The following is a 55,788-nucleotide window of genomic DNA, read 5'->3' as shown; positions in this document are numbered from 1 at the left end:
CCCATAGCAAACGTGGCAGGAACGGAAAAACCGTGCTATCTGAACGCGATGAGACCAGGAAAAGGAAACGGCTCATGAAACTCGCCTGTGTCACGACATCTGAACGCGGTGCAACCGATCTGCTGCTGAGCGCCTTTGCCGACCGGATGTTAAAGGCCGGGACAGCGCTGGCAGGTGTTGTGCAAACCAACACCGAATGCGCTGACGGCTACAAGTGCGACATGGACCTCAAGGTGCTGCCCACCGGCGAGACCATCCGCATTTCGCAGTCGCTGGGTGCGAATGCACGGGGTTGCCGGTTGGACCCTGCCGAGCTGGAGCGCGCCGTCGGGCTGGTCACCCGGTCTCTGGACACTGGACCGGAACTGCTGATCATCAACAAGTTCGGCAAGCACGAGGCCGATGGCCGCGGCTTTCGCCCGGTGATCGCAGACGCGCTGGAGCGCGAAATCCCGGTGCTGGTGGGTGTCAATGGGCTGAATCTCGACCGGTTCCAGGAATTCGCCGGCGGCATGGCCGATTTGCTGGACGGGGATATCGACATCTTGCGGAACTGGCTCGACCCGGCTTCAATGCCCCTGGCGCAAACGCGGATGATGTAAGGTTCCGGCGACAGGTGGCTAAAACTTCATCTGGCGGGTCCTTCCAAGCAGAATTGGGCCAGCCGTTATCCCGGTCAACGATGTCGATGGCATGTGACCATTCGGCAGTGCGGGTAAGTGGCCGGGAACATTCCTAAAGGCGGTTGATGCGCGCCCACGCCCGATCCAGAAAACCCTCTTTCTGCGGCTCCAGCATGTTTTCCCCGAGAAACCAGTAGAAGTAGTGTTCATACGGAAATTCACGCAGCTGCTGCGGCGCTGTCTGAACACAGCGTTGCAATTCTTCGGCCGTGCGCGCCACCAACGTTGCGTGATGGTAGTCGCACCGACCACAGGTCACCACCGGTTTCCTGTGCATCAATGCCTCGAACCCCACCGCTGAATTCTGCGAGACCGTTACAGCGGATGCCTCTATCAAATCGTGAATATTCGCGACGGTAATCTCGACATTGGGCAATTCCGCGCACAGTTTGAGCACTGCCTTCATGGTTCGGTCAGTTTGCGTCGGATGCAGTTTGACATAGACGCGTTTCTTGGTCGCCAGCGCAGTGTTGCGGATCATCTTTAGCGTGCTCAGATAGTGCACCGGAGTCTTGAAGGCGTCGATTTCCTGCAAGAACACTGTTGCTGCTGCTGGTCTTACCGGGACGATTCCACGATCTGGCTGCGCAAGCTTCGAGACATTCTCGCGCCTCATATATCCGCTGACGCCGTCAAAGAAATACTTGGCCTGCGCCGCGTTTACCTTCTTTGGGTCGAACTCGGTGTCCACCAATGATGAAGACCAGTAAAATCCCTTGGGATCGAGGTACCAAAAGCCCCAGATGTAGCTCGTATGCGCATTCAGTATTCTTGCCCCCTGCGCTTTGCGTATTCCCACCACAATGTGTTTGTGATCCATCGCCAAGGCGAGCCTGGAATTGATGCTCGGGGCAGGTACCAGCAGTGGTTTGTGACCGTTTTCCGAAGCACTGGCCGCGATCTTCGCAAAGAAGTCGATCTGCCCGCAGAGGAGCTATTAATACCAGCTTTCTGTGGCGTGTACTACGAGCGGTGTCTTGCCTGTTAGCAATTGGCCCAGTGTGTTCAGTTTTCGGAAACCACTCTTGCCGCCAAGCCTGCTTTGTTCACCGTGCATAATCCAATGATTTGATTTTCTCTCGTGCAAAGGAACACAGTACAGAACACTTGGAAAGAGCGCGCGCTCAGAGCCAAGAATCTTCGACGAGAGGTTGGCAAACTGGCCAGCACGACGGTGCCAGGTCTCACGGGTATGTCGCGCCGAGGAACATTTGCGATCTAGATGCTGTATCTTGTGAGGAATGGTGGGCGACCCTGGAATCGAACCAGGCGTGCGTCTCCGCGAGGGAGTTACAGTCCCCTGCCACACCTTGCGGCCTGTCGCCCAACACGGTGCGGGATAGACAAGCGGGCAGGGTGCGTCAACCGGAAAATGTCGATTTTGCGTTGCTCCGTGAATGACGGCCAGGCTGCGCGTCGGATGCTGGATTTTCCGGTCGAAATAGGGGTCTGAGGCTGGCGGGGCAACCACCTGCAAGTCTCATGTTTCCCAACACCCGCGCATCTGGTATGTGCCCCGAACTACAAAACGAATGGGCGGGATATGGCCAAGAAACCCAAATGGGTCGTTGAGAAAGAGCAGGCGCGCAAGGCGGCGGGCAACGAGACCGTGTGGCTCTTTGGTCTGCACGCGGTGCGCGATGCGTTGCGCAACCCGGCGCGGCAAAAATTGCGGCTTCTGGTCACTCTGAACGCTCGCGACAAGTTGGCCGAGGCGATTGCCGAGGGCGGCCTCGAGCCCGAGATCGTCGACCCCCGGAAATTCAGCGCGCCGATTGATCCCGGTTCGGTCCATCAGGGCGCGGCGCTGGAGGTTCAGCCGCTGAGCTGGGGCGGGCTGGCCGAGAATTGCATCGGGCGTGAGAACCCTCGCGTGATCCTGCTGGACCGGGTCACGGACCCGCAAAACGTAGGCGCGATCCTGCGCTCTGCAGAGGTGCTGGGCGCCAGCGCGGTGATCGGGACCCGGCACCATTCAGCGCCAGAAACCGGCGCACTGGCAAAGACCGCGAGCGGCGCGCTGGAGCGCCAGCCCTACCTGCGGGTCCGAAATCTGGCCGACACCATCACCGAGCTGCAGGGCATGGGGTTTCTGGTGCTGGGGCTGGACGGCGAGGCGGAGCAGACCGTCGAGCAGGCGCTTGGTGATCACAAGGCACAGCCGGTGGCGCTGGTGCTGGGGGCCGAGGGGCCGGGGCTGCGTCAAAAAACGCGGGAAACGGTCGATAAGCTGGTCAAAATCGATGCGGTGGGCGGATTTGGCTCGCTCAACGTCTCAAATGCGGCGGCAATCGCCCTATATGCCTCTCAACCACGATAGGAGGCCGCCATTCCCAGCCCGCAGAAAATCGCCACCTGCTGCTATTGCGGCACCCGCGCCGCGCTGGTTCTGAGGGGGCGAGACCGGCATGAGCTGAGCTGCTCTGCCTGTGGCGCGCCCCTGCATGACCTGAAGATGCTACCGCGCGAACGGGTGCGGACCCAGAAAAAGTGCGCTCCCGCTGCCAGTATCCCGTGGGACCAGCGCAAGAAAGTGCGGCGCAAGGTCAAGAAGCGCAAATCGCTGTTCTCGCGGGTTCTCGAAGAGGCCTGGGATGTGGTTGAGGACGTGTTCGACTAGGACGCGAGGCTAAACACATCCCAATCACAACCCCGTCACCGGGCTTTCATATTCGCGGCGCAGCGGGCATTTTGGGCCTATCGCAACCATGAATCACGCCAGAATGCCGACCAGACGTAACATCCTTGCCGGGTTGGGTGCCTTTGCACTTGCTCCTGCCGCACGCGCCGCCTCGCCGATGATCTTCTCGCAAGGGGGTGCGGCGATCTCGGGCTTTGACACGGTGTCCTATTTCGCCAATGGCGGCCCGCTTCCGGGTCGCGCCGACAATGCGCTGATGTGGAAGGGTGCGATCTGGCTCTTTGCCAGCGATTCCAATCGCGAGGTGTTCGAGGCCAATCCCCGCGCCTACGCGCCGCAATTCGGTGGCTATTGTGCCTATGCCGTCGCGCAAGGTGGCCTGAGCACGACCGATCCGAACATCTGGCATCTCGTCAATGACAAGCTCTACCTGATCCATTCGCAAAGCGTTGACGAGGCCTGGATGCGTGACCCGCAGGCCTATATCGAACGGGCCGAAGCAAACTGGCCCGAGGTTCTTTACGGCTGATCGGCGAAAATCCGCCGGAACAGCCGCGCAGCTTTACGAAAATGGCTAGTCCCTCTTTTTTTTTGGCGCGCAGCGCATACTTCTTTCTGTGACCGCGGACAGGAACTTCCGCGTGTCATTTCACTGTCCCTCGTTCCATACCTTGCGCCCAGGATCTCCTGGGCGCTTTTTTCTTTGGAACAAGTGGTTAGAGTGCGCCAATGACCAGCTATGACGACTCAAATCTCAGGACCATCCTGCAGCGCACACAGGTGATCGCGGTGGTGGGCGTGTCGATGAATCCGGTGCGACCCAGCTACTATGTGGCGCGGTATCTGGGGCTGAAAGGGTTCCGCGTGATCCCCGTCAACCCCGGACATGCGGGCAAGACGCTGTTTGGCGAGACCGTCCGTGCCGGGCTGTCCGAGATTTCCGAGCCGGTGGACATGGTCGACATCTTCCGCCGGTCCGATTCGGTGCCGCCGATCGTCGACGAGGCGATCGAAGTCTTTCCCGATTTACGCACCATCTGGATGCAGATCGGCGTCCAGAATGCCGACGCCGCTGCCCGCGCCCAGGCGCGGGCAGCGGCGTGATCCAGAACCGCTGCCCCAAGATCGAATACCAGCGCCTGTTCGGCGAGCTTCGCATGGGCGGTTTTGCCACCGGGATCATCTCGTCCAAACTATGAGCGGACAATGGCTGTAAGGGCGACGATGGCTGTGAAGGCAATGTCGGGAACGCGGACCATGCCGCCATTCGGGACCATATCAATAGAAAGACTTTAAGCCGTTACCTGTCATGAATAGGATGAGGAAAAGACAACACTCCTCCCGAAAGCAGCAAGCAATGAAACTAAGCCCTCTCTTATTGTCAGCACTCGTAGTCAGTGGAAGCATTGCGCTATGGGGCATCATCGATCCCCAGGGGCTGGGTTCAGTTTCATCTTCAATCGTGGCGATTCAATTCCAAAGCCGAGGCTGGTTCATCATGCTGGAAGCTAGCGCGCTTTTGTTTCTGGCGATCTATTTGGCGTTTTCAAGATACGGTTCGATCAGAATTGGACCCGAAGGATCTGAACCCGAGTTTTCCACAACATCATGGATTGCGATGCTGTTCGCAGCGGGAATGGGCGTAGGGCTGCTATTTTTCGGGGCCTCTGAGCCGCTGACACATTTTTCAGTCATTCGAGGATTTCGCCCCGACCCCGAAGCTGCAAGCTTGGCCGTTTTTGTGACTTATTTGAACTGGGGTTTCCATGCTTGGGCAATTTACGGGGTCGTAGGCCTCATAATCGCGTATTTTGCCTTCCGACGCGGTAGGTCTCTGCTGCTTAGTGCACCACTTCTGGATGTGTATGGAGATAAGGCCTGGACGCGTACATTGGCATGGATCTTCGATTTCTTTTCGGTCGTTGCCATCGCCGTTGGTCTAGCAGGTTCACTTGCCATGGGAGTCTTCCAAATCCAAACCGGACTAGCCGGAGTGTTGGGAATACCAAACTCGAAGTTTCTAACTGCAATCGTTTTTATCATGATGTGCATCGGATTTCTCATTCCGCTGCGGCGCGACTTGGGGGAAGGAATGTCCAAGCTCTCCAATCTGGCGATGGGCATTGCTCTGGGACTATTGGTTTATTTGTTGGTTGTAGGTCCGACATCGTTTGTTATGAACTCGGTTGTTTCGGGATTTGGAAGGTATGTTTTCAACGTTTTACCCGCAGGTTTTTCAACGACAGAATTCTTCGACAACACGATCTCGACCTGGTTTCAGGACTGGACACTCAACTACATGATCTGGTGGCTTGCCTGGTCCCCGTTCGTGGGCATATTCATTGCACGGATCTCACGTGGTCGTACCATTCGCGAGTTTCTTACCGGAGTAATCATCGCGCCGACCCTATTCTCTATTTTTTGGTTCGGCGTTTTTGGCGGGATCGGAATTTTTGATGTGCAACAGGGAAATGGTGAACTCTTGAATGTGAATAAGCAGAGCCTCGATGCAACGACATTTGCGCTTCTGCAGCAGTTTCCACTCAAATTCGTGACCCAGATGGCAACGATCGTCGCCGCTTTTCTTTTTGTCGTGACAAGTGTCGTCAGTGCAGGCTTTACACTTGCAATGATTGGGTCGGGAGGAGACGAAAACCCCGCGCCTGGCCTACGCACCATTTGGGGAGCAGTGCTTGGCGCTCTTGGGCTCGCAATGATTTTCGTAAACGACGTTTCACTTGTCCGGTCGATCATTGCACTTTCGGCAGTTGCATTTGTCTTTATTGTACCAGTTCTTGTTGTTTGCCTTCTCAAATCGCTAACTAGAGAGGTCACAAGTAAATGACAGCAACCTTAGTTGATACAATTCTGAATGTGACCCTTTTCGCGTATATTGGGTTTCTGATTTGGCTCGCAGTACATCGCGCTTAAGGCTCCGCTTCTGCGGTGTCATCAGGGGCAACAGTACAATTGTACCTTTGGTCGACATGGACTGAGGTCTGCTAGTGATCTGTGCTTTCGAGTCTTCCGTTCTGAGCTCAATGCAGCCATCCAGCCAATCAAGTCATACACTGAAGCCGAGGCGGTTTGTCGGGATGGTTCGCGACTGGTTGTCCGGTCTTCCTAAGATCCAGCTGGCGTTGGAAGTTCACCGTTTCGCATCGCGGCGGCGGCGGCGGTCTTCAAGCACTTGCAGGCGCGGCTGCCAGTCATAGCGGGTATCCTCGCGGGTCAGCGCCCAGTGCAGGTCACCGGCGTCGCGCCAGGGGTCGAGGACGATACCGTCTTTCAGGCTGTCTCCGCGTTTGCTGATGAGGGCGGTGCTGTGATCGACCACAAAGGCGTTGCGCGGTTCGGCGATCGCGCGATGTATCGTCAGCGTCTGGAAGTTCTCCTGCTTGAGCCGCGCTTCGATATCCTCGGCCCACTGATAGCACAGGCCACGTTCCTTGATGCCGGAATTGACCTTCGCGTTATGGACCAGCGGCGGGTCGGTGATGTCGTATTCCTGCGCCAGTTGCGCGGAATAGACATAGGCGATGCTGGCGGCGCGCTGCGCCTCTTCGGGGTCGACCTCGGGGCCCAGTGACTGGATTTCCTGCGCCAGCATAGCGACATCGCCGCGATCGACGACAATCGGCTGATGCGCACAGGCGCTGATCAGGGCGAGGGCAAACGAGGCCAGAACGGACTTGAACAGTCGAGTCATGAAAGTGTCCCACGAGAATCAGGTCTTGTCCGCTTCCTGCCGCGTTCCGCACCCGATTGCAATTCAATCGCCGGATCGGGCGGCTTTTTCGGCAAGACCGCTCATATGCTGGCGACGCGCCAACTCGTCCAGCACGGCCTGCAGCGGGACATTCCGCGCAGCAAGCATGACCAGCAGGTGATAAAGCACATCCGCCGCTTCCGAGGTTAGCCCGTCACGGTCGCCCTTGACCGCTTCGATGATGGCCTCAACCGCCTCTTCGCCGAACTTCTCGGCGCATTTTTCCGGCCCCTTTGCCAGCAGTTTGGCGGTCCAGCTACCGTCGGGGTCGGCGGTTTTGCGGGCCTCGATCGTGGCAGCCAGATCGTGCAGAATATTCATGTCAGCCTCATCGGAATGCCCGCGGCGGCCATATGCGCTTTGGCCTCGCGGATGGTGTATTCGCCAAAATGGAAGATCGAGGCCGCCAGAACCGCGCTGGCCCGGCCCTCGGTCACGCCTTCGACCAAGTGATCGAGGTTGCCCACACCGCCTGATGCGATCACCGGCACGTCGACCGCATCACTGATCGCACGGGTCAAGGGCAGGTTGAAACCAGCCTTGGTGCCGTCGCGATCCATCGAGGTCAACAGGATCTCTCCCGCGCCCTTGGCCACCACCGCGCGGGCAAACTCTACCGCGTCGATGCCGGTGGGCTTGCGCCCTCCATGGGTGAATATCTCCCATTTCCCGGGCGAGACGGTCTTGGCGTCGATAGCGCAGACGATGCATTGGCTGCCGAACTGGTCGGCGGCCTCGGCGATAACGTCCGGATTGGCCACGGCGGCAGAATTGAAACTGACTTTGTCGGCACCGGCCAGCAGCAGCGCGCGCACATCCTCGCGTGTGCGCACTCCGCCGCCCACGGTCAGCGGCACAAAGCACTGTTCTGCGGTCCTCCGTACCACGTCGAACATGGTGCCCCGGTTCTCATGGGTGGCGTGGATGTCGAGAAAACAAATTTCGTCCGCGCCCGCCGCATCATAGGCCTTGGCCGATTCCACCGGATCGCCCGCGTCGCGCAGCCCGACGAAGTTGACGCCCTTGACAACGCGGCCGTCGGCGACGTCCAGACAGGGAATGATACGTGTTTTCAGCATGAGGCACCCTTTGCTGCGGCACTCCTAGCGGCAAAGCTCCGCCGATGCCAGACTTGTGATTGTAACATCGGTCTAAGCGGTGGAAATTGAACGGGAAGTCATGGAAGGAAAGACATCATGCGTGGTCTGTTTTTGGCAGCATTACTCACATTGGGAAGCACGGTAACAGCAATGGCTGACGATATCATCAAGGTAAAGACGGACAAGTCAGTGGCCGAGGTGCTGGATGCGCTTGAGGCGGCAGTGGGCAAGGCGGGTGCGACGGTGTTTGCGCGCATCGACCATGCCGCAGGGGCCGAAAAAGTCGGGACGCCAATCCCGGCCAACCAAGTGCTGATCTTCGGCAATCCGAAACTGGGCACGCCCGCGATGCAGATCGACCCGCTGGCTGGTCTGTTCCTGCCGCTCAAAGTGCAGGCTTATGAGGACTCCGAAGGTCAGGTCTGGCTAACCTATGAAGACCCGAAAGAGACCATGGACGAGCTTGACGAGGTCGAGAAATCACCGGTGATCGGCAAGATGCAGGGTGCGCTCAAGAAGCTCACCGAAGCTGCGGCGCAATAGCCTTTGGGCATCTGGCCACGCGCGGGCAGGGGCGAGGTGTTTGGTCGCCCCGCCCCTCTGCGGTATGATGGGGCACCTAACGGAGGGTCGCTTCATGTCTTGCTGCCAATACACGTTGTCTGCAACGCTTGCGCTTTGCCTTGCCGCACCGGCGGGGGCAGGTGAGATCATGAGCGCCGAGGATTTGCTGGCCACCATTCCGGGCGCGGTTCTTTCCGGGATATCGAACGAGGACGGTGCCACACGTTGGGTCCAAACCTATGGCCGCGACGGTGGCGCAAAAGGCGTGTTCGGCTCGCGGGACTACAGCTCGAACTGGGCGATCCGCCGCGATTTGTGGTGCGAGGATTGGGGAACCGGGTCGGGATGCTGGCGTCTGGAACTGGTCGATGAGAACACGATCCAGCCCTATCACGGCGACAGGAAGCTCAAGAATGTCTGGACCATTCTGCGGCCCGCCGCTGCGGTGGATGGCTAACGCAGCGAGGATGCGCCGCCCGCGCGGCTAACCCGTACCAGCGCATTGCGTGCGATCAGAATGTGAAACGGCAGGATTGCCGCCAGATAAAGCCGCCCGCCCAGATTATGCCGGTGGACCCAGGTGGCGAGTGAAACGCGACCGGCCTCGGATATCACCGACACCCGGAAATCGAGGTGGCGGTCGTTGAATCCTGCAATCAGCTCTGTCTTGCCTTCATGTTCGACCGGAAACAGACCCACCTTGTTCGGGGCCTCGGGGCCGGTTTTTTCCAGGCCAAACGGAGCGACCAGCACCCCACGCAGACGCACCAGCGCCTTGGCCCATCCGGGAAAGTCGGTGATGCTGTCGGCAGCCTGCCGGGGCGGCAGATCGGAGGCGACGCTGAAACAGTCCAGAAAGTCACCGCTGCGGATACGCGCGTGCAAAAGACTGTTGGCGGGCAGAGCGGATCGGGTTACGTGTGTCCGCGACATAGGGTCATGCCCTGAGCGCTCTCAGGGCCTCCGTCAGATCAATCGCCCCATCATAAAGCGCCCGGCCTGAAATCGCACCATTCAGATCTGCGCCACAATCGCGCAGGGCGACCAGATCGGCGATCGAGGACACCCCGCCCGAGGCGATCACCGGGATCGAGATAGCTCGGGCCAGCGCGGCAGTGGCATCGACGTTCGGCCCCTGCATCGCGCCGTCGCGGTTGATATCGGTGTAGATGATCGCGGCAACGCCCGCATCCTCGAACTGCCGCGCCAGATCGATGACCTCGACATCGGTTTCCTCGGCCCAGCCCTTGGTTGCGACCATGCCGTTGCGGGCGTCGATGCCGACGGCGACCTTGCCGGGAAAAGCACGGGCGGCTTCGCGCACCAGATCGGGGTTTTCGACCGCAACCGTGCCCAGAATGACCCGGGCCAACCCCTTATCCAGCCAGCGCTCGATCGTGGCCATGTTGCGGATGCCGCCGCCAAGCTGGGCTGGCACGTTGCAGTCGCGCAGTATCGCCTCGACCGGCGCGGCATTGACCGGCTCACCGGCAAAGGCCCCGTTCAGATCGACCAGATGCAGCCACTGACACCCGGCCTCGACAAAGGCGCGGGCCTGAGCGGCGGGGTCGTCATTGAAAACCGTTGCCGCCTCCATCTCGCCACGCAAGAGCCGAACGGCCTGGCCGTCCTTGAGATCAATGGCAGGATAGAGGATCATGAGATAAGCGACCTTTTGCTGATTTTCGCCGGGATATGACACAGGTCGGGCAGGGGATGCAACGCGACCCAAAGTCAGGCTTGCCCAAAGCGTCAACCCGGGCCAATCTGCACGCAAAGAGGGAGTAGGACTGATGAACAAACATGTCATTCTGGGCGCTGCCGCTGCGGTGTTGATGGGGACGATGGCACATGCCGAAGATCCGGTTGACGGCTTGTGGAAAACCCAGCCCGGCGATACCGGTGGCTATCTTCACGTTTCGATCGGGCCTTGCGGCAGTGCCGTTTGCGGCACAATTGACAGCGCGTTCAGCGCCAATGGGGATCAGAATGTGAACTATGAACATCTCGGTAAGCAGATGATCTGGGATATGGTGCCCGAGGGCAGCGGGAAATATGGCGGTGGCAAGATCTGGGACCCGGAATCGGACAAAACTTATGCGTCGAAAATGACGCTCAGCGGCAGCACACTTGAAGTGAAAGGCTGCGTCGCAGGCGGTTTGGTCTGCCGCGGTCAGGACTGGACGCGTATCCGCTGATCACGCACAGCGCCCGTCAGGGGCGCCAGTTCAGGAAGTTCCCGATCAGGCGCAAACCGGTGGCCTGGCTCTTTTCCGGATGAAACTGCATGCCAATCATCGTGTCGCGCCCAATCACGGCGGTTACCGGGCCACCATATTCGACATGGGCCAGACGCTCTGCCGGGTTGGCGACGCGGACATGATAGGAATGCACGAAATAGGTGTGATCACCGGTATCGATGCCTGCAAAGACCGGGTGGTCGCTGTCGATCACCAGATCGTTCCAGCCCATATGTGGCACTTTCAGCGCCCTGTCCTGCGGCGCGATCTTTACCACGTCGCCTGATACCCAGCCAAGGCCCGCCGTCTCTTCGTATTCGTGGCCGGTGGTGGCCATCAACTGCATGCCGACACAGATGCCCAGAAAGGGCCGCCCGCGTTGTTCGACCGCTTCGACCAGGGCGTCATGGATGCCCTTGTGCCCGCGCAATTCACCCGCGCAGGCGGGGAACGCGCCGTCACCGGGCAGGACCAGACGGTCGGCGCGCGCAACAACATCCGCGTCCGAGGTCACCACGACCTCGCCCGCATCCAGTTCCCGCGCCATGCGCTGAAACGCCTTCTCGGCGGAATGCAGATTGCCCGACTCGTAGTCGATAATGGCTGTCAGCAAGGGTTGGCTCCGTATCGTCAAACTGGTTCCGGTGCTGAGTATCGCAAGCCCCGCACGCTGCCAAGCCGTTCACCTTACATGTAGCACATGATCGAAGACCTGAGGCTCCAACGGCGTGCCATCGGCTTTTGCGGCATGTTCGGCATAGGTTTTGAAACCAGCAGGTACAAGCGTGCCGCGTGTGGCGCAGTCCAGAAAGATGAACTTGCTGTTTTCCGGCGTGAAATCGAACCAGCCCGGGTCGTCGAACGCCCCGGCATAGACGCCCAGCCGATCCGGCCAGCGCTCGAACGTCAAATGGGTTTTGGTGGCACAGGTCTTGCAGAAATGTACATGTATCTCTTTGCCGCTGCCTTCCGAGACATGATCGTAGCGGGCAGGCTCGCCCTGGTTCATGGCAAAGGTTTCGATGTCGAAAATCGGCTCAACGATCCCTTGTGTCCCGGTCGTCCGTTGGCAAAAACGACAAAAACATGCCGTGACCCAAAGCGGTTGTGCGGAAACGGAGAAGCGCAGAGCGCCGCACAGGCACCCGTCGGCTTGATAGGCCATGAAATCCTCGCGATACTTTTTCAAATGACGCGAGGGTAGCACGGTTTCGAATTTACAGTGTGCCTTTGGTCGATGGCACCGCGTCGGCCTTGCGTGGATCGGTCTCGACCGCCACGCGCAACGCGCGGGCCACGGATTTGAACGCGGCCTCGGCGATGTGGTGGCTGTTCAACCCGTGCAGCTGGTCGACATGCAGCGTGATGCCGGCATGAGTGCTGAAGGCCTGAAAGAACTCGCGCACCAACTCGCTGTCGAAATTACCGATCTTTGGGGTCGGCAGATCGACATTCCAGACCAGATAGGGCCGGGCCGAGAGGTCCAGCGCGCAGCGGACCTGCGCGTCATCCATCGGCAGGTGGCATTCGCCATATCGGCGGATGCCCGTCTTATCGCCCAGGGCTTCGGCAAGCGCCTGACCCAGCGCGATGCCGGTATCCTCGACTGTGTGGTGATCGTCGATATGGGTGTCGCCCTTGGCCCGGATCGTCATGTCGATCAGCGAATGGCGCGACAGTTGATCCAGCATGTGGTCAAAGAAGCCCACACCGGTCTGGATGTCGTACCGCCCGGTCCCATCGAGGTCGATTTCGACGGAAATCTCGGTTTCCGCGGTCTTGCGGCTGATCGTAGCGCGGCGCATGGCGAAATCCCCTTTGTTTCGAAGGTGCTTATAGTTCCGCTCGCGCGTGGATTACCAGCCCGGCTGTCACGCACGCGGTGAAGTGTTGCGCCGAAACAGGGGCCGAAACAGGGGATTGCGCGGCGCCACCGCCCGTGACAGCCTGAACCCGGATCAATCGGAAGGCCTCGGCATGTCAACTTGTGTGTTCATCCAGATTCGCTGCAAACCCGGCACCACATACAGGGTGGCCGAAGAGATCGCGCTGCGCGAAATCCACTCCGAACTGTTCTCTACCAGCGGTGAATACGACCTGATGATGAAGCTCTATATCCCGCAGGGCGAGGATGTCGGCAAGTTCATCAACGAACGCCTGCTCGATATTGACGGGATCGAGCGGTCTTTGACCACGATCACCTTCAACGCGTTCTGAAACGCCGGCGACGCTACCGGGGGCGAAGCAGTTCCGAAGTGCGTTTAAGTTGGAGCGGGCGAGGCGATTCGAACGCCCGACCCTAACCTTGGCAAGGTTATGCTCTACCCCTGAGCTACGCCCGCATCCATTTGGCCAATCGGCCTGGGGTCTCAACTGGAGCGGGCGAGGCGATTCGAACGCCCGACCCTAACCTTGGCAAGGTTATGCTCTACCCCTGAGCTACGCCCGCCCGGTTGAGTGAGGAGGGAGATATAAAGTCCAGTCAGTCCCTGCAAGGGGAAAATGGTTGGTGCGGAAACTTTTTGCCGGTGCGCCACTCAGCGTCAACATTAGAGCGCGAGGGCGAGGTTTGTCAGCGCCGCGAGCAGGATCGCGGCAAAGGTCAACAGCATGCCGATCTGGCGCAGGATGAGAATCGGCCGGGCCCGCCCGAACCCATAGGCATGCAGCACCCGGCCCACCAACAGCGACAGGCCCAGCAGGTGCAGGTACCAATGCGCCGCACCTTGCCATTCCGCCATCAGCAGCAGGAGCAGGGCAAAAGGCGCGTATTCGGCGCAGTTGCCATGCGCCCGCATCGCCTTCATCAGGTCATCGTGGCCACCATGACCCATCGAGATGCGCTGCCGTCTGCGCCCGACGATCACATTGGCGCTGAGCGCCACAAAGAGAATGGCGATGAGAGATGCGTAAATAGGTGTGATGAAAATCATGCGGTCTGCCCCGGTCTGTTCAAACCGACCCAGCGCTAACCGAAGTCAGCGCAGGGTCGCACAGCAGATAGCACGTTATTCCAGTTCAACCAGCAGGTCTTTTGCGTCGATCTGGCCGCCGGGCTGGATGTGCAGCGCGGTGACCACCGCGTCGCGTTCGGCGTGGATTCCGGTCTCCATTTTCATTGCCTCGATGGTCAGCAACAGGTCGCCTTCGCTGACCTTCTGACCTGTCTGCACCGCAACGCTGGCCACCACCCCGGGCATCGGCGCGCCGACATGGTTTGTGTTGCCCGGCTCGGCCTTGGGCCGCTGCACGGTTGTGGATTTGACCAGACGGTTCGGCACCCGGATCACGCGCGGCTGGCCATTGAGTTCGAAGAATACCTTGACCTCGCCTTTTTCGTCCGTCTCGCTAACAGCCTGACAGCGAATTTCCAGCGTCTTGCCCGGATCGATCTCGGCGCTTATCTCTTCACCCGGTTCCATACCGTAGAAGAAGGTGCGCGTGGGAAGGGTGCGGACCGGACCATATAGGCGGTGGCGACCCATGTAATCCATGAAGACCTTGGGATACATGAGATACCCGTTCAGGTCCTCGCTATCGACCTTCTTGCCTTCAAGCTCGGTGCTGACCTTGGCGCGTGTCTCTTCCAGATCGACCGGGGCCACGTCCTTGCCGGGGCGCTCGGTATTGGGTTGCTCGCCCTTCAGCACCTTGGACAGGATCGCGTCGGGGAAGCCGCCCGGAGGCTGTCCCAGATTGCCGCGCATCATGTCTATCACTGAGTCGGGGAAGGACACCTCGGTGTCGGGATCTTCGACATCGGTGCGGCTCAGCCCCTGACTAACCATCATCAGCGCCATATCGCCCACCACCTTGGACGAGGGCGTCACCTTGACGATATCGCCGAACATGCGGTTAACGTCGGAATACATCTGCGCTACGTCGTGCCAGCGTTCCTCCAACCCCATCGAGCGCGCCTGCGCCTTGAGGTTGGTGAACTGGCCGCCGGGCATTTCGTGCAAATAGACCTCGGAGGCGGGGGCCTGCAGGCCGCTCTCGAAGGCCGCATACTGCCCGCGCACCGCTTCGAAATAGTCGCTGATCTCGCGGATTGCCTTCACGTCCAGCCCGGTGTCGCGGTCTGTATGGCGCAACGCCTCGACCACAGTGCCCAACGTCGCCTGAGAGGTGTTGCCGCTGAACGCGTCCATGGCGCAATCCACGGCGTCCACACCCGCCTCGGAGGCGGCCAGAATGGTCGCGCTGGCAATGCCGGCGGTGTCGTGGGTGTGGAAGTGTATGGGCAGGCCCACCTCTTCCTTGAGGGCTTTGATCAGCACCCGCGCGGCGGCGGGTTTCAAGAGCCCGGCCATGTCTTTCAGACCCAGCACATGCGCGCCCGCATCGCGCAGCGACTGGCCCATGGAGACATAGTATTTCAGGTCATACTTGGCGCGATCAGGGTCGAGGATATCACCAGTGTAACAGACGGTGCCTTCGCAGATCTTGTTGTTCTCGACCACTGCGTCCATCGCGACGCGCATATTCTCAACCCAGTTCAGGCTGTCGAATACGCGGAAGACGTCGATATTCTTTGCCGCTTCCTTGACGAATTCCTGCACCACATTGTCGGGGTAGTTGGTGTAGCCGACACCGTTCGCCCCGCGCAGCAGCATCTGGGTCATCAGATTCGGCATCGCCTCGCGCAAATCGCGCAACCGCTGCCACGGGCATTCCTGCAAGAAGCGATAGGCCACGTCGAAGGTCGCGCCCCCCCAACATTCCACCGAGAAGAGCTGCGGCAGGTTCGCGGCATAGCTGGGCGCGACCTTGATCATGTCGATCGAGCGCATTCGTGTGGCCAGCAGCGACTGGTGCCCGTCGCGCATGGTGGTGTCGGTGATCAGAAGTTGCCGCTGCGCCTTCATCCAGTCGGCGACGGCCTGCGGGCCCTTTTGCTCCAGCAGGTTGCGGGTGCCCATCATCGGCTCGGCCTTTTTGACCGGTGCCACGGCAGGTTTCAGATCGGCGCGCGGTTCGGGCCGATCCTTGGTTTCGGGATGCCCGTTCACCGTGATATCGGCGATATAGGTCAGAACCTTGGTGCCCCGGTCGCGGCGCTGCTTGAAGCTGAACAGCTCGGGCGTCTCGTCGATGAACTTGGTGGTGTATTCATTCGACAGGAAGGTGGGGTGCTTCAGCAGGTTCTCGACAAAGGCGATATTGGTGCTCACACCGCGAATACGGAACTCGCGCAGCGCCCGGTCCATCCGCGCGATGGCCTTTTCCGGGGTCTGGGCCGAGGCGGTGATCTTGGTCAGCAGCGAATCGTAGTAGCGCGTGATCACGCCTCCTGCATAAGCCGTGCCGCCATCGAGACGGATGCCCATGCCGGTGGCCGAGCGGTAGGCGGTGATGCGGCCATAGTCGGGGATGAAATTGTTCAGCGGGTCCTCGGTAGTGATCCGCGTCTGTAGCGCATGGCCGGTCAGTTGCACATCGTCTTGGCTGGGTTTGCCGGTGGCCTCGGCAATGGTTTTGCCCTCGGCGATCAGGATCTGCGACTGCACGATATCGATACCGGTCACTTCTTCGGTGACGGTATGTTCGACCTGCACGCGCGGGTTGACCTCGATGAAGTAGAATTTGCCGTTGGCCATATCCATCAGGAATTCGACCGTACCGGCGCATTCATAATTCACATGCTTGCAGATCTTGTAGCCAAGTTCGCAAATCTCGGCGCGCTGGTCGTCCGAAAGATACGGGGCAGGGGCGCGTTCCACCACTTTCTGGTTGCGGCGCTGGACCGAGCAGTCGCGTTCATAAAGGTGATACATGCCACCATGCTTGTCACCAAGGATCTGCACCTCGACATGGCGCGCGCGGGTGATCATCTTTTCCAGATAGCCCTCGCCATTGCCAAAGGCTGCCTCTGCCTCGCGGCGCCCTTCCAGAACCTTCTCTTCCAGCTCGTCCTCGCCAAAGATCGGGCGCATCCCGCGTCCGCCGCCGCCCCACGATGCTTTCAGCATCAAGGGATAGCCGACCTCACCCGCCTCGGCGCGGATCGCGTCCATGTCGTCACCCAGCACTTCAGTGGCCGGGATCACCGGTACACCGGCCTCGACGGCGACACGCCGGGCACTGGCCTTGTCACCGAGCGCGCGCATGGTTTCGGCCTTGGGCCCGATGAAGGTGATGCCGTTCTTGGTGCAGGCGTCCACGAAATCGGGGTTCTCGGACAGAAGGCCATAGCCGGGATGGATCGCATCCGCACCACATTCCTTGGCCACGCGAATGATCTCGTCAATCGAGAGATACGCGGCGACCGGTCCCATGCCTTCGCCAATCCGATAGGCTTCATCCGCCTTGAAGCGGTGCAGGCCCAGCTTGTCCTCCTCGGCGTAAATGGCGACAGTTTTCTTGCCCATCTCGTTGGCGGCGCGCATCACGCGGATGGCAATTTCGCCCCGGTTGGCAATGAGGATTTTCTTGAAGTCAGTCATTGGAGGTCCCGCATCAGTATCGGTTGGCCGTCTTTTAGAAGTGTCGTAGCGTCAAGTATATTGGGAGTTCTGGGTAGAAACGGCATTTTGTTGTCGGCAAACGGCTAAGTTCCGCCGTAAGGCTGAATTACGGCGGTGCAACCGTTCGCAAGGGAATGGGCGCGGGCAAATCGCTCAGCGACCTTGCCCCCAGCTGCCCCAAATTCGCTTCCATATCGCACTTTAGAATATCAATCACGTGATCGGGGCCGGTGGCGCCCAAGGCAGCCACGCCATAGTGAAAGGCGCGGGCAAGCATCACAAAATCCGCGCCACTTGCAAGGGCGCGCAAGATGTCCAGCCCGCCCTCGACACCGCTGTCGAATATGAGCGGCAGCGATGTCGCGGCGCGGATCGCTGGCAATATCTCCAACGCACCCGGCGCGCCGTCGAACTGCCGCCCGCCATGGGTCGAGACCCAGAGCGCATCAACGCCCGCCCGCTCCAGCGGTTCCGCGTCCTCTGCTCGCAGCACGCCCTTGACGATGAATGGACCGTCCCAATGGTCGCGCAACCACTTTAGATACTCCATATCCGGCGAAGCCCGCAGCAGATATCCGATATGCGCGGTTGGGGGCAGGTTCTGCTGCCCTGAAATATACTTGTCCAATGTGCGCATGCGCGGCGTGCCCCCGCGCGCCATGGCCATCGCCCAGGCTGGTCGCTGCGCAACCTGCGCCAGCAGGCGCGGCGTCAGGCGGGGCGGGTGGGTCAGACCGGATCGGGTCTGCCTCTCGCGGCGCGAGGCCACCGGCACATCCACTGTCAGCACTAGGACCGAGAACCCCGCCTGTCTGATCCGGTTCAAGAGATCCAGCCGGATCTCGGGGTCTTTCGGTGGGTAGAGCTGAAACCACGCCTCGGGCCCGATATGGGGGGCCATGTCCTCGGGGTTTTGGCTGGCGACGGTGGATAGGACATAAGGAAGGCCTGCCTCCGCAGCGCTCTGCGCCAGCATCTGTTCTGCCCCATGCCAGACCAGACCGGACATGCCGACAGGGGCGATGCCGAAGGGCAGGGGATAGTCGCGATCCAGAAACCGGGTGGTCAGATTGAAACTCATCGGCCCTTTCAGAATATGCGGCAGAAAGCCGATCTGGTCCAGCGCCTGACGGTCTCGGGCTTTGCCGCATTCGGCCCCGGTGCCGCTGTCGAGATACTCCCAGACGAATTTCGGCAGGCGCCGTCGCGCCCTGTTCTTTAGATCAGCAATGCCGGGATAGGTGCTGTGCAAATCCATGCGCGGCATTTACGCTGCGTCGCGGCGAAAAGTCCAGACTTATCCTGTCAGGGGATAGCTGCTATGCAAACCGGTTGGTTTCTGGGAACATAGCGCGAACGTCTCTTTAACTTTTTTCCGGATCACGATAGGGTCGCCGCATGAGCAGTTTCGACGAAATGGACGCCTTTGAGGGCGCCTCGCTTTCGGCCCGCGCCATGGGTGCGCGCCCGACACCCTATCTTGACGATCTGAACCCGGCGCAGCGGGATGCGGTCGAATTGCTGGACGGCCCGGTGCTGATGCTTGCGGGGGCAGGCACCGGCAAAACCAAGGCGCTGACCACCCGGATCGTGCATCTGCTGAATACCGGAACCGCCCGTCCCAACGAGATTCTGGCGGTGACCTTCACCAACAAGGCCGCCCGCGAAATGAAAGAGCGGGTGGGGCGCATGCTGGGCCAACCCGCCGAGGGAATGCCGTGGCTGGGCACCTTCCACGCCATCTGCGTGAAGCTGCTGCGCCGTCACGCGGAACTGGTGAACCTAAAATCGAACTTCACCATCCTCGACAGCGACGATCAACTGCGCCTGCTCAAGCAGTTGGTGCGAGCCGCAAGTATCGACGACAAACGCTGGCCCGCCCGGATGCTGGCGGGCATCATCGACGACTGGAAGAATCGTGCGCTGACCCCCGAAAAGGTGCCCGGGGCCGATGCCGGCGCCTATAACCACAAGGGGGTGGAATTCTACACGCAATACCAGACCCGCCTTCGCGAGCTGAACGCGGTCGATTTCGGCGATCTGCTCTTGCATATGGTCACCATCTTCCAGACCCATGAGGACGTGCTGCAGCAATACCAGCGCTGGTTCCGTTACATCCTCGTGGACGAGTATCAGGACACAAATGTCGCACAGTACATGTGGCTGCGGCTGCTGGCCGGGGCGCACAAGAACATCTGTTGCGTCGGCGATGACGACCAGTCGATCTATGGTTGGCGCGGGGCGGAAGTGGGCAACATCCTGCGGTTCGAAAAGGATTTTTCCGGCGCCCATGTGGTGCGGCTAGAGCAGAATTATCGCTCGACCCCGCATATTCTGGCAGCAGCCTCGAACGTGATCCGTGGCAATCAGGGGCGGTTGGGCAAAGAGCTGTGGACCGAGGCTGTCGAGGGTGAGAAAGTCCGCCTGATCGGTCATTGGGATGGCGAGGAAGAGGCGCGCTGGATCGGCGAGGAAATCGACGCGATGCAGGGCGGCACCCGTGGCGCGCGGCCCATGAGCCTGGACGAAATGGCCATCCTCGTCCGCGCCTCGCACCAGATGCGCGCCTTCGAGGACCGGTTCCTGACCATCGGGCTGCCTTACAAGGTGATCGGCGGGCCGCGATTCTACGAGCGGATGGAGATTCGCGATGCCATGGCCTATTTCCGGCTGGTCGTCAGCCCCGAGGATGATCTGGCCTTCGAGCGGATCGTGAACACGCCCAAGCGCGGCCTGGGCGACAAGGCGCAGCAGACCATTCAGCTGACGGCGCGCGCGAACGGTGTGTCATTGGTCGAAGGCGCGCGGCTTGCGGTCGAACAGGGCGCGATCAAGGGCAAGGGCGGCGGTGCGCTGCGGGAACTGGTTGAGGGGCTGGCCCGCTGGGGCCGGATGGCGGGTGACAAGGGCTTGACCCATATGGAGCTGGCCGAGATCGTGCTGGACGAATCCGGCTATACCGGCTTCTGGCAGAACGACAAGACGCCCGAGGCGCCGGGTCGGTTGGAAAACCTCAAGGAACTGATCAAGGCGTTGGAAGGGTTCGAGAATCTGCAAGGGTTCCTCGAACATGTCAGCCTGATCATGGATAACGAGCAAAACGACGGCGGGGCCAAGGTCTCGATCATGACGCTGCACGCGGCCAAGGGTCTGGAATTTCCCGCCGTGTTCCTGCCGGGATGGGAGGACGGGCTGTTCCCGTCGCAGCGCAGCATGGACGAATCGGGGATCAAGGGCCTCGAAGAGGAACGGCGGCTGGCATATGTGGGCATCACCCGCGCCGAAGAGGTCTGCACGATCTCGTTTGCCGCGAATCGTCGGGTTTTCGGCCAATGGCAGAATTCGATGCCGTCGCGGTTTATTGACGAGTTGCCCGAGGATCATGTCGAGGTTCTGACGCCTCCGGGTCTTTATGGCGGCTCGGGCGGCGGGTTCAGCGCACAGGGGATCGAGACCCGCGCGGCCGAGGCCAATGTCTATAACTCACCGGGCTGGAAACGCCTGCAGGCGCGGCAGGGTCAATATGGCATGTCGCAACCGAAAGAAAGCCGCAATACCGTGATCGACATGGATGCGGTGGCCAGCTTCACCCTGGGCGAGCGGGTATTCCACCAGAAATTCGGCTATGGCGCGGTAATCGGCATCGAGGGCGACAAGGTCGAGGTCGAGTTCGAAAAGGCCGGACTGAAGAAAGTTGTCGCCCGCTTCCTCAACGCCAGCGACGACGTGCCTTTCTAAAGGCCCATTAGAATCCATACTCCAAAAACAGAAAACGGCGACACCAGGGAGGAGGGTGCCGCCGTTCTCTTGCAGCACCCGACCTAGGGAGGAGGAGAAGGCCAGATGCGTCAGGTTCCGGGTTGCCCCGGTATTGGTGCAACGGCGACGCCCAGGGAGGAGGTGGGGCGCCGCCGCTCTTGCGACACCGAAGCAAGGGAGGAGAAGCTCCGGTGTGTCCGATCCGGCATCAAGGCCGGTATTTTCGCGACGGCGTCAGGGAGGAGGAGATGCCGTCGCTGTTTTCAGGCCCTCAGGGAGGAGGAGAAAGCGCTGAAAAGTCTATGTTTTGCGCCTCAGGCGGCGCGGTTGTCGTAGGTCGCTTCCATGGCGACCCGGCGGATCATGCTGCGGTTGATGCCGAGATCGGCCAGATCCCGGTCGGACAGGTCCGACAGTTCGCTGACTGTCTGGCGGTAAAGCCGGTAATTCGCGAAGCGCGCCTTCAGCGCTTCCAGACCTGCATAAAAGCCGGAGATTTCGAGGCCGTTCGTGGCGGTAAAGTCGTTTGTAGCTGCCATCTTATTGGTCCAGATCTTGTTTCGGTGCGCCAGGATTGTCCCGCGCTGTTGAGGCTGAACATAGGTAATTGCTGCAGATGCACAATAACTTGTGCCGTCAATGCCGCTATGCAGAAAATGCATGGATTGTGTATTGAAATCATGTAGTTCGAAATTTCACCTATTTTTATTGGCGTTAGCGCTTTGCTAGCGATTGGGAGCGCAAACCTCACGAAAACGTGTGCGATTACCTTTTGGGCTATCCGTCAGTGCGTTGGCTGACTCTTGGGCGAAATGAGAGTCGTGTTCCCTTTCCGCGTCCTGAGAAGTTCAGAGCTTTTTGTTTACTGCATTCATACCAACCGTAAGAATCTGAGTACGTTGAGGGCGGCGTGGGAAATCATGGGCGGGATTTAGTACTCGTTCTCCAGAGTGTCACAATGCGTCGCTCTGCCCCTCTCACTTGTGTCGATTCATGCCCAAGCCATGGAACAAAAGGGGAATATAAAATCTTGATGTGAGGGCTTGGTGTGAAAACGTAAAAGACTGGGATTTTATGGGACAACCGTGGTGACTAATTGACGACTATATATGGTGGCAGAATTAAAGATGTTTACCATATTTGGCAAAACTGGAATATCTACACCCATTTTTGTGTGTTGTTTTGACCGCTTGCGGAATTCGACGTGGCTTCTTTTAAAAATTTCCTGTTGATTTCCATGAATTCCCATGTCATCCCTTGTTCATCCGATGAGGACGAGGCGACAAGGGGCACCAAACGACCCCGCTAAAAAACAAACGGTTTCATACAGGCATCTCGCTTTCATCAGACCAAAGAGATCCGGCGCGCGGGCGAGCAGACATCCCCCCCCAGGTGCGCGCGCAGTCGGACTTCCCGCAAAGCGGGCCAATGCGGCGGGTTGATCAGTGGCAGCAGATCAACCCGCCGTTTCTAGTTTCCGGGGGCGGAAAAGTTTTGGTGGGGCGCTAGCGAAAGGGACAGTCAGCTTGGCGCGCATGTTTAGAGGCGAAAGCCACCATAAGGTGGACAGCAAGGGCAGGGTCTCGATCCCGGCCTCGTTTCGCCGTGTTCTGGAGGCGGGCGATCCCAACTGGCAATCCGGCAGCAATCCCGAACTGGTCATCGTCTATGGCGATCACCGTCGCAACTTTCTTGAATGCTATACGATGGAAGCCATCGAAGAGGTCGATGCAAAGATCGCCCAGCTTCCGCGCGGCTCGATGGAACGCAAGCTGTTGCAGCGCCTGTTCCACGGACAGTCCTTTCCTACCAATGTGGACGAGACCGGGCGCCTGGTGCTGCCTGCAAAGCTGCGCAAGAAAATCGACCTCGAAGATGAGGCCTTCTTCTTCGCCACAGGTGACACGTTCCAGATCTGGAAGCCCGAGACCTATGAGGTCGATGAGTTGGGCAAGGTCGAGGATTTCATGGACGATCTGCCGGACGATTTTGATCCGATGCAGTTCCTGGATGGCGCCGGGGGCGCGTGACGGCATGGCTGCCGCGCGCAAGGTCCTAAACGATCCCCACATTCCCGTCCTGCTCCACCCGCTGTTGCAAGCGGTTGCCCCGGTGTCCGGCACTTGGCTGGACGGCACATTTGGCGCTGGGGGCTATACCCGCGGCTTGCTGGAAGCCGGGGCCGACCGCGTGATCGCCGTCGACCGCGACCCGCTGGCTTTTGATATGGCTGCGGATTGGGCGGCAGATTATGGCGACCGATTGGTAATGCAGCGTGGCGTCTTCTCGCGCATGGATGAGTATGCGCAGGACCTGGATGGCGTGGTGCTGGATTTGGGCGTGTCCTCAATGCAGCTTGATCTGGCCGAGCGCGGGTTCTCTTTCATGAAGGACGGCCCGCTCGACATGCGCATGAGTCAGGAGGGCGAAAGCGCCGCTGATCTGGTCAACACCGCCACCGAGGCCGAGCTCGCCGATATCCTGTTCCATTATGGTGAAGAACGCGCCAGCCGCCGCATCGCCAAGGCGATTGTCAGAGCGCGCGCCGAGGCCCCGTTCGAGACCACGCTGCAATTGACCAGCGTGATCGAACGCTGCCTGCCGCGCCCGAAGCCGGGCCAGTCCCACCCTGCGACCCGCAGCTTTCAGGCGTTGCGCATTGCGGTGAACGCGGAATATGACGAGCTGTTCCAGGGGTTGATGGCCGCCGAACGGGCCTTGAGGCTGCGCGGCAAGTTGGCGGTCGTGACCTTTCATTCCATCGAGGACCGGATGGTCAAACGCTTCCTGCAGGCCCGCGCCGGACGCACCGGGCGCGCCAATCGCTACGCGCCCGAGCAGGCGCAGGAACAACCACAATTCGACCTCAAGACGCGCAAGGCTATTGGGCCTGATCCGCAAGAGCTTGAGGAAAACCCGCGGTCAAGGTCGGCAAAGCTGCGGGTGGCGGTGCGCACGGATGCGCCTGCCGGGGGGATCGATGCCAAAAGCATCGGTATGCCGCAATTGAGGGGGGCAAGATGAGAAGCGTGATTTACGTGCTCACCGCCTTGGCCGTGTTTGGCCTTGCGCTCTGGGCCTATCAAGAAAACTACAAGACCCAGCAGGTGCTGAAAGAGACGCAGACGTTGCAGCGTCAGATCGGCGCCGCGCAGGTGCGGCTGAGCGTGCTGCGCGCCGAATGGGCCTATCTGAACCGCCCTGACCGGCTGCGCGAACTGGCGGATCTGAATTTCGACCGGTTGGGCCTTTTGCCCCTGCGTCCCGACCAGTTCGGCAAGGTTGACCAGGTCGCCTATCCGCGCCCGCCCGAACCCGAGATCACCATCAACAACGCCATTGATGTGCGTGCCATCCTTGAGGAGCAGTTCCCATGACCCGCACGCCCCTGCGACCGCTGGCTCGTGTGCTCGAAGCCCGGGCCAAGGGCCAGAACCCGGCGGTCATCGAACGCGAGAACATCCGCAAACGGCATGAAGAGATGCGCGACCGTACCCGTGCCCGCGCCGAGGGCCGCCTGCTGGTTCTTGCAGCGTTCTTTTTCTGCGCCTTTGGCATCGTGGGCACTCGCATGGGGGTGATGGCCACCGCAGAGCCGCGCGAACCGATTGCCAGCGCCTCGGGCGCGTCGATTGCCACCCAGCGCGGTGACATTGTCGACCGGCAAGGGCGCATTCTGGCGACCAATTTCGAGACCCATTCGCTGTATGCCCAGCCGCCGCTTATGGTAGACCCGATGGCCGCCGCAGATGGGCTCGTGCAGATATTTCCCGACCTCGACAAGGATCGGCTGGTCACGGATTTCACCGGCAAGCGCAAGTTCCTGTGGATCAAGAAACGCATCTCGCCGGAACAGAAACAGGCGGTGCATGACCTGGGTGATCCCGGTCTGCTGTTTGGGCCCCGCGAAATGCGGCTTTATCCCAATGGTCAACTGGCCGCGCATGTTCTGGGCGGAGCGGGTTTCGGCAAGGAAGGTGTCAGCGCCGCCGAAGTGATCGGTGTGGCCGGGGTCGAGAAAAAGTTCGACACTTACCTGCGTGACCCGGCCAACGGTGCCAAGCCGCTGCAACTGTCGCTGGACCTGACCGTGCAGGCAGCGGTCGAGAGGGTGCTTTACGGCGGCATGAAGATCATGAACGCCAAGGGCGCCTCGGCCGTGCTGATGGATGTGCATACCGGCGAGGTGATCTCGGCTGCCTCACTGCCCTCCTTCGATCCAAATGATCGCCCGCGACCGCCCACATCCGGGTTCGATCCCTCGGATAGCCCGCTGTTCAACCGCTATGTGCAGGGAGTGTATGAGCTGGGCTCGGTCTACAAGATCTTCACGGCCGCGCAGGCGGTTGATCTGGGGCTAGTGAATTCCAATAGCATCATCGATACGTCGGGTCCGATGCGGATCGGGCGGTTCCCGATTGGTGAGTTCCAGGGCAAGAATTACGGCAAGTTGAGCGTGGCGGACATCATCGTCAAAAGCTCGAACCGGGGCACAGGGCGGCTGGCGATTCAGATCGGTGGCAAGCGGCAGCAGCAATTCCTCGACGGGTTGGGTATGTTCGACCCGACACCCTTCGAGATTGTCGAGGCCGCAGGCGGCAAGCCGCTTCTGCCCAAGAAGTGGGGTGAACTCAGCACCGTCACCATCTCGTATGGTCACGGGCTGTCGACCAGCCCGATGCATCTGGCTGCGGGTTATGCCGCGATTGCCAATGGCGGCAATTATGTCAGCCCGACGATCCTGAAAAAAACTGGCGCGCAGTACGGGCCGCGCGTGATGTCGAACAATGCCGCGGAACAGGCCCGCGCGATGCTGCGCAAGGTGGTGACCAGCGGTACCGCCAGCTTTGGCGAGGTTCCGGGTTATGAGGTAGGCGGCAAGACCGGCACCGCCGACAAGCCCAAACCGCGCGGCGGTTATTACGACAAGAAAGTGATCGCCACCTTCGCCTCGATCTTCCCGATGAGCGATCCGAAATACGTGCTGGTGGTGACATTGGACGAGCCCTCGATCCTGGCTTACGGCGAAAAGCGCCGCACAGCGGGCTGGACCGCCGTGCCGGTGGCGGCTGAGCTGATCGGGCGCGTGGCCCCACTGCTGGGTCTGCGACCAAAGGTTGAGCCCGTCGATCCCGCTGCTATAAGGCTGACCGCAAACTGATCGGTAAAATAGGGGCAGGCGCATATATGGGCGGACCGGCAAAGACACTCAGCCAACTGGCCCTGACCGCGCGCGGTGGCGCTAACGCGCAGATCACCGGGCTGGCCGTGGACAGCCGCGAGGTGAAGGACGGCTTTCTTTTCGCCGCGCTGCCGGGCACCCGTGTACATGGCGGTGGATTCATTCAATTCGCGCTCCGCATGGGAGCCGCCGCGATCCTGACCGACGCAAAAGGGGCCGAGATTGCGGCCAGCGAACTGGCCGCCTCGGATGCCGCTCTGGTCGTGACCGAAGACCCAAGGCAGGCGCTGGCCTATGCCGCCGCCCTCTGGTTTGGTGCGCAGCCCGAGGTAATGGTGGCGGTGACCGGCACCAATGGCAAAACCTCGGTGGCCACTTTTCTGCGCCAGATCTGGTCGGAACTGGGCCACGCCGCCGTCAATCTCGGTACCACCGGGGTCGAAGGCGCCTGGACCGCGCCGCTGGCCCATACTACGCCGGAACCGATTACCCTGCACCGCAGCCTTGCTCAGGCTGCAGCTGCAGGCATCACCCATGCCGCGATGGAAGCATCGTCCCACGGGCTGGAACAGCGTCGCCTCGACGGTGTGCGCCTCAAGGCGGCGGGGTTCACCAATTTCACCCAGGATCACCTGGATTATCATGACACGTTCGAGGCTTATTTCGCCGCCAAGGCGGGCCTCTTCCGCCGGGTGTTGCCGCCCGAGGGCACGGCAGTGATCAATGTCGACGACCCCAAAGGGCCCGAGATGCGCGCCGTTGCCGCCGCGCGGGAGCAAACAATCCTTACGGTCGGGCAGGGCGTCGGAGATCTCAGCCTGCTCAACCAGCGCTTTGACGCCACGGGCCAGGATGTACGATTTTCCCACGACGGAAAGATCCATCAAGCCCGCCTGAACCTGATCGGAGGATTTCAGGCACAGAATGTGCTGATGGCCTGCGGGCTGGCCATCGCGGCCGGGGATGACCCCGAGCGGGTGTTCGAAACCCTGCCGCATCTGACCACCGTCCGGGGCCGGATGCAGCTGGCTGCCACCCGCGACAATGGCGCGACGGTGTTTGTCGATTATGCCCACACGCCCGATGCGGTGTCGACTGCACTCAGCGCCTTGCGTCCGCATGTGATGGGTCGACTGATCGCCATTGTGGGCGCGGGCGGCGACCGGGACGCAGGCAAACGCCCGCTGATGGGGCAGGCAGCGGCGGAAAATGCCGATAACGTGCTGGTGACTGATGACAACCCGCGCAGCGAAGACCCTGCTCTGATCCGTGCTGCGGTGATGGGCGGTGCCCCGGGCGCAACTGAAGTCGGCGACCGGGCCGAAGCGATCCTGCGTGGCGTTGACAGCCTGCAGCCGGGTGATGCGCTGTTGATCGCGGGCAAAGGACATGAAACCGGGCAGATCGTCGGGGACGACGTGCTGCCTTTTGATGATGTGGAACAGGCAAGCGTGGCCGTGGCCGCCTTGGACAGGAGAGGTGTATGACACTCTGGACAAGTCTTGAGGCCGCGCAGGCCGCTGGTGGGCGGGCGACGCAGGACTGGGAGGCGAGCGGAGTCTCCATCGACACCCGCACCATTGAACCCGGCGATCTGTTCGTGGCGCTCAAGGACGTGCGCGACGGTCATGATTTTGTTGCTCAGGCGCTGGAAAAAGGCGCAGCAGCAGCCCTTGTCAGCCATGTGCCCGAAGATGTGGCCGAGGACGCGCCGCTGCTGATCGTCGACGATGTGCAGCATGCGCTGGAGGATCTGGGCCGAGCTGCCCGCGCCCGCACCGGCGCCCATGTGGTTGCGGTGACGGGTAGTGTCGGCAAGACCTCGACCAAGGAAATGCTGGCGCAGATGTTGGGCGATCAGGGCGAGACCCATGCCAGCGTCGCCAGCTACAACAACCATTGGGGCGTGCCTCTGACACTGGCCCGAATGCCGCGCGAGACTGAGTATGCGGTGATCGAGATCGGCATGAACCATCCCGGCGAGATCGCACCGCTGGCCCGTCAGGCCCGTCCACATGTGGCACTGATCACCACCGTCGCCCCGGCGCATCTGGAGGCCTTCGAGTCAGTTGATGACATTGCCCTCGAAAAGGCGGCGATATTCGACGGGCTGCCCCATAACGGCATCGCCATCATCAACGCCGATATCAAACAGGCCGATATCCTGCGCGACAAGGCCGAGCAGGTCGGCGCGCGGGCACTGACTTTCGGCAGAAACGCCAGTGATTTCAAACTGGTCGAGCTAGAGAGCGATGGCGCCTCGACGCTGGCCAAGGCCAATATCTATGGCTCTGTTCTCGGCTACAAAATCCGCTCGCCGGGCACGCATTTTGCGATGAACGGGCTGGGCGCGATCCTGGCCAGCGCCGCCCTTGGGGCCGACCTGATCCAGGCGATCACCGCGCTCAAGGACTGGACGCCCTATCATGGCCGCGGCGCGCGGCGGAAGCTGGAACTGCCGACTGGCGGCACCATCCAATTGCATGATGACAGCTATAACGCCAACCCCGCCTCGATGGCCTCGGCGCTTGAGGTGCTGGGGGCGAGTGAAGGCCGCCGTCGGGTGGCGTTTCTGGGGGACATGAAGGAACTGGGGCCAAGGGCCGAGGACTTCCACGCTGAACTCGCCGATCTGGACGCGATGGCCAATGTGGACAAGGTCCATTGCATCGGTCCGCTGATGAAAGCGCTTCACGCGGCTTTGCCCGATGACAAGCGCGGTATCTGGGCCGAGACCAGTGGCGATATGGTGCCATCGCTGCCCGATCTGATCAATCCGGGCGATATTGTACTTGCCAAGGGCTCGCTGAGCATGGGATTGGCGCAGATCGTTGACGGGATCCGCCATATGGATGACGACGCCGAATGAACGAGAATACGAACGAGGGGCCGTTCTGAAATGCTGTATTGGTTGACCGCCTTGTCGGATGGAGGGGACTTCTTCAACCTTTTCCGCTACATCACATTCCGTGCGGGCGGGGCCTTTCTGACGGCGCTGATCTTTGGCTTCCTGTTCGGGCGTCCCCTGATCAACGTCTTGCGCCGCAAGCAGGGCAAGGGCCAGCCTATTCGTGATGACGGCCCCGAGGGGCATTTCTCCAAGGCGGGTACGCCGACCATGGGCGGGTTATTGATCGTGGGCGCGTTGCTCAGTTCGACGCTGCTCTGGGCGCGGCTAGACAATCCGTTTGTGTGGCTGGTGGTCTTTGTGACGCTGGCCTATGCCCTGATCGGCTTTGCCGATGATTATGCCAAAGTGTCCAAACAGAACAGCAAGGGCGTGCCGGGACGGTTGCGTCTGGCGCTGGGTATCATCATCGCGGTGATCGCGGCGGTCTGGGCGGCGGCCTATCACCCGGATTCCTTGCGCAACCATTTGGCGCTGCCGGTCTTCAAGGATACGCTGATCAATCTGGGCTATTTCTATGTCCCGTTCTCGATCATCGTCATCGTCGGCGCGGCGAATGCGGTCAATCTGACAGACGGGCTGGACGGGCTGGCGATCATGCCGGTGATGATCGCGGGCACCACGCTGGGCATCATCGCCTATGCGGTGGGGCGTGTCGACTTCACCGAATATCTCGACGTGCATTACGTGCCGGGGACCGGGGAAATTCTTGTCTTTGCCGCCGCGCTCTTTGGCGCAGGGCTGGGATTCCTGTGGTACAACGCGCCGCCTGCGGCGGTGTTCATGGGTGATACCGGCTCGCTGGCGCTGGGCGGCGCGCTGGGCGCCATCGCCGTCGCCACCAAGCACGAGCTGGTGCTGGCCGTTGTCGGCGGACTGTTCGTTGTCGAGGCGCTGAGCGTTATCATTCAGGTGCTCTACTACAAACGCACCGGCAAGCGGGTGTTCCTGATGGCGCCGATCCATCACCATTACGAGAAAAAGGGCTGGGCGGAATCCACCATCGTGATCCGGTTCTGGATCATTTCGCTGATCCTGGCGATGATCGGCCTGGCCACGCTCAAGGTTCGGTGAGACAGCGCCGGGTTGTCCTTTCCGGGTGCTCGGGCGGTGGAAAATCCGCGTTGCTGAAAGAGATGGCGCGCCGGGGCCATGCAACGGTGCCCGAGCCTGGCCGCCGTATCATTGCTGAGGAGCGGCGAACCGGCACGCGCGCTTTGCCATGGATCGACCCCGCCAGTTTTTGCCAGCGCGCTATCGAGTTGGCTATCGAGGATGCGGCCCACGCCAAAGGTGCAACGGTGATCTTCGACCGCTCGGCGCTGGACGCGTTGATCTGGTTTGATCGGACCGGAACTGAGCTGGCGCAAACCACGCGGCAACAGGTGCTGAGCCTCGGCTATGACCGCCGTATCTACCTGACCCCGCCTTGGCCCGAGATATTCGAGTCAGATGACGACCGCAAACACGGGATGACCGATGCTCTTGCGGAATTCGAGGCGTTATGCGACCGCTTACCGCAATATGGGTTCGAGATGGTACTGGTCCCTAAACGGCCTGTTTTGGCTCGGGCGAACTGGTTTGAGGCGCAATTGGAGGAAGGGGCGGCGGCATGATCCCGGTCAAGGGTTACGCAGGCAAGCATGTGGCGGTTCTGGGGCTGGGCCGGTCCGGTCTGGTAGCAGCGCGCGCGCTCAGGGCAGGTGGGGCCGAGCCGGTGTGCTGGGATGACAACCCGGCTGCACGCGCAACAGCCGAGGATGAGGGGTTCTCCTGCCGCGATTTGATGAAACAGGGCGCATTTGAAGAGATCGCCGTGCTGATCGTCTCGCCCGGCATTCCGCATCTCTATCCCAAACCCAACCAGGTGATCGTGGCGGCGCAAGAGGCGGGCGTGCCCGTCGACAACGATATCGGCCTCTTCTTCCGCTCTTTCGCGACGCGGGACTGGGACCGCTTCGATACCATGCCGCGCGTGGTCGCGGTGACCGGGTCAAACGGCAAATCGACCACCGCCGCGCTGATCCATCATATCCTGACCGAAGGCGGGCGGGCCTCGCAACTGGCGGGCAATATCGGGCGCGGCGTACTGGATATCGAGCCGGGAGGGGATGGTTCGGTGGTTGTGCTGGAACTCAGCAGCTACCAGACCGATCTGGCCCGCGCGCTGACCCCGGATGTGGCGATTTTCACCAATCTCAGCCCCGATCATCTGGATCGCCATGGTGGCATGGGCGGCTATTTCGCTGCCAAACGGCGTCTGTTTGCCGAGGGCGGCCCCGATCGCGCGGTGATCGGGATAGATGAGCCCGAAGGGGACTATTTGGCCGGGCAACTGTCGGAAGGGCCGAGCGATGATCGGGTGATCCGTGTCTCGGTGGCGCGCAAGCTTTCGGGTCCGGGCTGGCAGGTCTTTGCGAAGAAAGGCTTTCTGTCGGAGTACCGCAAGGGGCGGCAGGCCGGTTCGATCGATCTGCGTCAAATCCGCGGCTTGCCGGGGGTGCATAACCACCAGAATGCTTGTTCCGCCTATGCCGCCTGCCGGGCGCTGGGGCTTGCGCCTCGCGAGATCGAAAAGGCCATGCATTCTTTTCCGGGCCTGCCCCACCGCAGCCAGATCATCGCCGAGGCGGATGGGATCACCTATGTCAACGACTCCAAGGCCACCAATGTGGACAGTGCGGCCAAAGCCTTGCAGGCTTTCGGCACCATTCGCTGGATCTGCGGCGGGCTGGAGAAAGAGGGCGGGCTGGACGCGCTGAGCGATGCTCTGGGATCGGTCACCAAGGCTTATGTGATTGGGCGCGAGGCGGCAGGGTTTGCCATGCAGCTTGATGTTGAGAGTGAGGTTTGCACCACCATGGCCACTGCCGTCGCGCGCGCGATGGCCGAGGCGCAGGAGGGCGACACGGTGCTGTTGGCCCCGGCGGCGGCGAGTTTCGATCAATATGACAATTTCGAACAGCGCGGCGAGGATTTCACGTCCGAGGTTCTGGCCCGGCTCTAGAATCCCCCGTCGCCCGTTCCGGGATGCTAATAATTGGATGAATAGGCGGATCATTCAGCGGTGGCTGGCGGCGATCGCGGCCCCTGCGGCATGGCCAGAGGACCAGGCCCATTGAAAATTGTAGCCCCCCAGCCAGCCGGTGACGTCGACCGCCTCGCCGATGGCATAGAGGCCTGGGTTGGTCTTGGCCTGCATGGTCTTTGACGACAGCCCGTCCGTGTCGATCCCGCCCAGCGTCACCTCGGCGGTGCGGTAGCCTTCTGACCCGGCGGGGGTCAGATGCCAATTCTGCAGGGCAGCGCACAGCGTTTCCAGCCGCGTGTCAGACAAGTCGGCGAGATTGCCGTCAAGTTTGAGGTCAGGTTTCAGTGCATCGACCAGCCGCGCGGGCAGAAGGCGGGCAAGCTCGGTGGTCAGCGCCTTGCGCCCACCCTCCTGACGCTGGGCGCGCAGCAGGTCGTAAAGCGCAATATCTGGGATCAGGTTTACCGACACAGCCTCGCCCTCGCGCCAGTAGGAAGAAAGCTGCAGCACCGCCGGGCCGCTTAGCCCGCGATGGGTAAAGAGCAGCGCCTCGTCAAAGCCGGCGCGCGCATTACTGAGCCGCACGGGCAGCGAGACGCCGGCAAGTGGTTTGAAGCGGCCATCAGGGAAGGTGAAGGGCACCAGCGCGGGACGCGTTTCGGTCAGGGCCAGCCCGAATTGGCGGGCGACGTCATAGGCCAGCCCGGTGGCCCCCATCTTGGGAATCGACTTGCCGCCGGTGGCCAGCACCAGATTGCGACAGGTGAGCCTGCGCGCCGCGCCCTCGCGCTCGACTTGCACGCAGAAGCCGTCGACGGTTTTGTCGACCCCCTGGACCGAGGTGGATAACCAAAGCTCTCCTCCAGCTTCCTGCACTTCTTGCGCCAGCAAGGCGACGATCTGCTTCGAGGAGCCATCACAAAAAAGCTGCCCCAACGTCTTTTCATGCCAGGCGACGCCGTGCCGGTTCACCAGATCGATGAAATCCCATTGGGTGTAGCGTGCCAGCGCCGATTTACAGAAATGCGGGTTGCCTGACAGAAAGTTCTCAGGCCCGGTATAGAGATTGGTGAAATTGCAGCGCCCGCCGCCCGAGATCCGGATCTTTTCGCCCGGCGCGCGCGCGTGATCCAGCACCAGCGTGTCGCCCCCGCTATGGGCTGCGCACATCATGCCGGCCGCGCCAGCACCAAGAATGATCGTCCGGTAATCCATGCCCCGCCATTGGCGCGGAATCTGAACTTTGGCAAGAGGAAGACACTGGCCTGAGAGGCGAAATTCCTGTAGCCTTCCGCACAGACCCCGAGAACGGGGCGCATGTGAGGCAGAAAACGGCGGTATCTCATGACTGAGATGGTCTATGGCGCGGCCCCTGACAGGGGCGGCGAACCGATTCTACCCAAGTGGTGGAGGACGCTGGACAAGTGGTCGATGTCCTGCGTGCTGATCCTGTTTGTGATCGGCCTGCTGCTGGGGTTGGCCGCGTCGCCGCCGCTGGCTTCGCGCAATGGGTTCGATCCGTTTCATTACGTCGAAAGGCAGGCGTTTTTCGGAGGCGTGGCGATTGTGGCCATGCTGCTGACCTCGATGATGTCGCCCACGTTGGTGCGTCGCCTGGCGGTGCTGGGCTTTGTGGTCTCCTTTATCGCGCTGGCACTGCTGCCGTTTCTGGGCACCGATTTCGGCAAGGGCGCGGTGCGGTGGTACAGCCTCGGCTTTGCCTCGTTGCAACCCTCGGAATTCCTCAAACCCGGGTTTGTCGTGGTCGCTGCCTGGATGTTCGCTGCCAGTCAGGAGATCAATGGCCCGCCGGGGCGGCTTTGGTCCTTTGCGCTGTGTATGGCGATTGTCGGCATGTTGGTGATGCAGCCCGATTTCGGACAGGCCTGTCTGGTGCTCTTTGGCTGGGGCGTGATGTATTTCGTGGCGGGAGCGCCGATGCTGCTGCTGGTCTGTATGGCCGGTGTCGTGGTGCTGGGCGGCATGTTCGCCTATTCCAGTTCCGAACATTTCGCCCGCCGCATCGACGGCTTCCTCAGTCCCGAGGTCGATCCGACAACGCAGCTGGGCTATGCCACCAACGCGATCATGGAGGGTGGCCTCTTTGGCGTTGGCGTCGGGGAGGGCCAAGTGAAATGGTCGCTGCCCGATGCCCATACCGATTTCATCATCGCTGTTGCGGCCGAGGAATATGGCCTGATCCTGGTGATGATGATCATCGCGCTTTACGCGATGATCGTTGTGCGGTCGCTGCTGCGTCTGATGCGTGAGCGTGATCCTTTCATCCGGCTTGCAGGCACCGGGCTGGCCTGCATGTTCGGGGTGCAGGCGATGATCAATATGGGTGTGGCCGTGCGTCTGTTACCTGCCAAGGGCATGACGCTGCCCTTTGTCAGCTATGGTGGCTCGTCGCTGATTGCGGGCGGCATTGCCGTAGGCATGCTGCTGGCCTTCACCCGCACCCGTCCGCAGGGCGGGCTGGGTGAGATTTTGCGCGGGCGGGGATGATGCGGCAAAACTATCTGCTGATCGCGGCGGGCGGCACCGGGGGGCACATGTTCCCGGCGCAGGCGCTGGCCGAGGCAATGCTGAACCGCGGCTGGCGCGTGCGCTTGTCCACGGACGCACGCGGTGCGCGTTATACCGGCGGCTTTCCCCATTCGACCGAGATTGTCGAGGCTTCCTCGGCTACCTTCGCGCGCGGTGGCTTGTTGGCCAAGGCGTTGGTCGCGCCCCGGATTGTGGCGGGCGTTGCGGGGATGGCGTGGCAGTTTCTGCGTGACAAGCCCGATGTCGTGGTGGGATTTGGCGGTTACCCGTCGATCCCGGCCCTCGCTGCCGCAACGTCACTCAGGCTGCCGCGGATGATCCACGAGCAGAATGGCGTGCTGGGACGGGTCAATCAGGTCTTTGCCAAACGGGTCGACCAAGTGGCCTGCGGAGTCTGGCCCACCGACCTGCCCAAGGGCGCCCGAGGCATCCATGTGGGCAACCCGGTGCGCGGCGCGGTGCTGGACCGCGCAGCAGCGGCCTACATCATGCCGGGTGACTATCCGATGTCGATCCTGGTGATGGGCGGCAGTCAGGGCGCGCGCATCCTCAGCGATATGGTGCCCGGCGCAATTGCTGCGCTGCCAGAAGGGCTTCGCCGCTTTGTGCGCGTGGCGCATCAGGCGCGTGACGAGGATGGCGCGCGGGTCACGGCCTTCTACGCTGAACACGGCATCAAGGCCGAGGTAAAGCCGTTCTTTCAGGACGTACCGCGCCGCATGTCCGAGGCGCAGCTTGTCATCAGCCGCTCGGGCGCGTCCAGCGTGGCGGACATTGCAATCATCGGACGCCCCTCGATCCTGATCCCCTATGCCGCTGCGGCAGGCGATCATCAGACCGCCAATGCGCGTGGCCTGGTGCAGGCAAATGCCGCCATCATGATCCCCGAATCTGCCCTTGACGTTTCATCACTGGCAGAGCAAATCACCTCGGTTCTCACGAATCCCCGCGCCGCCCAGCAGATGGCCAGCGCCGCCCTCACGGTCGGCGCACCGGACGCGACCGGGCGTCTGGTGGGGTTGGTCGAGGATCTTGCACGAAAGGAGACGCCATGACCCCCGCAACGAAACTCCCACAGGATGTGGGCTCGATCCACTTTGTCGGGATCGGCGGTATCGGCATGTCAGGCATCGCCGAAGTGCTGCTGAACCTGGGATACCATGTGCAGGGATCGGATCTGAAAGCGTCCAAGATCACCGACCGACTGGCGGATCTGGGGGCGACGATCTTCATCGGGCAGCGGGCCGAGAACCTGGAAGGAGCGCGGGTCGTCGTCGTCTCGACCGCGATCAAGCCGGGCAACCCGGAACTGGATGGCGCGCGTTCCATGGGCCTGCCGGTGGTGCGCCGGGCAGATATGCTGGCCGAATTGATGCGATTGAAATCCAACGTTGCGATTGCGGGCACCCACGGCAAGACCACTACCACCACCATGATGGCGGAGCTGATGGTCGCCGGAGATTTCGACCCAACCGTGATCAATGGCGGTATCATTCATGCCTATGGCTCGAACGCCCGGATGGGGCAGGGCGAATGGATGGTGGTCGAAGCGGATGAAAGCGATGGGTCCTTTAACCGCTTGCCCGCCACCATCGCCATCGTCACCAATATAGACCCCGAGCATATGGAGCATTGGGGCGATTTCGACAAATTACGCGACGGGTTCTACGAGTTCGTGTCGAACCTGCCCTTCTATGGGCTTGCGGTCTGCTGCACCGACCATTCCGAAGTGCAGGCGCTGGTGGGCCGTATCCATGACCGCCGCGTGCGAACTTACGGCTTCAACGCGCAGGCCGATGTGCGAGCGATAAACCTGACCTATAAGAAAGGCGTGGCCCATTTCGATGTGGTCCTGCAGGAAGAAGACATCACGATCGAGGGCTGCACCCTGCCGATGCCGGGCGATCACAACGTCTCGAACGCGCTCGCCGCGATCACTGTGGCCCGTCATCTGGGCATGAAAACCGCCGAGATCCGCGACGCGCTGGCAAATTTCGGAGGCGTCAATCGCCGCTTTACCCGCGTGGGCGAAGTGAACGGCGTGACCATCATCGACGATTACGGCCACCATCCCGTAGAGATAGCCGCAGTGCTGAAAGCCGCGCGCCAGGCCAGCGAGGGCCGGGTAATCGCGGTGCATCAGCCACACCGATACTCGCGCCTGTCGAACCTGTTCGACGATTTCTGTACCTGCTTCAACGAGGCTGACGTGGTCGCCATCGCCGAGGTGTTCGCCGCCGGTGAAGACCCGATCGAGGGCGCAGGCCGCGACGATCTGGTCGCGGGCCTGATCCGTCACGGTCACCGCCACGCTCGCGCGATCCTGAACGAGGACGATCTGGAACGGTTGGTGCGCGAACAGGCGCGGCCCGGCGACATTGTGGTCTGTCTTGGGGCGGGCACAATCTCGACCTGGGCCAACGGGCTGCCCGAGCGGCTTCACAAGATTGCGTGCTGACAAAAAAACTATGGAAAACCTGACTTGTTTCGTTCAATTATAAGGCGAGCAAACGGTCAGAATCACAAAAGAAGACCGAGACAGGGCGAACGGGATGGGCCTTTCAATACTACTTGCGGTGGCATGGGTTTGCGCGGCAGCCATGGTCGCGCTGCTGCCGATGCGGTGGCAATATCCGCTTGGCGGGGCGCTGATGTTTGCGTCACCCGCTCTGATTGTGTTCATCGGATATCAGCACGGGGTGTTTCTGGCGCTTTTGGCGTTGGCGGCCTTTGCGTCGATGTTCCGCAATCCGCTGCGCCATTTCTGGCGCAAATGGCGCGGGCTTGAGACCGGAGAGGTGGCAGAATGACCCTGTCTCTGACCCTTGTCTGCGTCTGGGCGGTCTCGGCCAATCTGATGGCGATGGTTCCCAGCCGTGACAATCACTGGTCCCGCGCCTATCTGCTGATCGCGCTGGGCATCCCGCTGCTGGGCTATGTCACCTATCAGAACGGCCCATGGATCGGGCTGATCGTGCTGATTGCAGGGATGTCGGTTCTGCGCTGGCCTGTAATTTATCTAACTCGATGGCTAAAGGGTCCGCTAAAATCGAAACGCAACAGCTAATGGATGTATGATCTTCTTACAGTTCTAATGAATTTGGAGGATTATGGCACAATAGCGATGCCGGTTGTTGCGCTGATTTCTCTGCTCTTGAAGGTCGACCGAACTACTTCTTGGCATTCTCATTTCTGACATGCACCGCAGTTGGCTTGCTCTGGGCATTGTGGCAGAAGCACTCCTCTGAACTATTCCACCAAGGCGATCCAAAGTTTGGCGCCACAGTTCTCGGTGCTGCGCCGATGTATTTCTGTTTCGAAAATTTGCTTCGATCGAGCGACATATGGCTGGAATACAGTCATTAGACATGGCAAATCACCGTTATGGAGAACATCCCCACCCTTCGCGGTAAGCTTACGAAAAATCGGCCACTTAATGACCTCACCTGGCTGCGCGTGGGTGGCCCGGCGGATGCATTGTTTCAGCCTGCCGATATCGAAGACCTGCAGACCTTCCTGCGAGATCTGCCGCCTGAGACACCTGTTTTTCCGATGGGCGTCGGTTCCAACCTTATCGTCCGGGACGGCGGTTTGCGCGCCGTGGTGATCCGGCTGGGGCGTGGGTTCAACGGGATCGAGGTGGAAGGCCATCGCGTCACCGTCGGTGCGGCCGCACTGGATGCCCATGTGGCGCGCAGGGCTGCGGATGCAGGCATCGACCTGACCTTTCTACGCACCATTCCGGGCGCGATCGGCGGCGCGCTGCGGATGAATGCGGGGTGTTATGGCAGTTACACGGAGGATGTGTTCGTCTCGGCCCGTGCGGTCACTCGGCGGGGCGAGGTGATCACGCTCAGCGCCGATGACCTCAACTTCCGCTATCGCCAGACCGACCTGCCCGAAGGTGCAGTTCTGATCGACGCGGTTCTGCAAGGCCCCGACGGCGATCCGGCAGAGCTACACGCCCGCATGGAGGCACAGCTGAAAAAGCGCGACGACACCCAGCCCACCCGGGATCGCAGTGCTGGATCGACCTTCCGCAACCCGGCAGGGTTTTCCTCGACCGGGCGGGCCGATGATGTCCATGACCTGAAGGCGTGGAAGGTGATCGACCAAGCGGGCATGCGTGGCGCGCGTCGGGGGGGCGCACAGATGAGCCAGAAACACTCGAATTTTCTCATCAACACCGGCACCGCCAGCGCTGCCGATCTGGAAGGATTGGGTGAAGAGGTGAGAAAAAAGGTTTACGATTCCAGCGGGATCACGCTAGAATGGGAAATCATGCGGGTCGGTGAGCCGCTGACAGAATAAGACCCCGGACCGAACCCTATCACAGGCATTTCAGGGGCGGTCGAACGGGACAAAAAAACAAAACGGATCGCGAAAATAAGATCCGGTGATATTGAGGCGCATTGTGGGTCAGTCGAGCAGGACAACCCCCAAAGTGGCGGTATTGATGGGCGGCCCCTCGGCGGAACGCGAGGTGTCACTCAGCAGCGGGCGCGAATGCGCAGCCGCACTAAGGGGCGAAGGATTTGAGGTGGTCGAGCTGGATGCTGGCCCGGACCTCTGCGACCGTTTGGCCCAAATCAAACCCGATGTCGCCTTCAACGCGCTGCATGGCCGCTGGGGCGAGGATGGCTGCGTGCAAGGCCTGCTGGAATGGCTGCGTATCCCCTACACTCATTCAGGCGTTCTGGCCTCGGCGCTGGCGATGGACAAGCAGCGATCGAAAGACGTTTATGCCGCGGTCAGCCTGCCGATCGTCGAAAGCGTGATTTCGCACAAGGACGAGGTGATGAAGGCGCATCTGCTTGAGCCGCCTTACGTGGTCAAACCCAACAACGAAGGCTCCTCTGTCGGTATCTACATCGTGCAGGAGGGGGCCAACCGCCCGCCGGTTCTGGAAGAGAGCATGTCGACCTTTGTCATGGTCGAGGAGTATGTGGCGGGTCGTGAGTTGACGACTACGGTGATCGGCGACCGGGCGCTGACGGTGACCGATATCATCACCGAAGGCTGGTACGATTACGAAGCCAAATACGCTGTGGGCGGGTCGCGCCACGAACTGCCCGCCGACATTCCGAAAGAGATATTTGACCGCTGTATGGATTATGCGCTGCGCGCCCATGACGCGCTGGGTTGCCGAGGTGTCAGTCGCACCGATTACCGATGGGACGAGGCGCGCGGGGTCGACGGTCTGATCCTGCTGGAAACCAACACCCAACCCGGCATGACCCCGACCTCTCTGGTGCCAGAACAGGCGGCGCTTTTTGGCATGACATTTGGTCAGCTCTGTACCTGGATGGTGGAGGACGCCTCATGCGATCGCTGATGCGTGTCTTCCTGCCGGTGAGCTACCGAGAGAAACCTTTGGTACGCAAAGATGCGCGGTTCTCGTCGGCCGAAACCTCGGGCTATGTCGCCAAACCCGCGGTTACGCTCGACGGGCATGGTCGCATGGCTCGCGATGAGCCGAGGCGCACCGACCCGGCCCCCTCGCGCCTGAACTACCGCATCCAGCGCTGGATGCTGACGCCGGGAATTCGCCTGGGCTTGCGCATCGGTGTTCCGTTCTGCCTGGCCTTTGCGGCAGGTGCGGCTTTCTGGGCGGATGAGACCCGGCGCGATGCGCTGACCGGTTTTATTGCTGAGATCCGCGCCTCGATTCAAGAACGTCCGGAATTTATGGTCAAACTTATGGTCATCGACGGGGCGGGCACCAATCTGGCGCAGGATATCCGCGAGGTGGTTCCGCTCGATTTCCCGGTCAGTTCCTTTGATCTGGACGTGGCGCAGATCCGCGATGTGATCAACGGGCTGGACCCGGTCAGGTCGGCCTCGGTCCGGGTGCGCCCGGGCGGTATCCTGCAGGTCGACGTGGCCGAGCGGCAACCCGTCGTGGTCTGGCGCACCCGTCAGGGCATCGAGATGCTGGACGAGACCGGCGCGCATATCGACATGCTGACCAGCCGCAAGATGCGCACCGATCTGCCGTTGATCGCGGGCAGGGGGGCGGACGGGCATGTGGATGAAGCACTTGCGCTTTTTGCCGCCGCCGAGCCGCTGGGCGCGCGCATGCGTGGTCTGGTCCGCGTCGGTCAGCGGCGTTGGGATCTGGTCATGGATCGCGGCCAGCGGATTATGCTGCCCTCTGAGCGTCCGGTGCAGGCGCTGCGGCGGGTGCTGGCGGTGAATGAAGTGCAGGACATGCTCGAGCGGGATGTGGCCTCGGTCGACATGCGCATCGGCGAGCGTCCCACCCTCAGAATGACACAGGCCGCCACCGAAGAATGGTGGCGGATAAGAAACCCAGACGAAGACGGGCAAAACTAAGATGATGACGGATCTTTATCAGTCGCAACGGGCGATGCGTCAAATGCGCCAACAGGCAATGCAACGCGGCGTGGTGGCCATTCTGGATGTCGGCAGTTCCAAGATCGCCTGCCTGGTGCTGCGCTTCGATGGCACTGGCAATCTGGCCGATGATGGTTCGATCGGGTCGATGGCCGGGCAGGCCGGGTTCCGGGTGATCGGCGCCGCCACCACACGGTCGCGCGGCGTACAATTCGGTGAGATCACCGCCATGCAGGAGACCGAGCGCGCAATCCGTACCGCGCTCCAGGCCGCCCAGAAAATGGCCGAGATCCGCGTTGACCATGTGATCGCCTGTTTCTCGGGCGCCAATCCGCGCTCCTACGGGCTGGATGCCGAGGTCGAACTGGATACGCAGGAAGTGACCGAATCCGAGATCGGCCGCGTCCTCAACGCCTGCGATGTGCCGGAATACGGCGTCGGCCGCGAGGTGCTGCACGCCCAGCCGGTGAATTTCGCGCTCGATCACCGCTCAGGCCTGATCGATCCGCGTGGGCAGTTGGGTCAGTCGCTGTCGGTCGACATGCATATGCTGACTGTTGATGGCACGGCGATCCAGAACCTCGTGCGCTGTATCAAGCGGTGTGATCTGGAACTGGCGGGTATCGCAAACTCGGCCTATGTCTCGGGCATCTCATCGCTGGTCGAGGACGAGCAGGAGCTTGGCGCGGCCTGTATCGATATGGGCGGCGGTACGACGAGCGTGTCGATTTTCATGAAGAAACACATGATCTATGCCGATTGCGTGCGTATGGGTGGCGATCATGTGACCGGAGATATCTCCATGGCGCTGGGGGTTCCGGCGGCCAATGCCGAACGGATCAAGACCTTCTCGGGCGGGGTGCATGCCACCGGGGCGGATGATCGCGACATGATCGATATCGGCGGCGAAACAGGAGATTGGGAACATGACCGGCGCAGCGTCAGCCGGGCCGAACTGATCGGCATCATGCGTCCCCGGGTCGAGGAAATACTGGAAGAGGTGCGCGCGCGGCTCGATGTGGCCGGGTTTGACCATTTGCCTAGTCAGCAGATCGTGCTGACCGGCGGCGCCAGTCAGGTGATGGGTCTGGACGGGCTGGCCAGCCGAATTCTGGGCCAGCGCGTGCGGTTGGGCCGCCCGCTGCGAGTGCATGGCCTGCCGCAATCGGCCACCGGATCCGGGTTTTCCAGCGCGGTGGGGCTCAGCCTGTTTGCTGCGCATCCGCAGGATGAATGGTGGGATTTCGAGATCCCGGTCGACCGCTATCCGGCGCGGTCCTTCAAGCGGGCAGTCAAGTGGTTCCGCGACAACTGGTAGGATGATGCGCCGGGCCTATGCTGCGCTGTGGGCCATCGCGATGATGAGCCCGGCTTCGGCCCAGACCCGGATCACACCAGAGGCATTTCTGGATGCAGCGACGGGCAAAACGCTCAGCTTCTATGAGATCGAAACCGGCGAGTTGGTCGGGGTCGAGCAGTTCCTCAACCGCTCGCTCTCGGTCTGGAAGGAGCCCGGGCAGCCATGCGTTTACGGCAAGATCACCACGCCCGAGGGGCGGATCTGTTTTGAATATGATAACCGCCCCGAGCGCCCTCCGGTCTGCTGGTGGCCCTTTGCGCGGGGAGACCGGTTGATGGTTCGGCTGGACGTTTTCCTGAATGCGGAAATCCAGGAGGTTCGTAGCATCACCAATGAGGGTATTGCCTGCCCGAATGCCCCCACAAGCTGAAGAAACCGGTTGCGGACGGAAGAGTTATCCCGCAAAATATCCACAAGGTCCGGCAGAGACCCGGCGGCAGGCAGAGCAGTCGCCCCCAGAACCGAACTCCTCCGCGCATCCGGCGCGACCGTGGCCTTTGCCGCGACTTGGATCGCTTGTGCTTGTGGCTTGTGGGCATAGCGCCGCAAGATTTTGCCCAGTCGACGAAATAAAGCGGAATCCAGCGAAAAATCGCCCATATTTTGCGTATTTTCTGCGTTTTTTTGGTGACGATCCATCTGCATCGCGGTAGGATTGGATGTGGATAGGTAAAATAACGCTCGCGAATGCGGGCATTTAGTACAGGCGGACAGAGTATGACACTGAACCTTTCGATGCCCGGTCAGGACGATTTGAAGCCCCGGATCACTGTATTCGGGGTCGGCGGGGCTGGCGGCAATGCCGTCAACAACATGATTGAAAAGCAGTTGGAAGGCGTCGAGTTCGTCGTCGCCAATACCGACGCGCAGGCGCTGCAGCAAAGCCGCTCGGAATCGCGCGTGCAGCTGGGCGTGAAAGTGACCGAAGGTCTGGGCGCAGGCGCGCGCCCGACGGTTGGCGCTGCCGCTGCTGAAGAGAGCATCGAACAGATCGTCGATCATCTGGCCGGCGCGCATATGTGCTTCATTACCGCCGGGATGGGCGGCGGCACCGGCACCGGGGCCGCTCCGATCATCGCGCAGGCTGCGCGCGAACTGGGCGTTCTGACCGTTGGCGTGGTGACCAAGCCGTTCCAGTTCGAAGGCGCCAAGCGCATGCGTCAGGCCGAGGACGGTGTTGAAAGCCTGCAAAAGATGGTCGACACGCTGATCATCATTCCTAACCAGAACCTCTTCCGTCTGGCCAACGAGAAAACCACCTTTACTGAGGCGTTCTCGATGGCCGATGACGTGCTCTATCAGGGCGTTAAGGGCGTGACCGACCTGATGGTCCGTCCGGGTCTCATCAACCTCGACTTTGCCGATGTCCGCGCCGTGATGGACGAGATGGGCAAGGCGATGATGGGCACCGGCGAGGCTGATGGCGAAGATCGCGCCATCCAGGCCGCCGAAAAGGCCATCGCCAATCCGCTGCTGGACGAAATCAGCCTGCGCGGGGCCAAGGGCGTGCTGATCAACATAACCGGCGCGCATGACCTGACCCTGTTCGAACTGGACGAAGCCGCCAACCGCATCCGCGAAGAAGTGGACCCGGATGCCAACATCATTGTCGGCTCGACGCTGGATACGGCGATGGAAGGCATGATGCGGGTTTCGGTCGTGGCCACCGGCATCGACGCCAGCGAAGATGCCGCCGAAACGCCGGTTGCGCGTCGTCCGATGTCGGCGCCGCTCAAGCAAAAGCTCGACGCCGAAGAAGTGCAGCCCGAGCCGGCACCGCAGCCTGCCGCCGCACAGACGCCAGCACCGGCACCGCAGCCGATGCACGTGGCCGAAGCCCCAACCGAAGAGCCGGGCCTGTTCGATGGCGTTCCCGCCCAGCTCACCGCCGCGCACGCGGTGGCAGATGAGGTGGTCGAGGTCGAAAGCAGCCACCCGGTTCAGGAAGATGACGGTCTGCCGCAGCCGATCTACCAGCCCAAGGTGCCCGCCTTTGAGCCGCGCACCGAGGCGCATGACGCCCCAGTCGACAGCTTCGTCGCCCCCAAGGCGCCTGAGCCTGGCACTCCATCGCCCGAAGCGCTTCAGCGTTTGCAGGCCGCGACCCAGCACGTGCCATCGCAGGCCAGACAGACTGCCGGTCAGCCCGATCAGCGCCCGGCTGCCGCAGCGCAGCATGGGCAGGCCGAAAAGCCGCGCTTTGGCTTCAACCGGCTGATCGACCGCATGACCGGTCACGCGGCGGATACTCCGGACGAGCGCGGCGCGCCGCAGGTGCGCCAGCAGCCGGTTCTGCGCCAGACGGACGCCGCGGCACATGCCCCGGCAGAACCGGACCCGGAACAGGAACGGATCGAAATTCCTGCCTTCCTGCGCCGTCAAGCGAACTGAAAGTAGTCACAAAATAGATGAAACAGGCCACCTTATGGTGGCCTTTTTATTTTTAGGTACAATAACTTAATAGTACGCAGGCGGGCTTCTGCCGCTCTGTTACAAGGATGTTTCATTTGGTTGCAAAGATTGAGTTGAGCCTTTGGGACCCCTCCATTAGTTGATCTGCAACACAGCTCACCGAGGCTGGAAACCGTCCCAAGAGGTCTCTCTTGCAACATACGCTGAAAACTCCGGTTACGTTCAAGGGTGTGGGCCTGCATGGGGGCGCACGCGTCATCATGACCTTACGCCCGGCGGCTGCCGGTCACGGCATCTGGTTCAAGCGGACGGATATCGAGTTGGGCGACGCGATGATCCCGGCGATCTATGACCGGGTCGAGCGGACGCCGCTCTGCACCAAGCTGGTCAATGACGCCGGTGTGTCGGTTTCAACTGTGGAACATATTATGGCGGCATTGGCGGGCTGTGGGGTCCACAATGCGCTGATCGAGGTTGACGGGCCTGAAGTTCCGATCATGGACGGCTCGTCGGTCGCATTCGTGCGCGGCATCATGGCAAAAGGGGTACGCCAGCAAGCCGCGCCGGTTTTGGCTTACGAGGTTGTGAAACCTGTCACAGTAGAAAAAGACGGAGCCAAGGCCACTTTGCTGCCCGCTGACCGGCTGGAGATCGACTTCAGCATAGACTTCGACGACGCCGCCATCGGGCAGCAAACCAAAACACTCGACATGTGCAACGGCACCTTCGCCCGCGAGCTGTGTGACAGCCGGACGTTCTGCCGCAAGGCGGATGTGGACATGATGCGTGAGAACGGGCTGGCGCTTGGCGGAACGCTCGACAATGCGGTTGTGGTCGATGGAGACGTGGTGATGACACCCGGTGGTCTGCGTCACGCCGACGAGGCGGTACGCCACAAGATGCTGGATGCGCTTGGCGATCTCTATATGGCCGGAGGTCCAATTCTGGGCCGTTATGTCGGTGAGAAGGCCGGGCATTCGATGACCAACACGCTGCTGCGTGCGCTTTTCGAAACACCCGGCGCCGTACGCCCGGTGCTCTGTGACGCGGAAACCACTGCGCGCCTACCCGGCCAGGGGCTGATCTGGACCGAGATTCCGCTGGTGGCCTGACGCCTTGCTGCGTCCCCAAACTTGTGACCTTCTGCGCGCTTTAAGGCGTTTTGCACCCGAAGTTTGTGTGCTAGACCAAGGCCCATACGGGCCGAGCGCCCCAATGCAGGACGACAAGGAATAGTGGGAATGATTGGCAGCAGGGCAGGGGCCAAACTGGTTGGCGCACTTCTTGTGGCAGTTTGTTTGACGGCCTGTGGCAATCGCGGTGGCGCGGATCGCACGCAGAATCTGGACGGCTTCACTCCGGAACAGATTTTCGAGCGCGGCGAATTTGAACTGTCGCAGAAACGTGCCGAAGACGCGGCGTATTATTTCTCTGAAATCGAGCGGCTCTATCCCTATTCCGACTGGGCGAAACGCGCGCTAATCATGCAGGCTTTTGCCTTTCATTCCGGCCGCGATTATGTCGAAAGCCGTGCCGCCGCGCAGCGCTATATCGACTTCTACCCGACCGACGAGGATGCAGCCTATGCACAGTATCTTCTGGCGCTCAGCTATTACGACCAGATTGACGAGGTTGGTCGCGACCAAGGCTTGACCTTCCAAGCGTTACAGGCGCTACGCACCGTGATCGAGGTCTATCCTGACAGCCAATACGCCACCTCGGCGATCCTGAAATTCGACCTGGCGTTTGATCATCTCGCCGGCAAGGAAATGGAGATCGGCCGCTATTACCTGCGCAAACAGCACTACGCCGCCGCCATCAATCGCTTCCGCGTTGTGGTCGAGGATTTCCAGACTACCACCCACACCGCCGAGGCGCTTTATCGTCTGGTAGAGGCCTATCTGTCGCTCGGTCTCGTGAACGAGGCGCAAACCGCAGGGGCAATTCTAGGCTATAACTACCGGTCGACTAATTGGTATCAGGATGCCTATAAACTGCTGACCTCGCGCGGTCTGGAAGCTAAGTCTCGCGGCAATAACTGGCTCAGCCAGATTTACCGCCAGTCGATCAAGGGGCAATGGCTCTAGCCGGGATGGGGGGGACCCCCATCCGACGGCAAACGGGGTCGCAAGGGGGGCGACATGCTCCGGGCGCTTGATATCCGCGACATGCTGATTATTGACCGGCTGGAACTGCAGTTCCAGCCAGGTCTCAACGTTCTGACTGGCGAAACCGGGGCGGGCAAGTCGATCCTGCTCGATAGTCTGGGTTTTGCTCTCGGCTGGCGGGGCAGGGCCGAACTGGTCCGGCAGGGCGCCGCGCAGGGCGAGGTTGTGGCCGAATTCGAGTTGCCCGAGGGCCACGCCGCCCATGCGGTTCTGGCTGAGGCCGGGTTGCCCGGCGGTGCGGAACTGATCCTGCGGCGCATAAACACCGCCGAGGGCCGCAAGACCGCCTGGGTCAATGATCGCCGTTGTTCCGGCGAGGTGCTGCGGGCGCTATCGGACACGTTGATCGAACTGCACGGCCAGCATGATGACCGTGGCTTGCTGAACCCGCGCGGTCATCGGGCCATGCTCGATACGTTTGCCGGGCTCGACGCGGCGCTCACAACTTGCCGCGCCGCCTGGCGCGCCCTCTCAGAAGCACAGCGCGCGCTTTCCGAGACCCGCGCCGCGCTCGACGCGATGCGGACCGAGGAAGAGTTCTTGCGCCACGCCGTTGCCGAGCTGGATGATCTTGATCCGCAGCCTGGTGAGGATGCTGATCTGGACGCAAGCCGTCGCATGATGCAGGGGGCCGAGAAGATCCGCGAGGATGTGGCACGCGCGCAGGCGTTGATCGGGGCAAACGGGGCCGAAACCGCGCTGGGGGATGCGCTGCGCTGGCTGGAAAGCGTGTCCGACAAGGCCGAGGGGCAGCTGGAACAGCCCATCGCCGCTCTTGGTCGCGCCCTGATCGAACTTGGCGAGGCCCAGTCGGGGGTTGATGCCTGCCTGAACGTGCTCGATTTCAACCCGACCGATCTGGAACATATCGAAGAGCGCCTGTTCGCCATCCGTGCTCTGGCCCGCAAACACGGTGTTGCCAGCGACGAGTTGGGCAGCTTCGCCGAGGGTCTTCGCAGCAAGCTCAAGGCGCTGGATGGAGGCGATGCTGACCTGCACGCCCGTGAAGAGGCGCTGAAGGCGGTCCAGGCCGCCTATGACGCAGCCGCCAGCGCCCTGACCAAGGCGCGCAAAGCAGCCTCGGCGCGGCTGGATGCGGCAGTCATGGCGGAACTTGCCCCGCTCAAGATGGAACGCGCGGTCTTTGCCACGCAGATCAACACGGGCGAGTCTGGCCCCGAGGGCCGCGACGCGGTGGCCTTTTCCGTTGCGACCAATCCCGGCGCGCCCGCAGGCCCGCTCAACAAGATCGCCTCTGGCGGGGAACTCAGCCGCTTCCTGTTGGCGCTCAAAGTTTGTTTAAGCGGCGGGGATGGAGAGCGAACCATGATCTTTGACGAAATCGACCGCGGCGTCGGCGGTGCAACCGCAGATGCGGTCGGGCGCAGGCTGGCCGCGCTGGCGGGCGATGGGCAGGTGCTGGTGGTGACCCATTCGCCGCAGGTGGCCGCACAGGGAGCGCATCACTGGCGGGTACAGAAACAGGTCGAGGGCGGTGCGACGCTGTCCACCGTGATCCCTCTCGATGCGGATGAGCGGGTGGACGAGATCGCGCGGATGGTTGCGGGCGACACGATCACCGACGCGGCCCGCGCCGCCGCCCGCGCCCTGCTGGAGGCCTGATCGCGCAACACTGGGGCATTAATCCTGACGCGAACCGCAATCGCGCTTTTCTGTTTGACCCGTGCTGCTTACCATGGCGCAAGCGACATATTTGATCCCCAATGGCCCAATCCACCCGTACCCTGATCCTTGAGCAGCTCAAATCCGCCCGAACGGCCTTGGTCGAAGGCTTGACGGTGTTGCGGCAGCGCGGGCCCAGCAAAGTGCAATTCTGGTTCATCGCCCTGCTTGTCGGAATCGCGGCAGGGTTCGCCGCGCTGGCCTTCCGCATGGCGATCACCGAACTACAGTCCTTCATCTATGGGGCAGACGACCGACTACGCCTGCACAGCTTCGCGACAGATCTGCCATGGTATGTGCTGTTGATCATCCCGACCGTTGGCGGGCTGGTGGTGGGATTGATCTTTTACTGGTTCACCGATGACGGCCGCGTCCGCTCGGTTGCCGATGTGATAGAAGGCGCGGCCCTGCAGGATGGCCGGGTCGAGACGCGGGCGGGCATTGCATCGATGTTCGCTTCGCTCATCACGCTCAGTTCCGGCGGCTCCAGCGGTCGGGAAGGGCCGGTGGTGCACATGGCCGGGGTCATCTCGACCTGGGTCAGCAACCGGTTGGATGCGGATGGCATCACCGGGCGTGACCTACTGGGCTGCGCAGTGGCCGCCGCCGTCTCGGCCAGTTTCAACGCACCCATTGCCGGTGCGCTTTTTGCGCTGGAGGTGGTCTTGCGGCATTTCGCGGTGCATGCCTTTGCCCCCATCGTGATCGCCTCAATCGCGGGCACGGTGATCAACCGGCTGGCCTATGGCGACGTGACCGAGTTCCTGCTGCAAACCCCAGGATCGCTGCAATTCTACGTCGAACTGCCCGCCTTTCTGATCCTCGGACTGATCTGCGGTCTGGTCTCGCTGCTCGTCATGCGCGGTATCTTTCTGGCCGAGGATGTAGGCGGTCATCTGCAGTCCCGTCTGCATCTGCCATCCTGGCTGCGCCCGGCAGTGTCGGGCGCGATGCTGGGTGGGATCGCGATCTGGTTTCCACATATCATCGGCGTCGGCTACGAGACGACGCTGCGCGCGCTGACTGGCGATCTGGTGCTGCACACGGCGGTAATCTTCGCCATCGTCAAGACGGTGGCGCTGGCCATCACCATGGGCGGGCGCATGGGTGGTGGCGTGTTCTCGCCCTCGCTGATGATCGGGGCGCTGACCGGGCTGGCCTTTGGCCTGATCGCAACCGGGCTGCTGCCCACCGTGTCGGGCACCCACACGCTTTACGCCTTTGCCGGAATGGGCGCGGTGGCGGCGGCGGTGCTGGGCGCACCGATTTCGACCACGCTCATCGTGTTCGAACTGACCGGTGACTGGCAGATCGGCTTGGCAGTGATGGCCTCGGTCTCGATCTCGACCGCGCTCGCTTCGCGGTTGGTCGACCGGTCCTTCTTCCTGACACAGCTGGAACGGCGTGATATCCACTTGGCCGCCGGGCCGCAGGCCTATCTGTTGGCGATGATGCGCGCGGGTGCGGTGATGCGCCCGCTGGGCGATCCGAACGGCGCGTCACCCCAGGCGGTCCAGCCCCTGATCGACCGGGGTCTATGCGTCAATGCGCGCGCCACGCTTGAGGCCGCGATGCCGATCTTTGACCGCGAGGATGTGGTTTGGATACCGGTCGTCACCCTTGATGACGAGGGGGCCGAGACCCCGGTCGGCGCGCTCTATCATATCGACGCGCTCAAGGCCTACAACCGTGCCCTGGCGGCCACCGCCGCCGAAGAGCATTCCTGACGCGCCCAGCTAGATTGCGCGCGCCCGTGGGCAGCACTTTGCCTCCGATTGCCACACAGATTGGATCTGAAGCGTGAACGTCCGCGCATTGTGGGAATGCGGACGTTTCTGCGAGGTGCGGAGAATGTCGGATTTGAGGTCATTTCGACCGAATCTGCTTCGTAGACCAACAAAAAATCCCGCCACCAAAGCGAGAGGCAGCGTACCAGTGATTCAAAGTAAAGTCGAAACGCTATCGCTGACATCTATGATGAGACTAAAGCATCTATCCGTTCTATGCGCTCGGAAATCGACGACCGGCTATGGCTCTCATCCCGCCGCGCGCATGCCTTCGCTTAGTTGTGCACCATGTCGCGGATCTCGGAAGAGGCGTTCAAATAGCAGATCGATTCTTTGGTCAGGCCACGTCGATGTGTAGTTCTCGACCAGTTCCTCAGCTTGGGTTGTTCGTCCAAAGTAGTGTTTTGCGGCTATGAGGTGAGCGACGGTTACTGGGCCAAGCGGAGCCCCCCTGCAATTGCGCTTTCAAATCCTTCAGTGGAACCCTCATAGTCTTGCGAATGAGAGAAGGCTGCGGATCGGGCGTTCCGAAAGACGAAGGGGAATGGATCTCCGATATCTCGCGGAATTTCCGAAGTATCCTGAACGACTTGATCAAACATTCCATAGAGCAATGAAATAAGAGTATCACATTTAGGCCCCGGATTCATTGGCTTACCGCCAGAACAAGACGATAGCTGCGCGGGCGATGGCCGAGAGGAAGACCTTAGGACAGCTTTCGTGGCGTATGGCGACACAACACCATTCCTTTGGGCGTCCCAATGTGATCTCAATCCTACTGCGTCGTTTGTAGTTGCGTTTTCGTGCGGGGCAGGTTTGCCGCGTGACTTTCAGTCCGGGATGCAGGGCGTTATCCCCTTTTTTACAGGGCTTCGCGGAACCCGTCCGCGTCAAAGTTACGATCCATCGACCGCAGGCAGGAGGCCGTGCTGTGCGCTTTGAGTTACTTGCGTGGGCTCACTCGAACGCATGACGTTCGCCTGCTCAAAGTGATCATGATCGTCTTGTGATCGGTTCCTCCTGCCGCCCCTCCATGCTCCGAGCAAGCACACTCGTGTCGCTCCACCGCTTCCATCGGTTGTAGAGGGTTTTTGGCAGCCCACATTCGTGAAGCGCATCAGTTCGTCGCAACCCATTGCGAGATGGAAATAGTCCCACTTAACACACTCCGGTCTTTAGCACTCGGCTTGCCATGGCTCTTCGGAAAGTAGGGTCGCTAACGCGCCATCTGCGCTTTGGTCAACCAGAATAGACTACTGCTTCTGCCCCCGCGAAACTCAGGGGCTTGAATCACGCAACTGATATGGCGGCAACCAAATCAATGAGATGCCGTAGCGGGGCCTGCGTCACGCACCGCCGTCGCCACTTGTCAGATCAGCGCCGCGCCGCCGCCATTCCCGTAATGACCCCAAATGGAGGACGACGGGATGAAACTATTTGTTGGATTGGATGTATCGCTTGCGATGACCGCGATCTGCGTGATCAGCGAGCACGGCAAAATTATCAAGGAAGCCGAAGCCGCGAGCGAACCCGAGGTTCTGGCCTTTTGGTTGGATAATTTGGACGGTCGTGTCGCCGCGATTGGCCTGGAGGCTGGGCCTATGTCGCAGTGGCTGCATCAAGGGTTGGCGGAGTTGGGCTTGGATGCAGTGCTTATGGAAGCCCGCCAGGTGAAAGGGGCTCTGAAGGCGATGCCGATCAAGACGGATCGGCGGGATGCTGAGGGGATTGCACGTCTGCTTCACCTTGGCTGGTTCCGCCCGGTTCACTGCAAATCCGTCTCGGTTCAGGAAACTCGTGCTGTACTCGGTGCTCGGAAAGCCATTCAACAGAACATGATCGCTTTGGAAATGTCGCTGAGAGGATTGCTCCGGAACTTTGGCCTCAAGGTGGGTGCCATCTCACGCGGCAGGTTCGAGGCCCGCATCCGGGAGTTGGCGGATTGCAATCCCATGCTGGAAATAGCAACACGACCGATGCTTCGTGCAAGAGGTTCTCTGCGACAGGAGCTTGCAGCCCTCGAAAAGCAGGTGCGCCAGCTCGCACTGGCAGATCCGATTTGCTGTCGCTTGATGACGATGCCAGGGATCTGCGCTGTCGTGGCATTGACCTTGCGTGCAGCCGTCGATGATCCGACGCGCTTCCGGTCTTCAAAGAGGGTCGGTCCCTGGGTCGGTCTGACACCTTCGCGTAACCAGTCAGGCGAATGTGATGTCTCGGGCGGCATCACCAAGGCCGGTGACGTCAACCTGCGGCAGGCGTTATGCCAGGCTGCGACCGTAATGATGAACCGCAGCCGGTCGACATGGCTACGGATATGGGGGGCTCAACTCGCACAACGCCGTGGCCGGAAAATTGCGATGGTTGCTCTGGCGCGCCGTATCGCCGTCATACTCCATCGGATTTGGGTCGATGGCACAGACTTCCAACCGGATGTGGCACCAAATACGGCCTGACCGAGTATCGCTCTACCCATCGCCGGCCTGGTCGCAGGCCTTCGAGGTCCCGCAGGGACGCGGTTCCGGTGATGCCCCTCTCATGGTTTGCTTTGCAAACCACTGCCGGGCAGCGGAGGTCTGGACCGTTGCTGATTTTTCAAGCACGCCAATGAGATGGGCACATCGGAATGGCATCGAACCAGCATCATGTCGACAACCAAAGCGTTGATCACGAACCGAAGCATGTACCTGAAGGAACTCAGCCAAAAGCCGCGTTAAAGGCAGGACACACACGAACTGAACTAAAAACACCGCTTCGGCGGATCAACCATTGTGCGTGAAACACGTCGGCTCAGACCGCCTGAGAAATACAGTTGCTAGGTATCCGATCGGCGCGTACGTGCAAGAGCGTTTTCCATTTGCGTGATTGCCACAGACTTTGGTTCAGGAGTTGTTGCGATAAAATCGGCTTAGATGCTGTGTTCAAAAGGACCACAAAGAGGGACACGTGGAGTATTACATCCCTGTGAAGACTATCCAAAACCTTTGTAAACCCCAAGTGCGTTTGAAGGCGGGTTGGGTGAGACCTTAGCTCCCGGCGAGAGCATTCCTCTCAAAATTCCGGTAAACTCCACGTGGCTCTTTGATCCTTCATTTGATGGTCTGATTTTGATCGATGGCATCGGAAGAATTCATCGAATAAGCTCTAAGGACATCAAATCGATTAAGAAAATCGTCTCCGACCTAGAGAGAGATTCGCGATGAATAAATCCAACAACAACCCTACCAGCTCTTTCGAAAAGACTAGTCCATGCACATTGGGCTGATCGGTGGAATTGGCGTAGCGGCCACGGTGGTCTATTACCAAAAACTGACTGCAGCGATGGCAAAGCGGGCCAAACCGCTTGACCTGACCATCGTGCAGGCGGAGACAAGCACTTTGATTGCCAACAACACCGCCGACCGGCGCGAAGCGCAGGCGCGCGTCTTTGCGCCGCTGATCGACCGGTTGAAGGCGGCGGGTGCGGAGTGTGCGGCGATCACCTCGCTGGGCGGGCATTTCTGTTTTGCCGAAACCAAGGCGCTATCCTCTTTGCCGCTTGTCTCAGCCGCGACGCCGCTGGATGACTATTTCGCATCGCAAGGTCTGGGCACAGTGGGGCTGTTGGGCACGGAAGTGGTAATGAGGACCAAGCTCTACGGGCAATTGACCCGCACCCGCGCGGTCGCCATCGAAGATGAGATCGACCAGTTGGGACAGAGCTATCTGGATATGGCGGTTGCGGGCAGATGCTCTGACGCGCAACGGATGCTGTTTCTGAAAGCCGGGCAACACTTGGTCGACGCGCATGGTGCAGACGCGGTGGTTCTGGCGGGCACCGACCTGAACCTGGCATTTGACGGGCAGGACCCGGGCTACAAGGTCATTGATGCCCTGGATGTGCATGTAGACTTGCTGGCGCGGCTTGCCGCTGATGAGGCAATGCTCTGAGCCTTTGCGTTTTTTGGCCCCGTCAGGCGCGCGCGCCCACTGGTCATTGCCCGCGCTTGGTTCTAGGTTGCATGCCTAGAACCAATTCGGGCCGAACGCCATGAGCAAACCCTCAGACAACCCAGCCGATCCGTTCAAGAAGGCGCTGGCCGAAGCCACAAAGGTCATGGCCGATGATCCCGAGCTGAGCGTCAGCTATTCGGTCGATCCCTCGGGTGTCACCGGTGATTCCATGCGCCTGCCGCAGGTCAGCCGCCGGATGACGCGGGACGAGGTTCTGCTGGCACGCGGCACTGCGGATGCGCTGGCGCTACAACGCAAATACCACGACGAGGCGACCCATAACCGTTATGCGCCCCCCGGCGACATGGCGCGCGACCTTTATGAGGCGATGGAAACCGCCCGCTGCGAGGCGATGGGCGCGCGCGACATGCCCGGCACCGCCAGCAATATCGACGTCAAAATCACCCATGAGGCGATCCGGCGCGGTTATGATCAGTGCAAACAACCTTCGGAAGCGCCCCTGCCGGTGGCGGCAGGCTATCTGATACGGCATCTGGCGACCGGCCGCGATCTGCCGCAAGCAGCCGAGAATGTCATGAACCTGTGGCGCGGGTTCATCGAAGAACAGGCTGGCGGCACGCTGGAAAACCTGCAGGAGATGCTGTCCGATCAGGCCGAATTCGCGCGATTCGCGCGGCGCGTGATCGAAGACTTGGGTTATGGCGATCAGTTGGGCGACGACCCGGACGAAATGGACGACGATCAGGAGGATCAGGCCGAAGACGACGCCGAGGAACAGCCTGATCCTGACAGCACTGGCCAGGATGATCAGGACGAACAGGACGCCGACGCCAACCCCGAGCAGACGCAGGAAGAACAGCAAGACCAGTCCCAGGCGCAGGTCTCGATGGATGAGATGGCCGAGGACGAGATGGGCGAAGAGACCGAGATGCCCGATGGCGAGGCCCCCCTGGAGCCGCCCGCCCCGCCTCCGGTCTCCGAGGCGGACCCCGATTACAAGGTCTTCCTGCCCGACCACGATGAAGAGATCGCCGCCGAGGATCTGGCCGAACCGGTCGAACTGGAACGGCTGCGCGCCTATCTGGACCAGCAGCTGGAGCCGCTGAAAGGCGCGGTCTCGCGTCTGGCCAATAAGCTGCAACGCCGGTTGCAGGCACAACAGAACCGCAGTTG

The 55,788-nt window shown here is 60.9% G+C and carries 52 protein-coding genes, 3 tRNA genes and 3 pseudogenes (2 of these 58 running past the window's edge); 39 read left to right on the top strand and 19 right to left on the bottom strand.

Annotation, left to right across the window (positions count from 1 at the left end; all coding sequences use genetic code 11):
• Together AB1E33_RS13885 and AB1E33_RS13880 are read left to right on the top strand one after the other, a co-directional pair.
• Positions 1-7: the final stretch of an NnrU family protein gene (locus tag AB1E33_RS13885; protein ID WP_372577870.1), read on the top strand. It extends 659 nt beyond the left edge of the window; only the last 7 of its 666 coding nucleotides appear in the window; its start codon lies beyond the left edge, outside the window; its stop codon occupies positions 5-7.
• Positions 8-74: 67 nt separating this feature from the next.
• Positions 75-602, top strand: coding sequence for a DUF2478 domain-containing protein (locus tag AB1E33_RS13880; RefSeq protein WP_372577869.1), 528 nt, complete (start codon positions 75-77; stop codon positions 600-602).
• 133 nt (positions 603-735) lie between these two features.
• On the opposite strand, the gene AB1E33_RS13875 is transcribed toward AB1E33_RS13880, so the two are convergent.
• Together AB1E33_RS13875 and AB1E33_RS13870 are read right to left on the bottom strand one after the other, a co-directional pair.
• Entirely contained in the window at positions 736-1,503 is a 768-nt protein-coding gene (locus tag AB1E33_RS13875; RefSeq protein WP_372578168.1) for a capsular polysaccharide export protein, LipB/KpsS family, read from the bottom strand.
• A gap of 422 nt (positions 1,504-1,925) precedes the next feature.
• Positions 1,926-2,009: transfer RNA gene (locus AB1E33_RS13870), tRNA-Tyr, on the bottom strand.
• A 217-nt stretch (positions 2,010-2,226) separates the two neighbouring features.
• On the opposite strand from AB1E33_RS13870, the gene rlmB reads away from it, so the two are divergent.
• The 5 genes and pseudogenes from rlmB (at position 2,227) to AB1E33_RS13845 (ending at position 6,169) form a co-directional block, all read left to right on the top strand.
• Complete coding sequence (gene rlmB / locus AB1E33_RS13865; RefSeq protein ID WP_372577868.1) at positions 2,227-3,003, top strand: 23S rRNA (guanosine(2251)-2'-O)-methyltransferase RlmB; 777 nt, start codon at positions 2,227-2,229, stop codon at positions 3,001-3,003.
• A gap of 9 nt (positions 3,004-3,012) precedes the next feature.
• Positions 3,013-3,303, top strand: a complete 291-nt coding sequence (locus AB1E33_RS13860) for a hypothetical protein (RefSeq protein ID WP_372578167.1) — start codon at positions 3,013-3,015, stop codon at positions 3,301-3,303.
• Positions 3,304-3,406: 103 nt separating this feature from the next.
• Entirely contained in the window at positions 3,407-3,853 is a 447-nt protein-coding gene (locus tag AB1E33_RS13855; protein WP_372577867.1) for a YHS domain-containing (seleno)protein, read from the top strand.
• Between the two features lie 200 nt (positions 3,854-4,053).
• Positions 4,054-4,523: pseudogene (locus tag AB1E33_RS13850) on the top strand (CoA-binding protein).
• A 158-nt stretch (positions 4,524-4,681) separates the two neighbouring features.
• Entirely contained in the window at positions 4,682-6,169 is a 1,488-nt protein-coding gene (locus AB1E33_RS13845; protein WP_372577866.1) for a BCCT family transporter, read from the top strand.
• A gap of 303 nt (positions 6,170-6,472) precedes the next feature.
• On the opposite strand, the gene AB1E33_RS13840 is transcribed toward AB1E33_RS13845, so the two are convergent.
• The 3 genes from AB1E33_RS13840 to hisF all read right to left on the bottom strand — a co-directional run bounded on the left by AB1E33_RS13840 (position 6,473) and on the right by hisF (position 8,172).
• Positions 6,473-7,033 (bottom strand): hypothetical protein, encoded by a 561-nt coding sequence (locus tag AB1E33_RS13840; RefSeq protein WP_372577865.1) that lies wholly within the window; start codon positions 7,031-7,033, stop codon positions 6,473-6,475.
• A 63-nt stretch (positions 7,034-7,096) separates the two neighbouring features.
• Complete coding sequence (locus AB1E33_RS13835) at positions 7,097-7,414, bottom strand: phosphoribosyl-ATP diphosphatase (RefSeq protein ID WP_372577864.1); 318 nt, start codon at positions 7,412-7,414, stop codon at positions 7,097-7,099.
• Complete coding sequence (gene hisF / locus AB1E33_RS13830) at positions 7,411-8,172, bottom strand: imidazole glycerol phosphate synthase subunit HisF (protein WP_372577863.1); 762 nt, start codon at positions 8,170-8,172, stop codon at positions 7,411-7,413. Before hisF ends, AB1E33_RS13835 begins: the two co-directional genes overlap by 4 nt.
• Positions 8,173-8,289: 117 nt before the next feature.
• Here hisF and AB1E33_RS13825 point away from each other — a divergent pair, with 117 nt between their 5' ends.
• Positions 8,290-8,736 carry a DUF302 domain-containing protein gene (locus tag AB1E33_RS13825; protein WP_372577862.1) on the top strand — a complete coding sequence of 149 codons (447 nt, stop codon included), beginning with the start codon at positions 8,290-8,292 and terminating at the stop codon, positions 8,734-8,736.
• Positions 8,737-8,830: 94 nt separating this feature from the next.
• Positions 8,831-9,214, top strand: a complete 384-nt coding sequence (locus tag AB1E33_RS13820) for a hypothetical protein (protein ID WP_372577861.1) — start codon at positions 8,831-8,833, stop codon at positions 9,212-9,214.
• Here the strand turns inward: AB1E33_RS13820 and AB1E33_RS13815 are convergent.
• Positions 9,211-9,690: a DUF2867 domain-containing protein gene (locus AB1E33_RS13815; RefSeq protein ID WP_372577860.1), complete on the bottom strand. Its 480-nt coding sequence runs from the start codon at positions 9,688-9,690 to the stop codon at positions 9,211-9,213. The two genes, AB1E33_RS13820 and AB1E33_RS13815, sit on opposite strands and share 4 nt — an antisense overlap.
• A 4-nt stretch (positions 9,691-9,694) precedes the next feature.
• A complete protein-coding gene (hisA, locus tag AB1E33_RS13810) occupies positions 9,695-10,417 on the bottom strand; it encodes a 1-(5-phosphoribosyl)-5-[(5-phosphoribosylamino)methylideneamino]imidazole-4-carboxamide isomerase (protein WP_372577859.1) in 723 nt (240 codons plus the stop codon).
• Positions 10,418-10,550: 133 nt separating this feature from the next.
• Here hisA and AB1E33_RS13805 point away from each other — a divergent pair, with 133 nt between their 5' ends.
• Positions 10,551-10,955: a DUF2147 domain-containing protein gene (locus AB1E33_RS13805; protein ID WP_372577858.1), complete on the top strand. Its 405-nt coding sequence runs from the start codon at positions 10,551-10,553 to the stop codon at positions 10,953-10,955.
• Positions 10,956-10,971: 16 nt separating this feature from the next.
• On the opposite strand, the gene hisH is transcribed toward AB1E33_RS13805, so the two are convergent.
• The 3 genes from hisH to hisB form a co-directional block, all read right to left on the bottom strand.
• Entirely contained in the window at positions 10,972-11,610 is a 639-nt protein-coding gene (hisH, locus tag AB1E33_RS13800; protein ID WP_372577857.1) for an imidazole glycerol phosphate synthase subunit HisH, read from the bottom strand.
• A 69-nt stretch (positions 11,611-11,679) separates the two neighbouring features.
• On the bottom strand, positions 11,680-12,162 hold the full coding sequence (locus AB1E33_RS13795) for a GFA family protein (RefSeq protein ID WP_372577856.1): 483 nt from the start codon (positions 12,160-12,162) through the stop codon (positions 11,680-11,682).
• Between the two features lie 52 nt (positions 12,163-12,214).
• Entirely contained in the window at positions 12,215-12,802 is a 588-nt protein-coding gene (gene hisB, locus AB1E33_RS13790; protein WP_372577855.1) for an imidazoleglycerol-phosphate dehydratase HisB, read from the bottom strand.
• A gap of 172 nt (positions 12,803-12,974) precedes the next feature.
• Here hisB and AB1E33_RS13785 point away from each other — a divergent pair, with 172 nt between their 5' ends.
• Entirely contained in the window at positions 12,975-13,214 is a 240-nt protein-coding gene (locus AB1E33_RS13785; RefSeq protein WP_372578166.1) for an Lrp/AsnC family transcriptional regulator, read from the top strand.
• Positions 13,215-13,264: 50 nt separating this feature from the next.
• Here AB1E33_RS13785 and AB1E33_RS13780 read toward each other — a convergent pair.
• The 5 genes from AB1E33_RS13780 to AB1E33_RS13760 form a co-directional block, all read right to left on the bottom strand.
• Positions 13,265-13,339, bottom strand: a tRNA-Gly gene (locus AB1E33_RS13780).
• Positions 13,340-13,371: 32 nt separating this feature from the next.
• Positions 13,372-13,446 (bottom strand) — tRNA-Gly (locus tag AB1E33_RS13775).
• Between the two features lie 100 nt (positions 13,447-13,546).
• Positions 13,547-13,930, bottom strand: coding sequence for an MAPEG family protein (locus tag AB1E33_RS13770; protein WP_372577854.1), 384 nt, complete (start codon positions 13,928-13,930; stop codon positions 13,547-13,549).
• A 75-nt stretch (positions 13,931-14,005) separates the two neighbouring features.
• Positions 14,006-17,443, bottom strand: coding sequence for a pyruvate carboxylase (locus AB1E33_RS13765; RefSeq protein ID WP_372577853.1), 3,438 nt, complete (start codon positions 17,441-17,443; stop codon positions 14,006-14,008).
• Positions 17,444-17,570: 127 nt separating this feature from the next.
• A complete protein-coding gene (locus AB1E33_RS13760) occupies positions 17,571-18,731 on the bottom strand; it encodes an alpha-hydroxy acid oxidase (protein WP_372577852.1) in 1,161 nt (386 codons plus the stop codon).
• Positions 18,732-18,862: 131 nt separating this feature from the next.
• On the opposite strand from AB1E33_RS13760, the gene AB1E33_RS13755 reads away from it, so the two are divergent.
• Entirely contained in the window at positions 18,863-21,202 is a 2,340-nt protein-coding gene (locus tag AB1E33_RS13755) for an ATP-dependent helicase (RefSeq protein WP_372577851.1), read from the top strand.
• A 335-nt stretch (positions 21,203-21,537) separates the two neighbouring features.
• On the opposite strand, the gene AB1E33_RS13750 is transcribed toward AB1E33_RS13755, so the two are convergent.
• A complete protein-coding gene (locus AB1E33_RS13750; RefSeq protein ID WP_372577850.1) occupies positions 21,538-21,762 on the bottom strand; it encodes a DUF1127 domain-containing protein in 225 nt (74 codons plus the stop codon).
• A 987-nt stretch (positions 21,763-22,749) separates the two neighbouring features.
• On the opposite strand from AB1E33_RS13750, the gene mraZ reads away from it, so the two are divergent.
• The 9 genes from mraZ to murD are packed head-to-tail and all read left to right on the top strand — an operon-like array spanning position 22,750 to position 32,320.
• Complete coding sequence (mraZ, locus tag AB1E33_RS13745) at positions 22,750-23,253, top strand: division/cell wall cluster transcriptional repressor MraZ (protein ID WP_372577849.1); 504 nt, start codon at positions 22,750-22,752, stop codon at positions 23,251-23,253.
• Positions 23,234-24,247: a 16S rRNA (cytosine(1402)-N(4))-methyltransferase RsmH gene (gene rsmH, locus AB1E33_RS13740; protein WP_372577848.1), complete on the top strand. Its 1,014-nt coding sequence runs from the start codon at positions 23,234-23,236 to the stop codon at positions 24,245-24,247. Before mraZ ends, rsmH begins: the two co-directional genes overlap by 20 nt.
• The gene (ftsL, locus tag AB1E33_RS13735) at positions 24,244-24,600 is read left to right on the top strand and encodes a cell division protein FtsL (RefSeq protein ID WP_372577847.1); all 357 of its coding nucleotides are present in this window, start codon (positions 24,244-24,246) and stop codon (positions 24,598-24,600) included. Before rsmH ends, ftsL begins: the two co-directional genes overlap by 4 nt.
• Positions 24,597-26,384, top strand: a complete 1,788-nt coding sequence (locus AB1E33_RS13730; protein ID WP_372577846.1) for a peptidoglycan D,D-transpeptidase FtsI family protein — start codon at positions 24,597-24,599, stop codon at positions 26,382-26,384. The genes ftsL and AB1E33_RS13730 overlap by 4 nt, the downstream gene beginning before the upstream one ends.
• 26 nt (positions 26,385-26,410) lie before the next feature.
• Positions 26,411-27,892, top strand: coding sequence for a UDP-N-acetylmuramoyl-L-alanyl-D-glutamate--2,6-diaminopimelate ligase (locus AB1E33_RS13725; protein ID WP_372577845.1), 1,482 nt, complete (start codon positions 26,411-26,413; stop codon positions 27,890-27,892).
• On the top strand, positions 27,889-29,274 hold the full coding sequence (locus AB1E33_RS13720; protein ID WP_372577844.1) for a UDP-N-acetylmuramoyl-tripeptide--D-alanyl-D-alanine ligase: 1,386 nt from the start codon (positions 27,889-27,891) through the stop codon (positions 29,272-29,274). The genes AB1E33_RS13725 and AB1E33_RS13720 overlap by 4 nt, the downstream gene beginning before the upstream one ends.
• A gap of 30 nt (positions 29,275-29,304) precedes the next feature.
• Positions 29,305-30,387: a phospho-N-acetylmuramoyl-pentapeptide-transferase gene (gene mraY / locus AB1E33_RS13715; protein WP_372577843.1), complete on the top strand. Its 1,083-nt coding sequence runs from the start codon at positions 29,305-29,307 to the stop codon at positions 30,385-30,387.
• Entirely contained in the window at positions 30,384-30,929 is a 546-nt protein-coding gene (locus AB1E33_RS13710; RefSeq protein WP_372577842.1) for an AAA family ATPase, read from the top strand. The genes mraY and AB1E33_RS13710 overlap by 4 nt, the downstream gene beginning before the upstream one ends.
• Complete coding sequence (gene murD, locus AB1E33_RS13705; RefSeq protein WP_372577841.1) at positions 30,926-32,320, top strand: UDP-N-acetylmuramoyl-L-alanine--D-glutamate ligase; 1,395 nt, start codon at positions 30,926-30,928, stop codon at positions 32,318-32,320. The genes AB1E33_RS13710 and murD overlap by 4 nt, the downstream gene beginning before the upstream one ends.
• 54 nt (positions 32,321-32,374) lie before the next feature.
• On the opposite strand, the gene AB1E33_RS13700 is transcribed toward murD, so the two are convergent.
• A complete protein-coding gene (locus tag AB1E33_RS13700) occupies positions 32,375-33,559 on the bottom strand; it encodes a BaiN/RdsA family NAD(P)/FAD-dependent oxidoreductase (RefSeq protein WP_372577840.1) in 1,185 nt (394 codons plus the stop codon).
• Between the two features lie 129 nt (positions 33,560-33,688).
• On the opposite strand from AB1E33_RS13700, the gene ftsW reads away from it, so the two are divergent.
• The 15 genes from ftsW to AB1E33_RS13625 all read left to right on the top strand — a co-directional run bounded on the left by ftsW (position 33,689) and on the right by AB1E33_RS13625 (position 50,601).
• Entirely contained in the window at positions 33,689-34,852 is a 1,164-nt protein-coding gene (ftsW, locus tag AB1E33_RS13695) for a putative lipid II flippase FtsW (protein ID WP_372577839.1), read from the top strand.
• Positions 34,852-35,949 carry a UDP-N-acetylglucosamine--N-acetylmuramyl-(pentapeptide) pyrophosphoryl-undecaprenol N-acetylglucosamine transferase gene (locus AB1E33_RS13690; protein ID WP_372578165.1) on the top strand — a complete coding sequence of 366 codons (1,098 nt, stop codon included), beginning with the start codon at positions 34,852-34,854 and terminating at the stop codon, positions 35,947-35,949. The genes ftsW and AB1E33_RS13690 overlap by 1 nt, the downstream gene beginning before the upstream one ends.
• Positions 35,946-37,352: a UDP-N-acetylmuramate--L-alanine ligase gene (murC, locus tag AB1E33_RS13685; RefSeq protein WP_372577838.1), complete on the top strand. Its 1,407-nt coding sequence runs from the start codon at positions 35,946-35,948 to the stop codon at positions 37,350-37,352. Before AB1E33_RS13690 ends, murC begins: the two co-directional genes overlap by 4 nt.
• A 94-nt stretch (positions 37,353-37,446) precedes the next feature.
• Positions 37,447-37,704: a DUF2484 family protein gene (locus tag AB1E33_RS13680; RefSeq protein ID WP_372577837.1), complete on the top strand. Its 258-nt coding sequence runs from the start codon at positions 37,447-37,449 to the stop codon at positions 37,702-37,704.
• Positions 37,701-37,961: a DUF2484 family protein gene (locus AB1E33_RS13675; protein ID WP_372577836.1), complete on the top strand. Its 261-nt coding sequence runs from the start codon at positions 37,701-37,703 to the stop codon at positions 37,959-37,961. Before AB1E33_RS13680 ends, AB1E33_RS13675 begins: the two co-directional genes overlap by 4 nt.
• Before the next feature lie 317 nt (positions 37,962-38,278).
• On the top strand, positions 38,279-39,205 hold the full coding sequence (gene murB / locus AB1E33_RS13670; RefSeq protein WP_372577835.1) for a UDP-N-acetylmuramate dehydrogenase: 927 nt from the start codon (positions 38,279-38,281) through the stop codon (positions 39,203-39,205).
• A gap of 103 nt (positions 39,206-39,308) precedes the next feature.
• Positions 39,309-40,229, top strand: coding sequence for a D-alanine--D-alanine ligase (locus AB1E33_RS13665; protein ID WP_372578164.1), 921 nt, complete (start codon positions 39,309-39,311; stop codon positions 40,227-40,229).
• Positions 40,217-41,230: a cell division protein FtsQ/DivIB gene (locus tag AB1E33_RS13660; protein WP_372577834.1), complete on the top strand. Its 1,014-nt coding sequence runs from the start codon at positions 40,217-40,219 to the stop codon at positions 41,228-41,230. The genes AB1E33_RS13665 and AB1E33_RS13660 overlap by 13 nt, the downstream gene beginning before the upstream one ends.
• Before the next feature lie 4 nt (positions 41,231-41,234).
• Positions 41,235-42,569 (top strand): cell division protein FtsA, encoded by a 1,335-nt coding sequence (gene ftsA / locus AB1E33_RS13655; RefSeq protein WP_372578163.1) that lies wholly within the window; start codon positions 41,235-41,237, stop codon positions 42,567-42,569.
• A gap of 1 nt (position 42,570) precedes the next feature.
• The gene (locus AB1E33_RS13650; protein ID WP_372577833.1) at positions 42,571-42,981 is read left to right on the top strand and encodes a hypothetical protein; all 411 of its coding nucleotides are present in this window, start codon (positions 42,571-42,573) and stop codon (positions 42,979-42,981) included.
• Positions 42,982-43,328: 347 nt separating this feature from the next.
• Positions 43,329-45,002 carry a cell division protein FtsZ gene (gene ftsZ, locus AB1E33_RS13645; RefSeq protein ID WP_372577832.1) on the top strand — a complete coding sequence of 558 codons (1,674 nt, stop codon included), beginning with the start codon at positions 43,329-43,331 and terminating at the stop codon, positions 45,000-45,002.
• A 212-nt stretch (positions 45,003-45,214) separates the two neighbouring features.
• Positions 45,215-46,135 carry a UDP-3-O-acyl-N-acetylglucosamine deacetylase gene (gene lpxC, locus AB1E33_RS13640; RefSeq protein ID WP_372577831.1) on the top strand — a complete coding sequence of 307 codons (921 nt, stop codon included), beginning with the start codon at positions 45,215-45,217 and terminating at the stop codon, positions 46,133-46,135.
• A gap of 129 nt (positions 46,136-46,264) precedes the next feature.
• Entirely contained in the window at positions 46,265-47,110 is an 846-nt protein-coding gene (locus tag AB1E33_RS13635) for an outer membrane protein assembly factor BamD (RefSeq protein WP_372577830.1), read from the top strand.
• Positions 47,111-47,164: 54 nt separating this feature from the next.
• Positions 47,165-48,814: a DNA repair protein RecN gene (recN, locus tag AB1E33_RS13630; protein ID WP_372577829.1), complete on the top strand. Its 1,650-nt coding sequence runs from the start codon at positions 47,165-47,167 to the stop codon at positions 48,812-48,814.
• A 101-nt stretch (positions 48,815-48,915) separates the two neighbouring features.
• Positions 48,916-50,601 carry a chloride channel protein gene (locus AB1E33_RS13625; protein ID WP_372577828.1) on the top strand — a complete coding sequence of 562 codons (1,686 nt, stop codon included), beginning with the start codon at positions 48,916-48,918 and terminating at the stop codon, positions 50,599-50,601.
• Between the two features lie 714 nt (positions 50,602-51,315).
• On the opposite strand, the pseudogene AB1E33_RS13620 reads toward AB1E33_RS13625, so the two are convergent.
• Positions 51,316-51,565: pseudogene (locus AB1E33_RS13620) on the bottom strand (transposase family protein); the annotation flags it as partial.
• Between the two features lie 90 nt (positions 51,566-51,655).
• Positions 51,656-51,889 (bottom strand): annotated as a pseudogene (locus tag AB1E33_RS13615) (IS5/IS1182 family transposase); the annotation flags it as partial.
• Positions 51,890-52,088: 199 nt separating this feature from the next.
• Between AB1E33_RS13615 and AB1E33_RS13610 the strand changes: the two are divergent.
• The 3 genes from AB1E33_RS13610 to cobT all read left to right on the top strand — a co-directional run.
• A complete protein-coding gene (locus AB1E33_RS13610; protein ID WP_372577827.1) occupies positions 52,089-53,117 on the top strand; it encodes an IS110 family RNA-guided transposase in 1,029 nt (342 codons plus the stop codon).
• A gap of 793 nt (positions 53,118-53,910) precedes the next feature.
• A complete protein-coding gene (locus AB1E33_RS13605; RefSeq protein WP_372577826.1) occupies positions 53,911-54,591 on the top strand; it encodes an aspartate/glutamate racemase family protein in 681 nt (226 codons plus the stop codon).
• 100 nt (positions 54,592-54,691) lie between these two features.
• Positions 54,692-55,788, top strand: the 5' portion of a protein-coding gene (gene cobT / locus AB1E33_RS13600) for a cobaltochelatase subunit CobT (RefSeq protein ID WP_372577825.1). The gene runs 781 nt beyond the window's last position; the window shows 1,097 of its 1,878 coding nt (coding positions 1-1,097); the start codon lies at positions 54,692-54,694; its stop codon lies beyond the right edge, outside the window.

The organism is Ruegeria hyattellae (assembly GCF_041537925.1).
GTDB lineage: Bacteria > Pseudomonadota > Alphaproteobacteria > Rhodobacterales > Rhodobacteraceae > Ruegeria_C.
Note: the sequence above shows the minus strand (reverse complement) of the source record. Positions and strands in the feature narration are given on the sequence as shown.

Excerpts from the sequence above, each read along its gene's own strand:
- AB1E33_RS13680 (WP_372577837.1), top strand. The coding sequence starts at position 37,447 with ATGGGCCTTTCAATACTACTTGCGGTGGCATGGGTTTGCGCGGCAGCC.
- ftsL (WP_372577847.1), top strand. The coding sequence starts at position 24,244 with ATGAGAAGCGTGATTTACGTGCTCACCGCCTTGGCCGTGTTTGGCCTT.
- murB (WP_372577835.1), top strand. The coding sequence starts at position 38,279 with ATGGAGAACATCCCCACCCTTCGCGGTAAGCTTACGAAAAATCGGCCA.
- AB1E33_RS13765 (WP_372577853.1), bottom strand. The coding sequence starts at position 17,443 with ATGACTGACTTCAAGAAAATCCTCATTGCCAACCGGGGCGAAATTGCC.
- AB1E33_RS13825 (WP_372577862.1), top strand. The coding sequence starts at position 8,290 with ATGCGTGGTCTGTTTTTGGCAGCATTACTCACATTGGGAAGCACGGTA.
- AB1E33_RS13770 (WP_372577854.1), bottom strand. The coding sequence starts at position 13,930 with ATGATTTTCATCACACCTATTTACGCATCTCTCATCGCCATTCTCTTT.
- AB1E33_RS13610 (WP_372577827.1), top strand. The coding sequence starts at position 52,089 with ATGAAACTATTTGTTGGATTGGATGTATCGCTTGCGATGACCGCGATC.
- AB1E33_RS13795 (WP_372577856.1), bottom strand. The coding sequence starts at position 12,162 with ATGGCCTATCAAGCCGACGGGTGCCTGTGCGGCGCTCTGCGCTTCTCC.
- AB1E33_RS13675 (WP_372577836.1), top strand. The coding sequence starts at position 37,701 with ATGACCCTGTCTCTGACCCTTGTCTGCGTCTGGGCGGTCTCGGCCAAT.
- AB1E33_RS13755 (WP_372577851.1), top strand. The coding sequence starts at position 18,863 with ATGAGCAGTTTCGACGAAATGGACGCCTTTGAGGGCGCCTCGCTTTCG.
- AB1E33_RS13760 (WP_372577852.1), bottom strand. The coding sequence starts at position 18,731 with ATGCCGCGCATGGATTTGCACAGCACCTATCCCGGCATTGCTGATCTA.
- AB1E33_RS13720 (WP_372577844.1), top strand. The coding sequence starts at position 27,889 with ATGACACTCTGGACAAGTCTTGAGGCCGCGCAGGCCGCTGGTGGGCGG.
- recN (WP_372577829.1), top strand. The coding sequence starts at position 47,165 with ATGCTCCGGGCGCTTGATATCCGCGACATGCTGATTATTGACCGGCTG.
- hisF (WP_372577863.1), bottom strand. The coding sequence starts at position 8,172 with ATGCTGAAAACACGTATCATTCCCTGTCTGGACGTCGCCGACGGCCGC.
- ftsW (WP_372577839.1), top strand. The coding sequence starts at position 33,689 with ATGACTGAGATGGTCTATGGCGCGGCCCCTGACAGGGGCGGCGAACCG.
- AB1E33_RS13625 (WP_372577828.1), top strand. The coding sequence starts at position 48,916 with ATGGCCCAATCCACCCGTACCCTGATCCTTGAGCAGCTCAAATCCGCC.
- rsmH (WP_372577848.1), top strand. The coding sequence starts at position 23,234 with ATGGCGCCGGGGGCGCGTGACGGCATGGCTGCCGCGCGCAAGGTCCTA.
- AB1E33_RS13815 (WP_372577860.1), bottom strand. The coding sequence starts at position 9,690 with ATGTCGCGGACACACGTAACCCGATCCGCTCTGCCCGCCAACAGTCTT.
- AB1E33_RS13605 (WP_372577826.1), top strand. The coding sequence starts at position 53,911 with ATGCACATTGGGCTGATCGGTGGAATTGGCGTAGCGGCCACGGTGGTC.
- AB1E33_RS13725 (WP_372577845.1), top strand. The coding sequence starts at position 26,411 with ATGGGCGGACCGGCAAAGACACTCAGCCAACTGGCCCTGACCGCGCGC.
- ftsA (WP_372578163.1), top strand. The coding sequence starts at position 41,235 with ATGACGGATCTTTATCAGTCGCAACGGGCGATGCGTCAAATGCGCCAA.
- AB1E33_RS13785 (WP_372578166.1), top strand. The coding sequence starts at position 12,975 with ATGTCAACTTGTGTGTTCATCCAGATTCGCTGCAAACCCGGCACCACA.
- ftsZ (WP_372577832.1), top strand. The coding sequence starts at position 43,329 with ATGACACTGAACCTTTCGATGCCCGGTCAGGACGATTTGAAGCCCCGG.
- murC (WP_372577838.1), top strand. The coding sequence starts at position 35,946 with ATGACCCCCGCAACGAAACTCCCACAGGATGTGGGCTCGATCCACTTT.
- AB1E33_RS13855 (WP_372577867.1), top strand. The coding sequence starts at position 3,407 with ATGCCGACCAGACGTAACATCCTTGCCGGGTTGGGTGCCTTTGCACTT.
- AB1E33_RS13650 (WP_372577833.1), top strand. The coding sequence starts at position 42,571 with ATGATGCGCCGGGCCTATGCTGCGCTGTGGGCCATCGCGATGATGAGC.
- AB1E33_RS13700 (WP_372577840.1), bottom strand. The coding sequence starts at position 33,559 with ATGGATTACCGGACGATCATTCTTGGTGCTGGCGCGGCCGGCATGATG.
- AB1E33_RS13660 (WP_372577834.1), top strand. The coding sequence starts at position 40,217 with ATGCGATCGCTGATGCGTGTCTTCCTGCCGGTGAGCTACCGAGAGAAA.
- AB1E33_RS13750 (WP_372577850.1), bottom strand. The coding sequence starts at position 21,762 with ATGGCAGCTACAAACGACTTTACCGCCACGAACGGCCTCGAAATCTCC.
- AB1E33_RS13845 (WP_372577866.1), top strand. The coding sequence starts at position 4,682 with ATGAAACTAAGCCCTCTCTTATTGTCAGCACTCGTAGTCAGTGGAAGC.
- hisB (WP_372577855.1), bottom strand. The coding sequence starts at position 12,802 with ATGCGCCGCGCTACGATCAGCCGCAAGACCGCGGAAACCGAGATTTCC.
- AB1E33_RS13730 (WP_372577846.1), top strand. The coding sequence starts at position 24,597 with ATGACCCGCACGCCCCTGCGACCGCTGGCTCGTGTGCTCGAAGCCCGG.
- AB1E33_RS13820 (WP_372577861.1), top strand. The coding sequence starts at position 8,831 with ATGTCTTGCTGCCAATACACGTTGTCTGCAACGCTTGCGCTTTGCCTT.
- AB1E33_RS13840 (WP_372577865.1), bottom strand. The coding sequence starts at position 7,033 with ATGACTCGACTGTTCAAGTCCGTTCTGGCCTCGTTTGCCCTCGCCCTG.
- AB1E33_RS13635 (WP_372577830.1), top strand. The coding sequence starts at position 46,265 with ATGATTGGCAGCAGGGCAGGGGCCAAACTGGTTGGCGCACTTCTTGTG.
- AB1E33_RS13690 (WP_372578165.1), top strand. The coding sequence starts at position 34,852 with ATGCGGCAAAACTATCTGCTGATCGCGGCGGGCGGCACCGGGGGGCAC.
- AB1E33_RS13805 (WP_372577858.1), top strand. The coding sequence starts at position 10,551 with ATGAACAAACATGTCATTCTGGGCGCTGCCGCTGCGGTGTTGATGGGG.
- AB1E33_RS13875 (WP_372578168.1), bottom strand. The coding sequence starts at position 1,503 with ATGGATCACAAACACATTGTGGTGGGAATACGCAAAGCGCAGGGGGCA.
- hisA (WP_372577859.1), bottom strand. The coding sequence starts at position 10,417 with ATGATCCTCTATCCTGCCATTGATCTCAAGGACGGCCAGGCCGTTCGG.
- AB1E33_RS13880 (WP_372577869.1), top strand. The coding sequence starts at position 75 with ATGAAACTCGCCTGTGTCACGACATCTGAACGCGGTGCAACCGATCTG.
- murD (WP_372577841.1), top strand. The coding sequence starts at position 30,926 with ATGATCCCGGTCAAGGGTTACGCAGGCAAGCATGTGGCGGTTCTGGGG.
- AB1E33_RS13835 (WP_372577864.1), bottom strand. The coding sequence starts at position 7,414 with ATGAATATTCTGCACGATCTGGCTGCCACGATCGAGGCCCGCAAAACC.
- mraY (WP_372577843.1), top strand. The coding sequence starts at position 29,305 with ATGCTGTATTGGTTGACCGCCTTGTCGGATGGAGGGGACTTCTTCAAC.
- rlmB (WP_372577868.1), top strand. The coding sequence starts at position 2,227 with ATGGCCAAGAAACCCAAATGGGTCGTTGAGAAAGAGCAGGCGCGCAAG.